At 69.4% G+C, this 56,289-nt stretch carries 57 protein-coding genes (1 of these 57 cut by a window edge); 17 read left to right on the top strand and 40 right to left on the bottom strand.

Going from position 1 to position 56,289, the window contains the following annotated elements; genetic code table 11:
• Positions 1–359 carry the 3' portion of a class I SAM-dependent methyltransferase gene (locus tag ACFYVR_RS17520; RefSeq protein WP_387475332.1) on the top strand. The gene continues 265 nt to the left of window position 1, outside the view, so 359 of the gene's 624 nt are visible here — the last part of the coding sequence; the start codon falls outside the window, past its left edge; its stop codon occupies positions 357–359.
• A gap of 137 nt (positions 360–496) precedes the next feature.
• Positions 497–655, top strand: coding sequence for a hypothetical protein (locus ACFYVR_RS17515; protein ID WP_387475330.1), 159 nt, complete (start codon positions 497–499; stop codon positions 653–655).
• Positions 656–715: 60 nt separating this feature from the next.
• On the opposite strand, the gene ACFYVR_RS17510 is transcribed toward ACFYVR_RS17515, so the two are convergent.
• Positions 716–1,405 carry a hypothetical protein gene (locus ACFYVR_RS17510; protein ID WP_387475328.1) on the bottom strand — a complete coding sequence of 230 codons (690 nt, stop codon included), beginning with the start codon at positions 1,403–1,405 and terminating at the stop codon, positions 716–718.
• A gap of 77 nt (positions 1,406–1,482) precedes the next feature.
• Between ACFYVR_RS17510 and ACFYVR_RS17505 the strand changes: the two genes are divergently transcribed.
• Positions 1,483–1,701 carry a S4 domain-containing protein gene (locus ACFYVR_RS17505; protein WP_387475326.1) on the top strand — a complete coding sequence of 73 codons (219 nt, stop codon included), beginning with the start codon at positions 1,483–1,485 and terminating at the stop codon, positions 1,699–1,701.
• Between the two features lie 36 nt (positions 1,702–1,737).
• On the opposite strand, the gene ACFYVR_RS17500 is transcribed toward ACFYVR_RS17505, so the two are convergent.
• From ACFYVR_RS17500 to ACFYVR_RS17490, 3 genes are read right to left on the bottom strand one after another with little or no spacing between them, the layout of a single operon-like run.
• Complete coding sequence (locus tag ACFYVR_RS17500; RefSeq protein WP_387475324.1) at positions 1,738–3,561, bottom strand: CotH kinase family protein; 1,824 nt, start codon at positions 3,559–3,561, stop codon at positions 1,738–1,740.
• Positions 3,561–4,238 (bottom strand): DUF4956 domain-containing protein, encoded by a 678-nt coding sequence (locus ACFYVR_RS17495; RefSeq protein ID WP_387475322.1) that lies wholly within the window; start codon positions 4,236–4,238, stop codon positions 3,561–3,563. The genes ACFYVR_RS17500 and ACFYVR_RS17495 overlap by 1 nt, the downstream gene beginning before the upstream one ends.
• A 52-nt stretch (positions 4,239–4,290) precedes the next feature.
• On the bottom strand, positions 4,291–5,208 hold the full coding sequence (locus ACFYVR_RS17490; RefSeq protein WP_387475320.1) for a polyphosphate polymerase domain-containing protein: 918 nt from the start codon (positions 5,206–5,208) through the stop codon (positions 4,291–4,293).
• Between the two features lie 243 nt (positions 5,209–5,451).
• Between ACFYVR_RS17490 and ACFYVR_RS17485 the strand changes: the two genes are divergently transcribed.
• Positions 5,452–5,847: a PaaI family thioesterase gene (locus tag ACFYVR_RS17485; RefSeq protein ID WP_387475318.1), complete on the top strand. Its 396-nt coding sequence runs from the start codon at positions 5,452–5,454 to the stop codon at positions 5,845–5,847.
• 115 nt (positions 5,848–5,962) lie between these two features.
• Here ACFYVR_RS17485 and ACFYVR_RS17480 read toward each other — a convergent pair whose 3' ends face one another.
• Positions 5,963–6,712, bottom strand: a complete 750-nt coding sequence (locus ACFYVR_RS17480) for a GntR family transcriptional regulator (RefSeq protein ID WP_387475316.1) — start codon at positions 6,710–6,712, stop codon at positions 5,963–5,965.
• A gap of 28 nt (positions 6,713–6,740) precedes the next feature.
• Positions 6,741–7,895, bottom strand: coding sequence for an acyl-CoA dehydrogenase family protein (locus ACFYVR_RS17475; RefSeq protein ID WP_387475314.1), 1,155 nt, complete (start codon positions 7,893–7,895; stop codon positions 6,741–6,743).
• Between the two features lie 276 nt (positions 7,896–8,171).
• Between ACFYVR_RS17475 and ACFYVR_RS17470 the strand changes: the two genes are divergently transcribed.
• Together ACFYVR_RS17470 and ACFYVR_RS17465 are read left to right on the top strand one after the other, a co-directional pair.
• Complete coding sequence (locus ACFYVR_RS17470; RefSeq protein ID WP_387475312.1) at positions 8,172–9,020, top strand: HpcH/HpaI aldolase/citrate lyase family protein; 849 nt, start codon at positions 8,172–8,174, stop codon at positions 9,018–9,020.
• Positions 9,021–9,023: 3 nt separating this feature from the next.
• The gene (locus tag ACFYVR_RS17465) at positions 9,024–10,037 is read left to right on the top strand and encodes a MaoC family dehydratase (protein WP_387475310.1); all 1,014 of its coding nucleotides are present in this window, start codon (positions 9,024–9,026) and stop codon (positions 10,035–10,037) included.
• A 263-nt stretch (positions 10,038–10,300) separates the two neighbouring features.
• On the opposite strand, the gene ACFYVR_RS17460 is transcribed toward ACFYVR_RS17465, so the two are convergent.
• Both ACFYVR_RS17460 and ACFYVR_RS17455 read right to left on the bottom strand, forming a co-directional pair.
• On the bottom strand, positions 10,301–11,698 hold the full coding sequence (locus ACFYVR_RS17460; RefSeq protein WP_387475308.1) for an amidohydrolase family protein: 1,398 nt from the start codon (positions 11,696–11,698) through the stop codon (positions 10,301–10,303).
• Complete coding sequence (locus tag ACFYVR_RS17455) at positions 11,695–12,972, bottom strand: CoA transferase (RefSeq protein WP_387475305.1); 1,278 nt, start codon at positions 12,970–12,972, stop codon at positions 11,695–11,697. Before ACFYVR_RS17455 ends, ACFYVR_RS17460 begins: the two co-directional genes overlap by 4 nt.
• A gap of 56 nt (positions 12,973–13,028) precedes the next feature.
• Between ACFYVR_RS17455 and ACFYVR_RS17450 the strand changes: the two genes are divergently transcribed.
• The gene (locus ACFYVR_RS17450; protein ID WP_387475303.1) at positions 13,029–14,090 is read left to right on the top strand and encodes an enoyl-CoA hydratase/isomerase family protein; all 1,062 of its coding nucleotides are present in this window, start codon (positions 13,029–13,031) and stop codon (positions 14,088–14,090) included.
• Positions 14,091–14,144: 54 nt separating this feature from the next.
• Here the strand turns inward: ACFYVR_RS17450 and ACFYVR_RS17445 are convergent, their stop codons facing one another.
• The 12 genes from ACFYVR_RS17445 to ACFYVR_RS17390 form a co-directional block, all read right to left on the bottom strand.
• Positions 14,145–15,050 (bottom strand): TIGR03619 family F420-dependent LLM class oxidoreductase, encoded by a 906-nt coding sequence (locus tag ACFYVR_RS17445; RefSeq protein ID WP_387475301.1) that lies wholly within the window; start codon positions 15,048–15,050, stop codon positions 14,145–14,147.
• Positions 15,051–15,105: 55 nt separating this feature from the next.
• A complete protein-coding gene (locus tag ACFYVR_RS17440; RefSeq protein WP_387475299.1) occupies positions 15,106–16,836 on the bottom strand; it encodes an ABC transporter permease in 1,731 nt (576 codons plus the stop codon).
• 5 nt (positions 16,837–16,841) lie between these two features.
• Positions 16,842–18,008 carry an ABC transporter ATP-binding protein gene (locus tag ACFYVR_RS17435; protein ID WP_387475297.1) on the bottom strand — a complete coding sequence of 389 codons (1,167 nt, stop codon included), beginning with the start codon at positions 18,006–18,008 and terminating at the stop codon, positions 16,842–16,844.
• A 35-nt stretch (positions 18,009–18,043) separates the two neighbouring features.
• Positions 18,044–19,198: an acyl-CoA dehydrogenase family protein gene (locus ACFYVR_RS17430; RefSeq protein ID WP_387475295.1), complete on the bottom strand. Its 1,155-nt coding sequence runs from the start codon at positions 19,196–19,198 to the stop codon at positions 18,044–18,046.
• Positions 19,199–19,235: 37 nt separating this feature from the next.
• On the bottom strand, positions 19,236–19,532 hold the full coding sequence (locus ACFYVR_RS17425; RefSeq protein WP_387475293.1) for a hypothetical protein: 297 nt from the start codon (positions 19,530–19,532) through the stop codon (positions 19,236–19,238).
• A gap of 53 nt (positions 19,533–19,585) precedes the next feature.
• A complete protein-coding gene (locus tag ACFYVR_RS17420) occupies positions 19,586–20,647 on the bottom strand; it encodes an ABC transporter substrate-binding protein (RefSeq protein ID WP_387475291.1) in 1,062 nt (353 codons plus the stop codon).
• A 36-nt stretch (positions 20,648–20,683) separates the two neighbouring features.
• The gene (locus ACFYVR_RS17415) at positions 20,684–21,928 is read right to left on the bottom strand and encodes an acyl-CoA dehydrogenase family protein (protein ID WP_387475289.1); all 1,245 of its coding nucleotides are present in this window, start codon (positions 21,926–21,928) and stop codon (positions 20,684–20,686) included.
• Between the two features lie 40 nt (positions 21,929–21,968).
• On the bottom strand, positions 21,969–23,144 hold the full coding sequence (locus tag ACFYVR_RS17410; protein ID WP_387475287.1) for an amidohydrolase family protein: 1,176 nt from the start codon (positions 23,142–23,144) through the stop codon (positions 21,969–21,971).
• 196 nt (positions 23,145–23,340) lie between these two features.
• A complete protein-coding gene (locus ACFYVR_RS17405) occupies positions 23,341–24,558 on the bottom strand; it encodes a CaiB/BaiF CoA transferase family protein (protein ID WP_387475285.1) in 1,218 nt (405 codons plus the stop codon).
• Positions 24,559–24,590: 32 nt separating this feature from the next.
• Complete coding sequence (locus ACFYVR_RS17400; RefSeq protein WP_387475283.1) at positions 24,591–25,358, bottom strand: SDR family NAD(P)-dependent oxidoreductase; 768 nt, start codon at positions 25,356–25,358, stop codon at positions 24,591–24,593.
• A 132-nt stretch (positions 25,359–25,490) separates the two neighbouring features.
• Positions 25,491–26,282, bottom strand: a complete 792-nt coding sequence (locus tag ACFYVR_RS17395) for a FadR/GntR family transcriptional regulator (protein ID WP_387475281.1) — start codon at positions 26,280–26,282, stop codon at positions 25,491–25,493.
• A 135-nt stretch (positions 26,283–26,417) separates the two neighbouring features.
• Entirely contained in the window at positions 26,418–27,194 is a 777-nt protein-coding gene (locus tag ACFYVR_RS17390) for an SDR family NAD(P)-dependent oxidoreductase (RefSeq protein WP_387475279.1), read from the bottom strand.
• A gap of 215 nt (positions 27,195–27,409) precedes the next feature.
• On the opposite strand from ACFYVR_RS17390, the gene ACFYVR_RS17385 reads away from it, so the two are divergent.
• Entirely contained in the window at positions 27,410–28,123 is a 714-nt protein-coding gene (locus ACFYVR_RS17385; RefSeq protein ID WP_387475277.1) for an SDR family NAD(P)-dependent oxidoreductase, read from the top strand.
• A gap of 61 nt (positions 28,124–28,184) precedes the next feature.
• Here ACFYVR_RS17385 and ACFYVR_RS17380 read toward each other — a convergent pair whose 3' ends face one another.
• From ACFYVR_RS17380 to ACFYVR_RS17330, 11 genes are all read right to left on the bottom strand, one after another.
• Complete coding sequence (locus ACFYVR_RS17380) at positions 28,185–29,291, bottom strand: phosphotransferase family protein (RefSeq protein WP_387475275.1); 1,107 nt, start codon at positions 29,289–29,291, stop codon at positions 28,185–28,187.
• The gene (locus ACFYVR_RS17375) at positions 29,291–30,580 is read right to left on the bottom strand and encodes an acyl-CoA dehydrogenase family protein (protein ID WP_387475273.1); all 1,290 of its coding nucleotides are present in this window, start codon (positions 30,578–30,580) and stop codon (positions 29,291–29,293) included. The genes ACFYVR_RS17380 and ACFYVR_RS17375 overlap by 1 nt, the downstream gene beginning before the upstream one ends.
• A gap of 41 nt (positions 30,581–30,621) precedes the next feature.
• Entirely contained in the window at positions 30,622–31,764 is a 1,143-nt protein-coding gene (locus ACFYVR_RS17370; RefSeq protein ID WP_387475271.1) for a thiolase family protein, read from the bottom strand.
• Complete coding sequence (locus ACFYVR_RS17365) at positions 31,761–32,198, bottom strand: Zn-ribbon domain-containing OB-fold protein (RefSeq protein ID WP_387475269.1); 438 nt, start codon at positions 32,196–32,198, stop codon at positions 31,761–31,763. Before ACFYVR_RS17365 ends, ACFYVR_RS17370 begins: the two co-directional genes overlap by 4 nt.
• A complete protein-coding gene (locus ACFYVR_RS17360) occupies positions 32,195–32,644 on the bottom strand; it encodes a Zn-ribbon domain-containing OB-fold protein (protein ID WP_387475267.1) in 450 nt (149 codons plus the stop codon). The genes ACFYVR_RS17365 and ACFYVR_RS17360 overlap by 4 nt, the downstream gene beginning before the upstream one ends.
• Complete coding sequence (locus ACFYVR_RS17355) at positions 32,641–33,828, bottom strand: lipid-transfer protein (RefSeq protein WP_387475265.1); 1,188 nt, start codon at positions 33,826–33,828, stop codon at positions 32,641–32,643. The genes ACFYVR_RS17360 and ACFYVR_RS17355 overlap by 4 nt, the downstream gene beginning before the upstream one ends.
• A 28-nt stretch (positions 33,829–33,856) precedes the next feature.
• Complete coding sequence (locus tag ACFYVR_RS17350; RefSeq protein WP_387475263.1) at positions 33,857–34,630, bottom strand: SDR family NAD(P)-dependent oxidoreductase; 774 nt, start codon at positions 34,628–34,630, stop codon at positions 33,857–33,859.
• A gap of 14 nt (positions 34,631–34,644) precedes the next feature.
• Complete coding sequence (locus ACFYVR_RS17345; RefSeq protein ID WP_387475261.1) at positions 34,645–35,475, bottom strand: mycofactocin-coupled SDR family oxidoreductase; 831 nt, start codon at positions 35,473–35,475, stop codon at positions 34,645–34,647.
• A 19-nt stretch (positions 35,476–35,494) separates the two neighbouring features.
• Positions 35,495–36,586, bottom strand: a complete 1,092-nt coding sequence (locus ACFYVR_RS17340; RefSeq protein WP_387475259.1) for an ABC transporter substrate-binding protein — start codon at positions 36,584–36,586, stop codon at positions 35,495–35,497.
• A 77-nt stretch (positions 36,587–36,663) separates the two neighbouring features.
• Complete coding sequence (locus ACFYVR_RS17335; RefSeq protein ID WP_387475257.1) at positions 36,664–37,722, bottom strand: NADP-dependent oxidoreductase; 1,059 nt, start codon at positions 37,720–37,722, stop codon at positions 36,664–36,666.
• Between the two features lie 62 nt (positions 37,723–37,784).
• Positions 37,785–39,278, bottom strand: coding sequence for a class I adenylate-forming enzyme family protein (locus ACFYVR_RS17330; protein ID WP_387475255.1), 1,494 nt, complete (start codon positions 39,276–39,278; stop codon positions 37,785–37,787).
• A gap of 365 nt (positions 39,279–39,643) precedes the next feature.
• On the opposite strand from ACFYVR_RS17330, the gene ACFYVR_RS17325 reads away from it, so the two are divergent.
• From ACFYVR_RS17325 to ACFYVR_RS17290, 8 genes are all read left to right on the top strand, one after another.
• Positions 39,644–40,387, top strand: a complete 744-nt coding sequence (locus tag ACFYVR_RS17325; RefSeq protein ID WP_387475253.1) for a FadR/GntR family transcriptional regulator — start codon at positions 39,644–39,646, stop codon at positions 40,385–40,387.
• Between the two features lie 329 nt (positions 40,388–40,716).
• Complete coding sequence (locus ACFYVR_RS17320; RefSeq protein ID WP_387475251.1) at positions 40,717–41,550, top strand: mycofactocin-coupled SDR family oxidoreductase; 834 nt, start codon at positions 40,717–40,719, stop codon at positions 41,548–41,550.
• 12 nt (positions 41,551–41,562) lie between these two features.
• Positions 41,563–41,751, top strand: coding sequence for a ferredoxin (locus ACFYVR_RS17315; protein WP_387475249.1), 189 nt, complete (start codon positions 41,563–41,565; stop codon positions 41,749–41,751).
• A gap of 15 nt (positions 41,752–41,766) precedes the next feature.
• Positions 41,767–42,996, top strand: a complete 1,230-nt coding sequence (locus ACFYVR_RS17310) for a cytochrome P450 (protein ID WP_387475247.1) — start codon at positions 41,767–41,769, stop codon at positions 42,994–42,996.
• A gap of 24 nt (positions 42,997–43,020) precedes the next feature.
• Positions 43,021–43,407: a nuclear transport factor 2 family protein gene (locus tag ACFYVR_RS17305; RefSeq protein WP_387475245.1), complete on the top strand. Its 387-nt coding sequence runs from the start codon at positions 43,021–43,023 to the stop codon at positions 43,405–43,407.
• 47 nt (positions 43,408–43,454) lie between these two features.
• Entirely contained in the window at positions 43,455–44,396 is a 942-nt protein-coding gene (locus ACFYVR_RS17300; protein WP_387475243.1) for a PDR/VanB family oxidoreductase, read from the top strand.
• Positions 44,397–44,453: 57 nt separating this feature from the next.
• Complete coding sequence (locus ACFYVR_RS17295; RefSeq protein WP_387475241.1) at positions 44,454–45,242, top strand: SDR family NAD(P)-dependent oxidoreductase; 789 nt, start codon at positions 44,454–44,456, stop codon at positions 45,240–45,242.
• Between the two features lie 34 nt (positions 45,243–45,276).
• The gene (locus tag ACFYVR_RS17290; RefSeq protein ID WP_387475239.1) at positions 45,277–46,347 is read left to right on the top strand and encodes an ABC transporter substrate-binding protein; all 1,071 of its coding nucleotides are present in this window, start codon (positions 45,277–45,279) and stop codon (positions 46,345–46,347) included.
• Positions 46,348–46,462: 115 nt separating this feature from the next.
• Here the strand turns inward: ACFYVR_RS17290 and ACFYVR_RS17285 are convergent, their stop codons facing one another.
• From ACFYVR_RS17285 to ACFYVR_RS17270, 4 genes are all read right to left on the bottom strand, one after another.
• Positions 46,463–47,446 (bottom strand): acyl-CoA dehydrogenase family protein, encoded by a 984-nt coding sequence (locus ACFYVR_RS17285; RefSeq protein ID WP_387475371.1) that lies wholly within the window; start codon positions 47,444–47,446, stop codon positions 46,463–46,465.
• Between the two features lie 26 nt (positions 47,447–47,472).
• Positions 47,473–48,615 (bottom strand): acyl-CoA dehydrogenase family protein, encoded by a 1,143-nt coding sequence (locus ACFYVR_RS17280; protein ID WP_387475369.1) that lies wholly within the window; start codon positions 48,613–48,615, stop codon positions 47,473–47,475.
• 115 nt (positions 48,616–48,730) lie between these two features.
• Positions 48,731–49,921 carry an acyl-CoA dehydrogenase family protein gene (locus tag ACFYVR_RS17275; protein WP_387475237.1) on the bottom strand — a complete coding sequence of 397 codons (1,191 nt, stop codon included), beginning with the start codon at positions 49,919–49,921 and terminating at the stop codon, positions 48,731–48,733.
• Positions 49,918–51,189: a CoA transferase gene (locus tag ACFYVR_RS17270; protein ID WP_387475235.1), complete on the bottom strand. Its 1,272-nt coding sequence runs from the start codon at positions 51,187–51,189 to the stop codon at positions 49,918–49,920. The genes ACFYVR_RS17275 and ACFYVR_RS17270 overlap by 4 nt, the downstream gene beginning before the upstream one ends.
• A 302-nt stretch (positions 51,190–51,491) precedes the next feature.
• Between ACFYVR_RS17270 and ACFYVR_RS17265 the strand changes: the two genes are divergently transcribed.
• Positions 51,492–52,256, top strand: a complete 765-nt coding sequence (locus tag ACFYVR_RS17265) for an SDR family NAD(P)-dependent oxidoreductase (RefSeq protein WP_387475233.1) — start codon at positions 51,492–51,494, stop codon at positions 52,254–52,256.
• Here the strand turns inward: ACFYVR_RS17265 and ACFYVR_RS17260 are convergent.
• Genes ACFYVR_RS17260 through ACFYVR_RS17240 form a run of 5 tightly spaced genes read right to left on the bottom strand, consistent with a single transcriptional unit; the run spans position 52,253 to position 56,240 of the window.
• Entirely contained in the window at positions 52,253–53,140 is an 888-nt protein-coding gene (locus ACFYVR_RS17260; protein WP_387475231.1) for a LysR family transcriptional regulator, read from the bottom strand. The genes ACFYVR_RS17265 and ACFYVR_RS17260 overlap by 4 nt on opposite strands.
• Positions 53,140–54,021: a LysR family transcriptional regulator gene (locus ACFYVR_RS17255; protein WP_387475229.1), complete on the bottom strand. Its 882-nt coding sequence runs from the start codon at positions 54,019–54,021 to the stop codon at positions 53,140–53,142. The genes ACFYVR_RS17260 and ACFYVR_RS17255 overlap by 1 nt, the downstream gene beginning before the upstream one ends.
• 35 nt (positions 54,022–54,056) lie before the next feature.
• Positions 54,057–54,578 (bottom strand): acyl-CoA thioesterase, encoded by a 522-nt coding sequence (locus ACFYVR_RS17250; RefSeq protein ID WP_387475227.1) that lies wholly within the window; start codon positions 54,576–54,578, stop codon positions 54,057–54,059.
• Positions 54,575–55,027, bottom strand: a complete 453-nt coding sequence (locus tag ACFYVR_RS17245; protein WP_387475225.1) for a MaoC family dehydratase — start codon at positions 55,025–55,027, stop codon at positions 54,575–54,577. The genes ACFYVR_RS17250 and ACFYVR_RS17245 overlap by 4 nt, the downstream gene beginning before the upstream one ends.
• Position 55,028: 1 nt before the next feature.
• The gene (locus ACFYVR_RS17240) at positions 55,029–56,240 is read right to left on the bottom strand and encodes an acetyl-CoA C-acetyltransferase (protein ID WP_387475223.1); all 1,212 of its coding nucleotides are present in this window, start codon (positions 56,238–56,240) and stop codon (positions 55,029–55,031) included.
• Positions 56,241–56,289 lie beyond the last annotated feature (49 nt).

The raw sequence follows: 56,289 nt of genomic DNA, 5'->3' as shown, positions 1-56,289 counted from the left end.
TCACCTGGCTGCACGCCGGACTGCTGGACGCCGACCTGCCCGCGGGCGGTTTCGACCTGGTGTCGGCCCAGTACCCGGCGCTGCGCGTGACCCCCGACCGGGCCGCGGAGCGCGCGCTGCTCGCGGCGGTCGCCCCCGGCGGCACCCTGCTCGTCGTCCACCACGACATGCGTGACGCCGACGCGATGCGCGATCGTGGCTTCGACCCCGACGACTGGGTCGCACCCCGCGACGTCGCGGCGCTGCTCGACGCCGGATGGCGCATCGACGTCAACGAGGTCAGGGAGCGGTCGATCAACGGCGGCGCCGGCGCTCACCACACCCACGACGTGATCCTGCGCGCGCACCGTCTGGCCTGAGCCCCGCGTCACGGTGCCCCGCCCCGCCCCGCCCCGCCCCGCCCGCACCGCCCGGCTGAAGGGCGCTTTCGTTCGGTTCAACCGCACGAAGGTGCCCTTCACCCACGTGTGGGGCGACGGCGGATCAGGTAGGCCAGGTGCCCGCCGACCGCGCGATCACCCGTTGCCCGGACCAGATCGACGGCTCCGGCGATCCGGTACACCGGCGGGAGCTTCTCCCCGTTCGCCTCGGAGGCGAGGAGGAGATCGCCGCTGTCGGTGAAGGCGACGGCCTCGCCCTGCGGCTGGTCGGGTGACGCGACGACGACCGTCGGATCCCCGGTCAGCGCCGCGGCGACGTCGTGGTCCTCGACGTGCTAGAGGAAGACGTCCTTCTTGGTGCGCAGGGCGGCGGTCGACCCGTCCGCGGAGAGTGCCGCGCCGGTGATCGGCCGCACCTCGTCGTCGTTTCCCAAGGTCGCCACCGTTCCGGCGGCAACCAGTGCGGTCGGGGTCTCGGGGGACAAGGTGTGGACGGTCGCGCCGTCGGCCGTGGTGTAGACGGTCGCCTGCGCGGCGTCGACCTTGGTCACCAGGACCGGTGCCCCGGTCGCGGTGAGGACAAACGCTTCGACGTCGTGGGCGCCGTCGGCGAAAGTCACCGGCAGCAGCCTCTGCTCACCGGTCGACGGGTTCACTCCGATGAGTGCGATCGACTCGCGGTCGCCGTCGTTGTCGCCGGTGTCCGCCAGCCAGACAGTACCGTCGCTGCCCAGCACCAGATCTTCGACATCGCTTGTGGGGAAGCCGATCTCGATCCGCCGGATGATCTGGCAGCGGGAGTCGAGTACGGCGAGCCGGTCGTCGCTGCCGCGGTCGGCGATCGCGAAGCCGCCGTCACCGGACCAGACGAGGCCGGACAATTCCTCCAGCGCAGGGTCGGTTGGCGTGCAGTGGACGGAAGGGGCCGTGGCGTCGGCGCGGTGCGCCTCGGCCGCGGCCACGGCGGGTCCCGCCATGCTGACCAGGACGGCGGCCGCGGCTACCACGTATCTGCTGCTGTGCACGATGTGTTCACCCGGCCGTCTGTTGCGTGTCGGCTCCGGCAGCGGCGGAGTTCACGGCCGCCGCCCAGGCTGCGAACATGAACGACGCACTTGCCTGCCGCCCGGTCCGCGACGTGCTGCTCGAGCAGAACCCACACGTAGCTCCCGCGCAGGCGTCGGCGTTGGTGATGGAGGGCCTCGTCCTGGTCAACGGCCGACCGGCCCGGCACCCCGGCCAGCTCGTCCGGCCGACCGACCGCGTCACCGTCGCCGGTGCCCCGACACCCGTGCGGCCTCGCCTCGTGGCCGTAGCCTGACGAACCGACCACGGTGGCGTGGCCGGTTCGTCGACCTCAGTCGGTGCGCTGCGCCGCCAGTGCCGCGGTGCGCTGATCGATCCAGGTACGCATCGTGTCGACACTCGACTGCAGGTCCTCCGCGCTGAGACTGTCACTGAGCGGGACGGATTCGGCCAGCTGGTCCAGGGTGTCGGACGCGAGTCCGCTGGTGTACATCCGGTCGAACAGATCCCAGTAGGCCGCCTGGTACACGTCGGTGAACGCATCGGACGCCAGGAACCGGGTCTTCAGGGCGTTCGACGACTGCCGTCCACCGCCCGCACCCATACCGGCACCTTGAGCTCGACCCTGCTGCGCGCCCTCGGCGCCCGCCGTGCCGGCCGCACCGGCCGCACCGGCCGCACCGGTGTTGCCGCGGCGAGTCATCCCCTGCTGCGGTGCCGTTCCCTGCTGTGCTGCAGTGCCCTGCTGTGCTGCCGTTCCACGCTGCGGTGCCGTTCCCTGCGGTGGCGTCGTGCCGTCGGTCGGCGCGCCTGCGCCCGCCGCGGCACCGCCATCGGTCGCCGTGACCGCGCCACCGTCGGCCGGGGCGGCGGCGCCACCGCGACCACCCATCCCCATCGAGACCGTGTCGTTCGGGCCGGTGGTGGTGCCGCCCGTCATCGCCATGTTGAGGTCCCAGGAGACGACGGTGATCTTCCCCGTGTCGAGGTCGTACCAGAGATAGTAGTTCTGGCCCGGTCCGCTCATGTCGTCGCCGTTGACGAGCAGGTTCTGTGTGGCCACGTAGTCGGCGAACGAGTCGACGTCGACCCAGTCCGCCAGGTGCGCGTCGAACTCCTCGTCACTCGCCGAGTCCAACCACTTCAGGAAGTTGATGATCGGCTGCAGGTTGCCGCTGCCGACGGCGTTGATCTGCTTGAACTGGTCGGCGTAGGCGGACTGGTCGTCGCCGGCGTACTCGAACCGCGAGTTCGCATCGGCCTTGTAGAGGTAGCCGTCGGAGTCGAACAGTGAGTTGGCGTACCCGTCGTCGGGGTGCTCGAGCAGCAGCCGGGTCGTGGTGGCGCTGTCGTTGATGGAGTACACGGCGTAGGTGTAGCGCTGGGACGCCTGGTCGGTGTCCGCGGTCAGCGACAGTGCCATCGCCTCGTTGAGCACGGGGGAGCCGGGCCGGATCGACAGTTCCGTCAAACCCTGGTAGGCGCGGCCGGATTCGTTCTCGTCGAAGCTGACGAGCAGCGGCAGCGACGTCGGATCGTCCGCCGACGCCTGCTGTGTCATGCCACCCATGCCACCACCCATCGCGCTGCCCCCTGCGGGTGCCTGCCCGCCCTCGGGAAGTTGCGCACCCTCCGGAGCGGTGACACCGTCGGGAAGCTGGAACCCTTCGGGCAGTTCCATTCCTTCGGGCAGTTCCATTCCCTCCGGTGGGGCGAAACCGCCGCCGCGCATGGCGTTGTCGCCGCGCACGCCCATGAGGGTGGAGTTGCCCTTGATCCGGACCGAGACGTCGCTCACGAGGGTGCCGTCGATGGTGATGTCGGCGAGCACCCACTTCTTCTCGCCGGTGCTCTGGAACGTGTCGATCATGTCCTTGTACTCGGCATCGCTGATCTCGAGGGACACCTCGTGGTCGACGGTGGTGTCGAACAGGTCGACGGTGCCGGTGATGTTGTCGGTGATCTCGGACGCGATGACGGTGGCGTCACCGGAGATCTGGGGTCGGATGCGGGTCGCACCGAAGACGGTCGCCATGACCGTCACGAACGCGACGAACACCACCAGCAGCTTCCAGTGCTGACGCAGTGACGTCGGGATCCGGTGCCGGAGACTGAGTTTCGGGACCGGCGGTCCGGCGGTGTTCGTCGGTTGCATCAGATGTCCGTCTGGTCGTATCCGGTCAGGACCGTGACGCGTTGGCCGGTGTTGACGCCGCTGAGCGCGGAGATCAGTTCCGTCGGCTTGCGTTCCTTCTTCAGCTGCGCGGTGTAGTACAGCTCGTTGAGGGCGCCGGCGCGGACCGCTTCGGTGGAGACGAGCTCGAATTCGGTGCAGTACTGGATCAGGACGTCCTCGACGAGGGCGGCGTACTCCTGCTCCGGCGGCACCTGCACCTTGACGACCTGACGCTGGACGTCGAGCTTGAACCAGTTGAACTTGTTCATGATCAGGAGCACGAGGCAGATCGCGACGGTCGCGGCGATGGCCAGCAGGTAGAACCGGGTACCGGTGGTCATGCCGACCGCCATCACCAGGAAGATGAACCCGACATCACGGGTTTCCTTGATGGCGTTGCGGAATCGGACGACGGACAGGGCACCGACGAGGGCGAACGCGCGGGCGATGTTGGAGCCGACGACGAGCATGATCAGCGAGATGATCATGCCGACCATGACGAGGGTCTGCACGTAGGACTGGCTGTAGGAGACGTTCTTGTGGGTGTAGCGGTAGACCCAGCCGATGATCGCGGACAGCACGAACGCCAGCGACAACGACACGATGATGTCGAATGTGCTGAACGTCCCGCTCAGGTCTTGCAGGTCGAAGTTCATGGATTTCCTGTCGTAGGTGTGGAATACGGCGAAGAGCGGTGCCCGGCGACGGTCAGCTCGCGGCGGGGGTGGCGGCGTCGAGCACGTCGGCGGGGGCGAGGCGGTCGTAGCCTGCGGGCAGGACGAGTTCCGGTGCGCCGCTACGCGAGTGCGGTGCGAGCCCGAACGCCTCGATCGACTGGCAGTACTTCGAGACCCGGATCACCGACATGTTCAGGCGGGCAGTCAGATCCGTCGCCCAGTACGGGACGCGTTCGTTGGCCTTGAGTTCGACGATCGCGAGCTTCGGCGGGATGATGAACCGGTTCTCGGCACCGGAAGCGAAGTGGAAGTCGCGGTCGCGGCCGTGGATCTTGTGGTCGATCGTCACCCGCAGTCCGAGGTCGGCCTCCCGGCCGACGAACGCCTCCCGCAGGTAGCCGGTGGTGACCATCGGCCGCAGGTCGAGGTTGCCGATCAGCGTGGTCACCTCGTTCACGAACGGTCGCTGGGCGGGATCGCACTCGATGTCCTCGCGGCCGTTGAGCCAGCGCTGCGCCACCGCGTAGGGCAGGGCGATGCGACGTTTCTGGGTGACCCGGTTGACGCGTTGCTTGATCTCGATCTGCACCGGGGTGTCGTCGGTGCAGTCGGACGGCTGGCCGTACAAGCGCAGGCGCAGTTTGCGGCGGAATTTGAGGCCCTCGATCTTCTCCCAGTAGAAGCGCAGATCGGGGGTGTCGTAGTACAGGGAGGTCACCGGGTATCCGCCGTGCGGTGAGTACGGGTCGGTGTCCATCCGGGCGGCCAGTTCATGCCGCAGTTCCGGGACCTTCATCTCGTCGACGAAGTACTTGATCTCGTACCGGTTGAACGCGTGCAGTGCACTCGCGGTCTGCTGGAAGCCGATCGGGGCTACGGGGGCCCGTTCCGCCGACTCGGGTACGGAATCCGGGTCGGATCGTTTCCGGAATCGGTCGAACACACTCATGGCTGCGGCATCTCCCGGATCAGTCGTTTACAAGGTGAACGACTCGAGTACAGTCCATGAACGTCAAAAGAAAGTTCAAAGAAGCTGGCAATCGGCTGGGAGTCGACTCGGCGGGCCACGATGCCGGTCGGCGAATCCCGGTGTGGGGGGACCGCGTCCGGCCTGTCGAGATCGGTGGGGATACGCTCGCTGCGGAAGTGAATGCATGGGGTGGATCACCGTATTCGCCGGCGAGGAGTGACGATGACCGACCTGGTTTCGACCGGATTCAACGAGAAGCTCGGGCTCACGCTGACGGCGCGTGGACCCGAACGCGTCGCCGCGACGGTGGACTTGACTCCCGAGCATCACCAGCCGTTCGGAATCGTCCACGGCGGTGTGTACTGCGCGGTCATCGAGACCCTCGCCAGCATCGGTGGTGCCGAGTACTGGACCGGCCCGGGCCGCACCGTCGTCGGGGTCAACAACAACACCGACTTCCTGCGTGCCGTCAGCGAGGGCACCCTCGAGGCGGAGGCCCTGCCGATTCACCGCGGCCGCACCCAGCAGCTGTGGGCGGTGACGCTGACCGGCGCCGACGGGAAGCTCGTGGCCCGTGGACAGGTTCGGCTGGCGAACCTCGAACGCCCGACCGCGTAGCCGCGCCGCGGGCCGTCACCGGGTCACAGCCGCGACGGCGGTGCCGTCACATTCGCGACGGCGGTGCCGTCACATTCGCGACGGCGGTGCCGTCACATTCGCGACGGCGGTGCCGTCACATTCCCCGGCGCAGCGTCACCCGGTAGGTGTAGTGCTCGGGCAGGAAGTAGCTGACGGACACCTCGTCGACGCGGCCCTGCGCGTCGGAGTAGACCCGGTCGATCCGCAGCATGGGGTGCCCGACGTCGCAGCCGAGCGCCGCGGCGACCGCCTCGGTCGCCGGCGCCACGGTGATGGACTGCGCGGCCTCGCTGATCGGGCTGCTCAGGTGCGGCTCGAGCAGTCCGATGATCGTCGACGTGCCGACCGCGCGGTCCATGAGTTCCGGCGCGTCGGTGATGTGCCGGGCGATGTGTTCGGGAAGGTGCACGGTGGTGTGGACGAACGGGGTGCCGTCGTGGATGCGTCGGAACACCACCGTGTGCACGATGTCGGTGTCGATGCGCAGCCGGGCCGCGGCCTCGATGTCGACCCGGCGGCGCAGCGGCTCGAGTACCTCCATCGCGGTGTCGTCGGAGAGGTTCATCAGGTCTTCGATGGAGCCGTGGTGGCGCAGGTAGCGACCGGTGGTCCGCGAGTCGGTCGCGAACGTGCCGCGCCCGGGTACCCGGTAGACGACGCCTTCGGCCACGAGATCGCTGAAGGCGCGACGGACGGTCTGCCTGCTCACGGAGAACTGTTCCGCGAGTTCGAATTCGGTGGGCAGACGGACACCGTCCCGGTAACGCCCGTCCGCGATGTCGGCGCGCAGCGCGCCCGCGACGAGCTGGTACGCCGGAACGGTGTCCTTCTCCCTGGTTCTCATGACCGTCCGATGATAGTGGGCCAGTCGGTCAGATCCCGCCGCGCGCGACGAGTTGGCCGGCGATGACGTTGCGCTGGATCTCGTTGGTGCCCTCGCCGACGATCATCAGCGGCGCGTCGCGGAAGTAGCGTTCGACGTCGTATTCGGTGGAATACCCGTACCCGCCGTGGATGCGGACCGCGTTGAGGGTGATCTCCATCGCCACCTCGGACGCGTACAGCTTCGCCATGCCGGCCTCCATGTCGCAGCGGTCGCCGGCGTCGTACTTCTCGGCGGCGAACCGCGTCAGCTGCCGGGCAGCGGTCAGCTTCGTCGCCATGTCCGCGAGATAGTTGCCGATCGACTGGTGCTTCCAGATCGGCTGCCCGAAGCTCTCCCGCTGCTGGGCGTACGCGAGGGCGTCCTCGAGCGCGGCGGCCGCGACACCGAGCGCGCGGGACGCCACCTGGATGCGTCCGGTCTCGAGGCCCTTCATCATCTGCCCGAAGCCCTTGCCCTCGGTGCCGCCGAGGACGGCGGTCGCCGGGACCCGGTAGTTGTCGAATGCGAGCTCGCAGCTCTCGACACCCTTGTAGCCGAGCTTGGGCAGGTCACGCGAGACGGTCAGGCCGGGGCCGTGTTCGACCAGCACGATGGAGATGCCCTTGTGGCGCGGTGTCGCGGCCGGATCCGTCTTGCACAGCAGTGCAATGACATCCGAGCGGCGGGCGTTGGTGATCCACGTCTTCGCGCCGTTGATGACGAGGTCGTCGCCGTCACGCTTGGCGTTCGTCGTCATCGCCTGCAGGTCGGAGCCGCCGCCGGGCTCGGTCAGCGCCATCGTCGCGCGGATCTCGCCGGTCGCCATCCGCGGCAGGTACTGCTGCTTCTGCTCCTCGGTGCCGAACAGGCCGAGCAGCTTCGCGACCACGGTGTGTCCGCCCATCGCGCCGGCGAGCGACATCCACCCGCGGGACAGCTCCTCGGTCACCTGCACGTAGCACGGCATCGACACCGGGGCGCCGCCGTACTCCTCCGGGATCGCCAGACCGTAGATGCCGATCTTCTTCATCTGCTCGATCCACTGTTCGGGGTATTCGTTCGCGTGCTCGACCTCCTGCACGGTCGGCTTGACCTCACGGTCGACGAACTCTCGAACGGTCCGGACCAGGAATGCCTCTTCGTCGTTCAGGTAGTAGCTCACGCGGGACGTCCTCGCCGTGTCGCGGGCCCTGTGAGCCCGGGGAAGAATTTGTACGGCCATTGTTGCCGAGTGGTCGTACAGATGTCAACGCGTGCTCCTCTCGTCCACGTGCGAGCCCAGGGCCATTGCGCGAATCGCGGGCGCATCCCGGTGGAGGCGCTGGTCGGTTCCGGTTGGTGCGGCACGGCCCGGCCGCGCATAATGGCCGTACATTATTGGCAGCGGTGGGCGAGGATCCGTCTGCTCACCCGAGAACACATCCCGAAGGGATCGACAGTGATCGCAGCACGGCGACGAGCAGCACTGGTAGCGCCCGGGTCCGACGAACGCAAGGCCCGCAAGGCACTCGAGTCCGCGGCGGACGAGGTCGTGCTCGATCTCGAGGACGCCGTCACGCCCGCCCGCAAGGACGAGGCGCGCGACCTCGTCGCCCGCCTCGTCCGCGAGTACGGCGCCACGCGGGCCGTCTCCGTCCGGGTCAACGGCCCCGGCACCGAGTGGTTCCGGGCGGACCTCGCCGCGGCCGCGGAGGTCTCCGGTGAGCTGGCGTCGATCGTGATCCCCAAGGTCGAGTCCGTCGCCGACCTCGATGCCGCCGACCGGCTGCTGCGCGGCGCCGAAGGGGTGCCGCTGCGGGTGCAGGCGCTCGTCGAGACCCCCACGGGTGTGCAGAACGTCGTTGCGATCGCGGCCGGTCCGCGGGTCGTCGCCGTCATCATCGGCTACGCGGATCTCGGTGCGGCGCTGGGTCGTTCGACATCGGTCCGGCCCGCCCAGTGGCTGTACGTGCAGGATCGGGTACTGCACGCCGCCCGCGCGGCCGGGGTGGACGCGATCGACGGACCGTTCCTCGGCATCAAGGACGACGAGGCGTTCCGGGACGCCACCCGATGGGTCGCCGACCTCGGCTTCGACGGCAAGTGGGTGATCCACCCCGCGCAGATCGACACGGCGCAGGAAACCTTCACGCCGACGGCCGAGCAGGCCGACCAGGCCGAGAAGGTCCTCGCCGCGCTCGAGGAGGCCGAGACCCTCGGCGCCGGAGCCGCTCAACTCGACGGCCAGATGCTCGACGAAGCCGTCGCCGTCGCCGCCCGTCGCACCCTGGCCAAGATCGGAGCCTGACCGATGACCGCACCCACCCACACCCGCACCGTCGCCGTCGGCGGACCGTACTTCGACGAGCTCACCGTCGGCCAGGTCTTCGACACCGCGCCCGCCGTCACCCTCACAGACGGGCTCGCCGCGGCGCACCACGCGATCCTCGGTGACCGACTGCGGTTGCCGCTCGACGCGCACCTGTCGACCGCGGTCGCCGGCGGCCCGCTCGCGCACCCGGGACTGGTCACCGACGTCGCGATCGGCCAGTCAACCCTTGCCACCCACCACGTCAAGGCCAACCTCTTCTACCGGGGGCTGCGGCTGCACCGGCTGCCGCTGATCGGTGACACCCTGACGACCACCACCGAGGTCGTCGGGCTCAAGAGCAACTCGGTCAAGCCCGGGCGGGCCGCGACGGGGCTGGCCGCGCTGCGCATGAACACCGTCGATCAGGACGGCCGCACCGTCCTCGACTTCCACCGCTGCGCAATGCTTCCCGTGCGTCCGGGCACCGACCCGGCGACCGCGGTACGGACCGACGACCTGTCGGCGATCGGCGCCGACGGCCAGCCGAACTGGGTCGTGCCGGAGGGACTGGACCTGGACGCCTACCGACACCGCGTGCCCGGTGCGCACTTCGACGCCTCGCTCGTCGGCACCCGGTTCACGTCGAGCGGTGACGTCGTCACCAGTGCACCGGAACTCGCCCGCCTGACGCTCAACATCGCGGCCACCCACCACGACGAGCGGGTCGGCGCCGCCGGGCGTCTCGTCTACGGCGGACACACCATCGGGATCGCGCTCGGGCAGGCCGCGCGGGCGCTGCCGAACCTGGTGACGGTGCTTGGGTGGCAGTCCTGCGATCACACCGGTCCCGTCGCCGAGGGCGACACCCTGACCAGCGACCTGTATGTCGAGAGTGCGTCCGCGCTGCCCACCGGCGGCGGCACCCTCGACCTGCGCTCGATCGTCTTCGCCCACCGCGGCGGTGCCGACCCGGCGCCGGTGCTGGACTGGCGGTTCACCGCGCTGTTCGCCTGAGGGATGCGGCTCCGCCGCAGTGGTGGGGGGGGGGGGGGGGGGGGGGGGCCCCCGCGCCCGCGCGCCCCCCCCCCGCCGGCCCGGTCCCCCGCCCCCGGCCGCGGGCCCCGGCCGCGGGGGGGGGGGGGGGCGCCGGGGGCGGGGGGGGCGCCCGCCCCGGCCGCGGCACCCCCCACCCCCACCCCCCCCCCCCCGCCCCCCCCCCCGCCCCCCCCGCCCGCCCGCCCCCCCCCCCCCCCGCCCACCACTGCGCGAAGCGCGGATCAGCGGTACGCGAGCACCGTGCGGCGTACCGCGTCGGCGGTCGGGGCCGCCAGGACCTCGGCCAGCGGGGAATGCAGGAGCACCACGTCGCCGTCCGCACCGACGACGACGCGTCGCGCCGGTCCGCCCGGGTCCGTGACCGGGGCCAGGTACCCGTTCAGGGCCTCGGTCGCCGCCAGACGCTCGTCCGCGCCGACGACGTCGCCGGTGGGTGCGCGACGGTCCACCGCCGCCGCGATCACCCGCCACGGGTCGAGCGGGCCGTACGGTGCGTCGCTGGACAGGGCCACCGGGATCCCGGCGTCGAGCAGGGACCGGCAGCGGTACAGGTCCGGCTGGTCCGCCGGGTCGACGTCGCGCAGGTAGTCGTCGCCGCGGTCGGCGAGGAACCCGGGCTGGGTGACGACCCGCAGCCCGAGTCGCCGTATCCACGTGAGGGTTTCACGGGGAACCACCGCGCCGTGCTCGATCCGGTCTCCCGGGACGGTGCCGACCTCGTCGAGGACGACCAGCAGGATCAGCAGTGCCTCCCGGGTCACGCAGTGCACCGCGACCGGTCGCCGGGCGGCGTGCGCGGCGCGGATGGTGCCGGCGAGGGTGTCCAGGTCGGGAAGCCCGGAGTCGGCGAGGACGATCTTGTACGGCCCCACCGTCGGACCCGCGGACGAGTCGCCGCGCCCCGGCTCGGCCAGCGGCGCTCCCAGGAGGTGGACCCGCTGCGGCAGGTCGCCCGAGGTCATCGCCGCCTCGATCGCCCGCTGGGAATCGGGCCGCAGGTCCGGCGTGGCATCGGTGACGGAGGTGATCCCGAAGCCGGTCAGGGCGGCACCGACCGCGGCGAGCGACGGGGGGCCGGACGTGGGCAGTCGGGTGCGCAGCCAGTCGTCGGCGCGCCACACCCGCCCGGTCGGCGCGCCCGTCGCGTCCCGTTCGACACCGGGGTGCTCGGCCGACACCAGCCCGGTCGCGGCGACCGCCGCCGAGTTCAGCACCCACATCGCGCCGCTGCGGTGCTGGATCCGTGTCGGCCGGTCGCGGTGCAGACGGTCGAGGGCGGCGGCGTCGAGATCGCCGGCCACCGATTCGATGTAGCCGACGCCGCGGACCCAGCCGTGGGCGTCCACCGGTGCGGCGGCCAGCGCGGCCGCCAGTTGCCCGGCGCCGCGGACCGCGGGCGGCCCGCACCGCACGGACGCCGCGTCCGCGGCCGTGGCGTGCAGGTGCAGGTGATGGTCGGTCAGGCCGGGGATCAGCGCGCCGCCCCCGGCGTCGACCAGTTCGGCGCCCGCGCGTGACAGGTCGGGGCCGACGGCGACGATCCGGCCCGCCTCGATCCGGACGTCGACCCCCGTCACGCCGTCGACCTCGGCATCGACGACGAGCAGGGGTGCCGTCATCGCGCCACCACCGTCGAGATGCCCGCCGTGGGAATGCCGAGGGACCGCAGGACCGACACGGTGTCGGCGCCGAGGTCCGGCGCCGTTCCGGGGACCTGACGTCGGCGCGGCTGCACGACCTCGACCTCGCCCTCCGCCGTGTCGACGACCCACCGGTCACCCTGCCTGCGGGTCGGGGGAGCGGGGCCGTCCGCCGCGGCGGTGAGCGTGCCGGCCACGACGTCGGTCATCGACACGTCGATCAGCCGTCCGGGTGCGTCCGCGGAGCAGGCGAGCGCCGCGGCCGTCAACCCGGACAGGGGGTCCGCGATGGCGTCGCCGACGAACATCGGACCCCGCTCGTCCACCGCCACCAGTCCCGCAGACGCCGCGATGTCGTCGCCGAAACCCACACGCCCGCTTGCCCGACCACCCACGGTGATCGACACCCACGTGGCGCCGCGGGCGGCCGTCTCCTGCGCATCCAGCCCGAACCCGGCCAGCGCCCGCGGGCGGGACGCCTCGATCACGATGTCCGCGGCGGCGACGAGTTCGGCCAGCGCCGCGCGGTCCGCGGGCACGGCGGGATCGAGGCACACCGACTCGTGACCGGCGTGCATCAGCGTGTAGAAGTCGCGGTTGCCCCGGCGCGCGCCGTCGGGGCGGGACGGCGTCTCCACCTTCACCACCCGCGCGCCGGCGAGGCCGAGCAGATGCGCGCACAGCGGCGCCGCCCACAGCGACCCGAAGTCCACGACGAGCAGACCCTCGACACTGCGCGTCCCGCGCAGTGGTGCACTTTCGGAGGCCCGGGCCTCCGAAAGTGCACCAGTGCGCGAAGCGCACACCCCGAGCATCTCGGCGCGTTCGGTCAGCTCGTCCCCGGTGTGGGTGGACAGCCAGGCGGCGACCGCGGGCCACGGGTCGGCGGGATCGAGGTCCGCGCAGACCAGCGCGCCGAGCAGTAGCGGATCGTCGGGTCGGGCGCAGGACACCGCGGCCCAGCCGTCGGCGGTGCGCAGCAGCCGCCCACTACCGCCGAGTGTGACGTCGCCGCGACGCGTGAAGCCGGTCAGCGCGGCCCGTTCGGACAGCAGTCGCGCGCCGTCGACCTCCGGTGCGCGTCCGGCGAGCGCAGCCGACGCGGTGATCTGCGCTGCGAGGGTGCGGGCGACGGTGGCGGCCGCACCCGGGGGGACGACGGGCGGCCCGTCGGGGCGGCCGGTGAGGGCGAGGGCGCCGGATTCGGCCCAGTCCCGCACTCGGCTCGACGGTGACGCGGCGGCAGTGGACACGTCGCGATGGTACCCCGGTGTCCGAGTCGAAAATCCTTTGCTGGCAGGCTGGAACGATGGGATCACCGCACGACGTCATCACCCCGGCCGCACTCGCCGCCGGCGCCGCGGACTGGCCGCTGCTCACCGAGGGAGCGGCCGTCGACCGGCCGTTCCTCGTTGTCGATCTGGACGCAGACCTCGACGCCGCCACCGCCGCGCGGGCGGCCGACCGCGCACTGGGCGCCCCCCGCCTGCTCATCGGCCGGCGGACTCGCACGGAGCCGCTGACGGCGCCGCAACTGCAACTGACCGCAGCGCTCGACACCACCCTCGCGCCGCCCGCGGCCGCGACCGACCGGACCCTCGTCGCCGCACCCGACCCGGCCACCGCCGTCGAGGAGCTGACGGCGGTGGTCTCCGACCAGGAACACGCGGCGATGGTCCTCGGCCACGTGCTGCGGGCAGCCGAGTCGTTGCCGGTCCCGGCGGCCGTCGACATCGAATCGCTCGGGTACTCGACACTGCTCGGCACGCCCGGCTTCCGCCGCTGGCTCGCGGCGCGCGGTCCGCGGCCGCTGCCGCCGCCGGCGCCGCAGGTGCCGGTGCTCGTCGACCGCGAGGGCGATCGGCTGCACGTGACGTTGAACCGGCCCGAACGACGCAACGCCTACGGTGCCCAGGTGCGCGACGGCCTGGTCGAGGCGTTGCGGCTCGCGCAGGCCGACGACACCATCACCTCTGTCCTCCTCGACGGTGCCGGGCCCGTGTTCTCCGCGGGCGGCGACCTCGACGAGTTCGGCACCACCCCGGATCTCGCGACCGCGCACCTGATCCGGACGAGGGCGGGCGCCGCGCGACTGGTCGCCGCGCTCGCCGACCGCATCGAGGCACGCGTGCACGGCAGCTGCGTCGGCGCCGGCATCGAGGTGCCCGCGTTCGCGTCCCGAGTCGTCGCGGCCCCCGGCACCGTCTTCCGGCTGCCGGAGGTGTCGATGGGCCTGATCCCCGGCGCCGGAGGCTGCGTCAGCGTGCCGCGCCGGATCGGCCGCTGGCGCGCCTACTGGCTGTGTGCCGTCGGCATCGCGCTCGACACCGAGACGGCGCTCGCCTGGGGCCTGATCGACGAGATCGCCTGAGGATAGAGAAACGCCCCGGATCCGAGGAGGAATCGGATCCGGGGCGCGGGAACGTCAGTTGCGTTGTCCCGCAGCCGACAACGCCGCGTCAGAGGTGCCGGGCACACCCAGACGCTCCGCCGCGGCGGTGAGATTGCGGCGCCGCTCGTCCACCGTGTCGCCGGTCCAGAGCGTGTCGGCCCACAGCACCAGATCCTCGACACCGCTGTCCCGGTAGGCGGAGAGGATCCCCGGGTCGGTGGTCGACACCCGCACGTAGCAGGGGAACGGCTCGGCGTTGCCCGACTCGCGGCGCAGCCGGCGCAGTTCGGTGACCAGTGCCACCGCTTCGTCCGGGGTCGGGGTTCCCGACGCGAACCACGCGTCACCCAGCCGCGCGGCCCGGGCCAGCGCCGGTGGCGTGTTGCCGCCGAGGACCACGGGAATGGGCGCGGGACGCGGGTGTACCTGCACCCGGTCGAAGGTGAAATGCTTTCCCGTGTGCTCGAATTCGACTCCCGACCACGACTTGCGGAGGATGTCGAGACATTCCTCGGTGCGGGAGAACCGGGTACGGAACGGCACCGAGAGGGCGGCGAATTCCTCCTCCAGCCACCCCGATCCCACGCCGAACAGCACGCGGCCGCCGCTGAGTTCCTGCACCGAGATGGTGGTCCGAGCGGTGTGCAGCGGGTGCCGCAGCGCGGTCACGTACACCGCGGTCCCGAGTTTGATACGTGACGTGACCGCCGCGATCGCCGCGTGGGCCACCCACGGGTCGATCAGTTCGGTGTCGGTGTCGACGATCGTCGCGTGATGCTGCACGGTTCCCGTCGTGGGATGTTCGCTGCCGTATCCGGCGGGCCGCAGGACGTGCTCGCCCAACCACAGTGCGTCGAAGCCCAGCTCGTCGGCACACACCGCGAGCTCGACGAGTTCGGTCACCGTCATTCCGTATGCACTCAGTCCGATCGACCCCACGGGCCACTTCCTTTCCGTTCGAGATGGTTTCGGGCGCTCGCGCGGATCGCCGCGCTCACATCTTGCTCAGCGAGTCGGCACCGCCGACGAGCATCGCCGCGGCGACGCCGACGGCGGTCACACCCGTCATGATCAGCGCGATCGCCGCCACCTGCGGGTAGCTGCCGTTGGACCAGGCGTCGAACAGGATGGTGCCCATGACCTGTGTCTTCGACGCCCGCACCAGCAGCGAGGCCGTGAATTCGTGGGTCAACAGCACGAAGATCAGGGCCGCGGTGCCACCGAGGCTTCCCCGCATGAGCGGCAACAGGATCCGGGTGTTGGTACGCAGGAACCCGGCACCACTGACCCGGGACGCCTCCACATAGCTGTCGCCCAGGGCGAGCATCGTCGACAGTTGCATCCGCGTCGCGAACGGGAGCATCAGCGTCACGTACACGAGAATCACCACCCACGGCGTGCCGTACAGCACCAGCGGACCCTCGGTGTAGGTGAGCAGGAAGGCCGCGCCGAAGATCACCGCGGGGACACCGAGCGGCAGGGACACCAGGACATCGGCCAGCAGCCGCAGGGCGGGGTACCGCACGCCGCGGACGATCAGGCTGGCCGCGACGAAGCCGAGCGGTAGGACGATCGCCATCGCGGTCAGCGAGAAGACGAGGCTGTTGGTGATCGCGGACGGCACCGCAGCGGTGCTGAACACGGCCTCGAAGTTCGTCAGGGTCAGCGTCGAGAAGTCGATCGTGCCGCGCCAGTAGCGGGACAGGGCGACGAACGCGAGCGCGAAGACGGGCAGGACGGTCGACAGGAAGGAGAACAGCACGATCAACGCGACGCCGAGTCGGGAGGGCCTGCCTTGGGAGCGGAACGCCTTGCCGCCGTGGGTGACGAAACGCTTCTGGTTGCCCAGCAGCGCCTTCTGCGCGAACACGACCGCGATGCCCGCCAGCAACAGGGGTGAGCCGAGTGCCGCGGCGGTGGCGAACTGCGCCGGGCTGTCGCTGATCTGGAAGTACATCTCGGTGGTCAGGACGCTGACGCCGGTGTTCGTTCCGAGCAGCAGGGGAGCGGTGAACTGGCCGAGCCCGAGCAGGAGCGCGACGCCGCCCCCATAGATCAGCGTCGGCCGCAGCAGCGGCAGCGTGATCCTGAAGAACACCTTCCACTCGGGCATCCCGGAGACCTGCGCCGCCTCGAGCATCTCCGAATTGATGTTCGAGAATCCGGAACTGACGAACATGTACACGAACGAGCTCAGTGAGAATCCGGTGATGATGACGATCCACTGGATGGAGTAGATGTCGACGGGGCCCTCCTCCAGGTGGGACCACCAGGGCAGGTTCCGCAGCGCCGCGTTGAGGTAGCCCGGCCGCGGGGACAGCAGGAACGCCCAGCCCGCGATCGCCGCGACCGACGGGATGACGATCGGCAGGATCGGCAGGATCCGGAGGAATTCGAGCCGGCGGGGCAGCCGGCTCGCCGCCCACGCCAGCGCCGTCCCGAGCACCATCGCCACCACGAGTGAGCCGAGGGCGAGGCCGACGGTGTACTTCAGGATCTGTCCGATCCGGTCGAGCCCGAACGCCCTCGAGTATCCCGCGGCGCCGTCCTCGAACGCGGTTGCCTGCAACCGGACGATCGGGACGACCACCAGGTAGCCGAGGAAGGCGACGAAGGCGAGCACACCGAGACGACGCGCGGCCGAGCGCACCCTCGCGTTCGCGAGGGCCGAATGCCCGCCCGCCGCGGGTGCCGCCGGCGAGGTCGGGAGAGTCAGTGTTGCCATCGAATTCACCCCACCAGCGCAGTCAGTTCACGGGACTTGTCGGTCGACAGTGCCTTGCCCTCGCCGTCGAACATCCGGCCGTCGACCGGGTCGAACGCGAGCACCATCCGCGCGCCGCGATCGATCGCGCGGGGAGCACGGGACGAGTCGAACGTGGACACGCGCGCGTGCAACTCCCGGCGTCTCGCGTCGGGTGCGGCCGCCGACAGCATGACGTCGAGGTGCAGGCCGCCGAACTCGACGTCGTCGACATGCACCGCGATGCCCGCCTCGCCGGCCCGCAGATCGTGGGCGTCGGAGACCAGACGCACCTTCTCCGGCCGGACCCTCAGGACGAAGTCGCGGGTGCCGGCGGCCGCCCGAGGTTCGGCCCCGATGAGTTCGGTGCCGTTCGCGTACCAGCGGCCGTCGACGTACTCGCACGGCAACCGGTTGGACATCCCGGTGAAGCCGGCGACGTACTCGTCACCGGGCTCCTCGAACACCTCACGGGGAGTGCCGATCTGCACGATGCGGCCCGATCTCATGATCGCCATGCGGGTGCCGAGGGCGAGCGCCTCGCTCTGGTCGTGGGTGACGAAGACGGCGGTGAACGGGGTGCGCTGGTGCAGATCGTGCAGCTCGGCGCGAACCTGGTCGCGCAGCCGGGCGTCGAGGTTGCTCAGCGGTTCGTCGAACAGCACCAGGTCCGGCCGGGCGACCAGCCCGCGGGCGAGGGCGACGCGCTGCTGCTGTCCGCCGGAGAGCTCGGCCGGAAGCCGGTCGAGCAGGCGCTCGCAGTCGACCAGCGCAGCGGTCTCCTCGACGCGACCACCGCGCAGTTCGTCCTGCATCCTGCGGGACTTCAACGGATAGGCGATGTTCTTGCGCACCGACATGTGAGGCCACAGTGCGTAGGACTGGAACACCATGCCGATGAACCGCTTGTCCGGAGTCAGGTTCACGCCGCGATCGGCGTCGAACACCACCTGGTCGCCCAGGGTGATGGTGCCGCCGACGGGCTGTTCGAGGCCGGCGAGGCACCGCAGGGTGGTGGTCTTGCCGCAGCCGCTCGGGCCGAGCAGGACGAGGAACTCGCCGTCCTCGATCTCGAGGTCGAGATGGTCCACGGCGACGGTGGGCGGCTTGCCGTCGAAGTTCTTGAGGAGCTGACGAACGGATACGTGGGACACGGGAACTCGCTTTCTGACCGGGCTGGGTCGGGGTGTTACGACGAGAGGGCGACCGCGGGGCGCGGGACGGTGTCCGGGTCCACCCGCGCCTGGCCGTCGGCGGTCAGTTCGTAGAGGCGCTGAGCATGGTCGTCGCCACTGCCCCAGAGCACCGCGTTGGTCAGGGCCCGGCGATAGTAGCGGTGAGCGGTGTGCTCCCAGGTGAACCCGATCCCACCGTGCACCTGGACGTTGTCGGCGGTGGTCCGCGACGCGGCCTCGCCGCACACTATCGCGGCGATGGCTGCGGCCTCGGCCAGATCGTGGTCGCTTCCCGCCTCGACAGCCCAGACAGCATGGGCTACAGCAGTTTCCGCGAGCTCGAGTGCGACGGCGGCTTCCGCCAACCGGTGCTTGACGGCCTGGAATCCACCGACCGCACGGCCGAACTGGACGCGGCTGCCGGCGTAGCCGACCGCATCGTCGAGGGTGCGTCGGGCGACGCCGAGGCTGTCGCAGGCCAGCGCGACGAGCGCACGGTCCCGGAGCCGACTGATCGACGCGTTCGGGTCCACCAGGACCGCCGGTGCGCGGTCCGCGGTGACCGTCGACAACCCTCTGGTGGCGTCGGTCGTCGGCATCGGTGCACGCGACAGTGCCTCGGCGGCAACCGCGTACAGGCCGGTCACCCCGTTCGGGGACGACGCGAACACGAGCACGACGTCGGCGCCGAGCGCGTCGACGACGAACGACGCGGTGCCGGTGAGCACGACGGTGTCTCCCGTCCCGTCGGCGCGGAAGTCGACGTCGGTGTCCGCGGTCGGCACCACGGTCGTGACGATCGTCCGGCCCGCGGCGATCCGCCCGAGGTGGTCGTCGGCCACCGCGGACGCGGGGGCGTCCGTGAGGGCGGCCGTGGCGACCACCGCGGAGAGGTACGGCACCCGCGACAGTTCGGCTCCCAGGACGGCGAGCACGGCCGCGACGTCGGCAAAGGAGGCTCCGAGTCCGCCTCGGTCCTCGGGAACGGCGAGGGCGCCGATGCCGACCTCCCCGGACAGTAGTGCCCACAGGTCCCGATCGAACGGTCCGTCACGGTCGACTCGCTCGGATCGTCCGTCGGCGGGATCGATCCGGTCGACGGCCGCCTCGACCGTCGAGACGAGCATCGCGCGGTCGGCGCGGTCGGCGGGTGTCGTGCCGAGAATCATGGTGCAGCCCTTTCTGCGATGGTCGCGCTGCCGGAGGTCAGTCCGAGGAGGGGAGCGGTCGCGGCGCGGTCAACTCGAGGTTCACGCCGTCGACGGTGAGCGGACCGAGCCCGGGTGTCACGCAGAGCACCTCGACGCCCGCTCCGGAGTACCGCTTGCCGATGACCAGCGGTGTCCCGCCTGCCGGATTCCGCGGTGGTGCGGTGTCGGTCACCGCGCCGGCCACGGACATCGGTGCGCCTCCGCAGAGGAGCGGGCCGTCGCTGTCTCCGATCTTGACGACGATCACTTCGGCGTCGGACACCGAACTCTTCAGACGTTCGCCGACCTTCATGGGGTATTCCTTTCCGATGCCGGTCCTGTCGGGGCCGGCCTGGTGCGTGTTGGCTACTGGCTCGAACCGAACATCTGCTCGAACTGGCTGCGGAAGGCGACGGTGTCGTCCGCGGTGACGGTGCGGCTGCTGGTCCAGATGTTGTCCGCGGACGTGGTCGCCGTCTCGATGTCCGGAAGCACCGCCCCGGCGCGATTGGCGATCGCGGTCTGGCCGGCCTTCGTGACGAGGAAGTTGGAGAACAGCTGGGCGGCGTTGGGGTGCGGGGCCTTTGCCGTGACCCCGGTGAGGAACGGGGCACCGAACACCGGCGACGCCAGCCCGAAGTCGACGGGCGCACCCTTCTCCTTCTCGGTGGTCAGGGGGAGTGTGTATGCGGCAGCGGCGATCTCGCCGGACGTGAGCGCCTGCGCGATCGCCTGCGCCCCCGTGTAGGTGCGTGGCTTCTGCGCGGCGAGCTTCGCAACGTAGTCCGGGGCAACCGTCTCGTTCAGGTAGTCGTAGAAGTCGACGATAGCGGCCGAGATGGGCAGGATCACACCGATCTTGCCGCCCGCGAGTTCGGGGGCGAGCAGGTCCTCGTACCCGGACAGACCGTCCGGAACGCGGTCGGTGTTCCACCCGTAGGTGAGCACGGCCGCGGACGAGGTGAAGATGGTGCCGTCCCGGAGGAACTTGTCGGCGTCGAATTCGGGAGCCGAGAACGCCGGGCCGGTGACGGGTACGTAGTAGTTCTGGGCCAGACGCTCGGCGACCCACGGCTTCGCGGCCGACGCCACGACGTCCGCCACCTGGTTCCCGGTCGCCTCCTCGGCGGCCAGCTTGGTCTGCAGGTTCGCGTCGTTGTCGCGCACGATGTCGACCTTGATGCCGTACGCGGATTCGAAGGCGGACGCAGCGGTCTGGAGGTTGTCGGTCGCCTGACCGGAGTAGTAGGTGACCGAGCCTTCCTCCTTGGCCTTGTCGATCACCGCCTGCCACGAGGAGTCGCCGCTGGGGCCGAGGTCGTCGGCCGAGACGTCGACCGTGTCGCCGGAGCCGCACGCGGCGGCGGCGAACGTGACTGCGGCAACGCCGAGGCCGGCCAGAACGCGCCGGAAGTTCGTGATTCTCATCGAGGGGGCCTTTCCGGAATCTGCTGGGGGATGTGGTCACCGCTGTGGTGCGGGGTGGGCGGCGCGTGCCTCGCGCCAGGTGAGGCCGCGATCCGAGCGGGGCTCGGGCGGCAGGCCGAGGACCCGCTCGGCGATGATGTTGCGCTGGATCTGGTCGGTACCCCCGGCGATGCTGTAACCGGGCGCACCCAGGACGTGGGCGTTCCACGTGAATGTCCCCGGGACACCCGTGTCGGCGACCAGGTCGCGGCCCAGGATCGCCCGCGCCGCCGCCGACACCGCCGTGAGCTTGTCCACCCACTGAACCTTGCGGATCGACCCGACCGCACTCGGCGCCGCGCCACCCTCGCGGGACTGCCGATCGAGCAGCGTGTCGACCCGGGCAAGTTTCTGCCGCAGGTACACCCGGGCCATCAGGTCCCGCACCCGTGGATCGGTGTCGCGGCCGAGTTCGATTGCGGTGCTGATCAGTTGGGAGAACTGACCACCGATGCTGCTGCTGTCCGATCCCCCTTCGCGCTCGAAGGCGAGCGTCGTCAGAGCGACACCCCATCCCTTGCCGACCTCGCCGAGGCGGAGGCGGTCGGGGATGCGGACCTCGTCGAGGAACACCTCGTTGAAACTGGTGCCGCCGGACATCTGACGGATCGGACGGATCGTGACCCCGGGAGCGTCGAGCGGAACCAGGAACGCCGTGAGGCCCGCGTGTTTCGGCTGGTCCGGATCGGTGCGAGCGATCAGCTCACCCCACCCGGCGAACTGGGCTCCCGATGTCCACACCTTCTGCCCCGTGACCACCCAGTCGTCGCCGTCACGGACGGCGCGGGTCGACACGTTGGCGAGGTCGGAACCGGCGTCCGGTTCGGAGAACAGCTGGCAGGCGAGAAGGTCTCCGCGCAGCATCGGGGGCAGGAAGCGCTCCCTCTGGTCCGCGGTGCCCAGCAGGTGGATCGTCGGGGCCACGAGATGCCTGGTCACGGAGAAGAGTTCGTGGGGCCGAAGCGGGCAGTGCTCGTTCTCGATCCGGGTGAACGTCTCCGCGAACGTCGAGTCCACTCCGCGCCCGCCGACCTCGACCGGCCAGTCCAGCGCCGCATAGCCGGCGTCGAACTTTGCGCGTTGCCATGTCCGGTGCTGGTCGAGGAGGCTCCTCTCCTCGTCGAAGTCCATGTCGTGGAAGACCGCGACATCGTAGGGGTCGTCGACCCTGTCGAACCCGAGCCGGGCCGCGGTGGCGAGAACCCACTCGCGTGCCTCGGATTCGAACGCGGAAAGTGGCATCGTTCCTCCGTAGGGCTGGTGGAGCGGCGGGCGCGGCCGCTCAGACGTCCAGGTTGTAGAGCTTGGCGGCATTGTCGTGCAGGATCTTCCGGGCATCCCCCTCACGAAGATGCCCGAAATTCCTGCGGAGGTAGTCGTCGGGTCGTTGCGCATCCGACGCGGGTCCCGGGGACATCGACGTCGGGTGCGGGTAGTCGGTCTCGTACAGGACGTTGTCCGCGCCGATCTGGTCGATTGCGCTGAGGGCGGAGGCCTGCTCGAACCAGAAGCAGCCGTAGATCTGCCGCTTGAAGTACTCGCTCGGCAGCAGTTCGTAGTTCGGGTGCTCCCTGTGCACCCCGCTGTTGCGCCACTGCCAGTCCATGCCCTCGAGCGCGAACGGCATCCACCCGATCCCGGACTCGACCGACACGAACTTCAGGTCGGGGAACCGGTCGCAGATTCCGCCGAAGATGAGCTGCGACAGGGTCCGTGCGTTGTCCATGAAGAAGGAGATGCCCATCATCGCGTAGTTCGCGGCGACGCCGTTGCTCTCGTGGCCGAAGCCGCTGAGATCGACCTCGCCGGAAGCGATGTGGAAGTTGATCGGCAGCTTCTTCTCCTGCGCGGACGCCCACAGGCGGTCCCAGTACGGGTCCGTGAGCATCGGGAGACCGAACGCCGCGGGGTTCTGGGTGAAGACCAGCCCCTTGTGTCCGGCGGCGGCGACGCGCTCGACCTCGGCGAGGGTGGCCTCCATGTCCCAGAAGGGCAGGATGCCGACGGGGATGTAGCGCCCGGGTGCGAAGTCGGCCCACTCGGTGAGGTAGTCGTTGTACGCCCTGACGCAGGCGATCTGAAGTTCGTTGTCGCCGTTGGACTGCAGCGTCTTCGAACTGAAGACGGCGACGTTCGGGTACAGGACCTGGGCGTGGATGCCGTACTCGTCCATGAGGGTCAGGCGCTTGGCCGGATCCCAGGACCGGGGGTCGGTGTCGGTGAATCGGGGCGGGCAGTTCGGCGGGTACTCGTGCCAGCCGGCCATCGCGGGGGAACCGACGGCGCTCATGCGAGTGCCCGACACGAACCAGGCCTCGTCACCGCGCTCGTCGTCCCAGCGGACGTGGGGGACGAGGTCGCCCCACTTCTTGGTCGACACCCGGGAGGTCCACAGGTCCGGCGGTTCCACGACGTGGGTGTCGGTGTCGATGATCTTGATGTCTCGAAGGTCGTACACGTTTCCTCCTGAAGCGAGGGGCGGTGGTGGACGGGTCACGCCTGGGGCGGGAGGGCCTCGCGGGCGGAAGCTCTAATATTCGAATATTAGAGGGATTTAGGTCACAGTGGAAGGGTTGTTGAGATTTCAGTCACTACCGCGTGCGGACATGTCGGACTCCGGCCGGCGCGCCGCGGCGGAAGACGAGGTCAGTGCCTCACTTGACGGCGCCGGAGACCTTCAGCGCGATGATCTCCTCCCAGCTCAGGCCGTGTTCGAGGAGAACCTCCTCCGTGTGCTCCCCGTGCGCCGGAGCGGGGGTGAGGGCCGGAGCCTCGCGGTCGAACTGGACCGGCGCGGTGACCAGGTTCAGCGACCGGCCATTCGGGTAGTCGACGGGATGCACGTAACCGTTCTCGACGGCCTGTGGATCGGTGACCACGTCACCGGGCCGGCGGAAGACGTCCCACTGACCCTCCTGCTTGCCGAGGATGTCGACCCATTCGGCGAGGGGTCGCTTCTCGAACGTCGCGGTCAGTTCGGCAGCGCACTCGCGTGAGTTCTCCGCCCGGGCGTCGAACGTCGCGAACCGCGAATCGTCCACCAGGTCCGTGCGTTCGATCGCCTCGCACAGGCCGGGCCAGTACTTGTCGCTCTGCAGCAACGCGAGATGGATGTACCGATCGTCGCTGGTGCGGTAGATGTTCGACACCGGGTTGACCGGCGCGTCGCGGTTCGGATAAGGCAGTTCGAGCTCGCCGATCAGCTGAGCGCCGACGATGGTCGGCTGCATCGCCCATGCGCCGACCGAGAGGAGGGACGCGTCCACGACGGTGCCCTCCCCGGTGCGTTCGCGGTGCAACAGGCCCGCCGCGATGCCGCCGGCCAGGGCCATGCCGCTCTGGACGTCGCCGAACCCCGGTCCGGGCATGTTCGCGGGCCAGTCGAGGTCGTCGGGTGCGATCGAGCCGGCGGCACCCGAACGTGCCCAGTAGGTGATGCCGTCGAATCCGCCCTTGTCGCTCTCGGGGCCCTCGGGACCCTGAGCGGTGCCGCGTGCGTAGACGATGCGGGGGTTCCGGGCGGTGATGTGCTCGACGTCGATGCCGAGCTTCTGCCGGGCGTCGGGCAGGAAGTTCGTCATGAACACGTCGGCGTCGTCGATCATCTTCATGAGCAGTTCGTGTCCGTCGGGGTGCGCGAGATCAATGGCGACACCCCGCTTTCCGCGGTTCGAGACCTCCCACAGACCGGACATGCCGTCGACCTGGCCTGGCACGCCCCATGCCGCGGTCGTGCGCATCGGGTCGCCGAACGACGCGTGCTCGACCTTGATCACCCGGGCGCCCCAGTCGGACAGGATGGCCGCGGCGGAGGGGACGAACGCGTACAGCGCGACCTCCACCACCTTGATTCCGTTCATTGCCTTGGTCATTGGAGTCTCCTTGACTCGGTGTGGAGAAGGGATCAGTAGAGGGATTCGCCGCCGTCGACGACCATGTTGGTTCCTGTGACGAAGGCGGATCCGGGTGAGAGGAGGAAGAGTGCGGCCTCGGCCATGTCGGCGGGTGTTCCGGCCCGGCCCATCGGGACGGTGGCGGCGCGCTCGTCGAATAGTGAATTGCGTTCCTGGGAAAGGGGAGTGGCGGTGATACCGGGGGACAGTGCGTTCACGCGGACGCCGGTTCCCGCGAGTTCGTACGCCGCGACGCGGACGAGCTGGTTGACGCCCGCCTTGGACGCTGCGTACGGGGCAACTCCGGTGCGTGCCCCGAGCGCGCGGATGGACGAGGTGACGACGATCGAACGGTTGGCGTCGGGGGTGCCCGCCATCCGGCGCGCGGCGGCCTGGACGCAGAGGAACGTCCCGGTCAGGTTGAGGTCGATCGTGCGCCGCCAGTCCTCGAGGGTCAGATCGAGGAACGCGGCAACGGAGCCGCTGCCCGCGTTGGCCACGAGTCCGTTGAGGACGGGGAACTCCTCGTCGACCTGGTCGAACAGCTCGTCGACCGATTCGGGGTCACCGACGTCGGCGGTGATCGAGACGATGCGTTGTCCGGCATCGGCTTTGGTGCGAAGCTCCGCGGCTGTGCGAGCGAGGACCTCGGCGCGGCGGGCGGCGAGCGCGACGGTGGCGCCGGCCTCGACCAGTCGAGTGGCGATGCCGTGTCCGATGCCTTCGCTGGCGCCGGTGACGAGAATGTTCTGACCGAGGAGGGGCTGGGTGGTGGCCATCAAGAACTCCAAACTGTATGAAATATCCGCATGTTTTGGAGGGTGTGGGGATGCGCGAGATCGACACGGGTGACGCGTGCTACGGGGCGTCGCGGCGGGAAGTGGTGTCCGGCGGATTCGGCCGGGTCGACCTCACTTCCAGTCGACGCGGTCCCGGGCGATCGTGGGATTCTCGCCGAGAACGATGGTGACCGATTCCCGCATGTGTGCGATCGCGAGGTCGCGCGCGGCGACGGCGTCGCCCGCCAGGACGGCGCGGGCGATCTCGGCGTGCTGCTCGTCGAAGGCGTCGCGTTCCATGTCGCTCCACTCCGTGGCGTGGTATCCGAGGGCGCGGTCCGAGTACAGGTGGGCCAGCGCCGATGCCATCAGTGCGACGGGATAGTTGCCTGCGAGTTGACGAAGGGAGTCGTGGAAACCGAGGCTCTCCTCGATGAATTCCCGGTTGGAGGCGGCGTCGTGGTCCTCGGGTTCGAGTCCGCGGAGCACGTCGGGGTCGACGTCACCGCGGGCGACCTTGTCGGCCGCCATCGCGGCCGTGAGGCCTTCCATCTGGACGACAGCCTCGATGACCTCGGCGAAGCGGATGTCGTTCGCCTGCAGGTACATCGACATGGTGTCGCCGAAGGCGGCACCGGTCGGCTCGGCGACACTGGGGCCGCCGCCCAGTCCCTGGCGAACGGTGACCAGGCCCTGCACCTCGAGCAGTCGGAGTCCCTCGCGGACGGAGGCCCGGCCGACCCCGAAGTTCTTCGCCATCTCCTGCTCCGACGGCAGGGAGGCGCCTGGGCTCAGCCCGTCGTCGGCGATGGTGCGTGCAACCAGGCGCGCGACGGTGCGCGACACCTTCTCCCCCCGGGTCGCGGCGATGGCGCGTCGGGTGGCGAGGTTCCTGATCGGGTCTTCCCCCGCCGGCTTCGCCATCTCGTCCCTCGTTCTCACTCGTTGCACAGGTCACCACGCATCCGGGTCCGGGGACACGTTATGCGAATCCCCAAGCTTAGTGGGCGAGGCCGGACGTTTCCGTCGACGTCGCCCCGGTCTGGTCGGTGTCGTTCGTCAGCGGCCCATTGCGGTTCGCCCTCCGTCCACGGGGAGCAGCACCCCGGTGGTGTAGCTGGCCGAGGGTCCGGCCAGGTAGAGGGCGGCCCCGACGATCTCGTCGGGACGCCCGACGCGCCGTGCCGGCAGATGGACCATCTCGCTCGCCACCACCTCCGGGTCCCAGGCCGCCGCGATGTCGGTGTCGAACGCACCGGGCAGGATCGCGTTGACCCGGACGTTCGGCCCGTACTCCTGCGCAAAGCCCTGCGTCATGATCTCGAGCGCCGACTTGGCGGCGGCGTAGGGCAGCTCGCTCGGCATGGGCCGCTTGGTGGCGATCGAGCTGATGTTGATGATCGAGCCCCCGCCGGCGGCGGCCATCCGCGGCGCGATGACGGACATCAGGCGGAACGCGCCCTTGACGTTGACGTCGAAGACCTTGTCGTACAGGGCCTCGGTGACGTCGGGGAGGCTGTCGTAGACGGGCGCGATACCGGCATTGTTGACGAGGATGTCGATGCGGCCGAACTCTGCCTGGACGAGATCGGCCAGCTGTTCCTGGGCATCCCACTCGCCCATGTGGCACGCGAACCCCACCGCGCGCCGACCCGTGTCGGCCTCGATCTCCTTGGCGGTGGCCTCGCAGGCGTCGAGCTTGCGACTGACGATCGCGACGTCGGCACCGGCAAGTGCGAACGCCCGTGCCATCTGGCGGCCGAGCCCCCGGCTGCCGCCGGTGACCAGGGCGACCTGCCCGGCGAGGGGTGTCGCATCGTCGATGTGTTCCGGCATGTTGTCTCCGATTCTCTCCGCGGTGCCGGGCCTCGTGCGGGCGACACTCGCGCTGGTCTCGTGGGGCCGTAGCCGTGCCGGTCCTGTGACGCTCGACCGGTTCTCCTCGGCTCGTGACATGCGCCACATCGGCCTGTACGTTGAACTTACCAACTACACGAAATATTGCAATGTTTTCTTGTCGCCTATTTCGGCGGCCGTCCCGGGAGGAACCCATGAGCGCCTCACTGCCGTACACCGCCATCGTGACCGGAGGGACCGGTGGACTCGGCTCCGCCGTCACCGAGCATCTGTTGGAGCGTGGCTGGCGCCTCGTCGTACCCTGGTGCCTGGAGGGCGAACTGGACCGTGTCCCAACGCATCCCGACCTGGAGCTGATCCGTGCCGACCTGTCCGACGAGAAGGATGTCGAGGCCGTCGTCGCTCTCGCCACCAAGGACGAGGAGCGGCCCCTGTTCGGTCTCGTCAACCTCGTCGGGGGATTCGTCTCCGGACACCGAGTCCACGAGACCCCGATCGAGGTTCTCGACGCCCAGCTGTCGATCAATCTCCGGATCGCCTACGGCGTGGTGCAAACCGCACTTCCGCACCTGATCCGCGGCGGCGGTGGCTCCGTGGTGTGCATCGGTTCGGCCGCCGCGGTGCGGCCCTTCCCGGGTGCCGCGACCTACATCGCCTCGAAGGCCGCGGTGGCCGCGCTGGTCGAGGCACTGGCCGTCGAGTACGCCGGGGACAACATCCGGGTCAACGGGTTGCTCCCGACGATGATCGACACCCCGGCCAACCGGGAGGCGATGCCGGAAGCAGACCGGACGAGTTGGGCCCGGCCGTCCGACATCGCCGAGGTGATCGCGTTCCTCCTCTCCGACGCCTCCCGGGCGGTGACGGGCGCGTCGATTCCCGTGGCCAACACCGCAGGCTCTCGCTGACGCCGAGTACGAACACGGGGTGTGGGCCGGAATCTCCTTCCGGCCCACACTCCGTTCGTCGTCATCGGTCAGCGAGGAGCTCCAGAGCACGCCGGGCGAGCGGTTCCACGAGTTCCCCGCGCTGTCCCATGCGTTTGTCCGAGGTCTCGCCCCGCACGAAACGGGCGTACAGCTGCTGCAGGATGACGACGGTCTTCCAGCAGCCGAATGCCTCGTACCAGGCGATCTGTGACAGATCCAGGTCGCTTCCGGCCGCGTAGCGCTCGACGACCTCGGCCCGGGCGGGCAGGTCGAGCCCGTGCATGCCGGGAACCGCGACGAACGCGGCATCCGAATCCGGCGGGACCGTTCGGTCGGGCCAGTAGTTCAGCAGGGTTCCGAGGTCGACGAGGACGTCGCCCGTGGTGGCCATGTCCCAGTCGAAGACCGACTTCACCCGGTCGGGGTCGCCGGGTGCGAACTGGCAGTTGTCCACCTTGTAGTCGTTGTGCACGATCCCGGCCCGCTGGGAGGCGGGAGTCGCGGCACGGATCCGCCGGCCCACCTCCTCGACGATCTTCGCGGTCTCCGCGGACGGAGCGTGTTCGGCGACGCCCTCCCACCGCGACGACCAGCCCCGCACCTGGCGTTCCAGATAGCCCTCGGGGCGGCCGAGATCGGCCAGGCCGCACGACGCGGGGTCGACTGCGTGCAGGTCGGCGAGGCCGTCGACGACGGCCAGGCCGATGCGGCGCCCGGCCTCGGGCAGATCCGCCATCGACTCGGGTACCGCGTCCCACACGACGATGCCCTCGCGGTACTCGGAGACCAGGAATTCCGCACCGATCACCGAGTTGTCGCCGCAGTACAGCACGGCGTGGGGTGCCCGGTCGTACCGTTCGTGCAGGCGGGAGAGCACCCGGTACTCGCGGCCCATGTCGTGGGCCCCCGGCGCGATCCTGCCGAACGGGGGACGGCGCACCACCAGCCGGCGGTCACCGACACTGACGCAGTACGTGAGATTCGCCGAGCCGCGCGGGAACTGGAGTACCGAGAACTCTCCGTCGAGGCCCTCGACGTTCGCCCGCAGGTGTGCTGCGAGGGCGGGCCAGTCGAGTTGCTCTCCGTCGCGCACCGGGGCGATCTCGTCGCACGGCTCGCCGGCGACCGCCGAGTCCGCGCCGGACATCACCACGTTCCCTTCGGCGCCAGCCCGAACTTCTCCCCGGCGTTCGCATCGAGTACGGGGAGATGGACGGACGGGAACAGTCCCGGTGCCGGCTGTGCCGCCGCGAGCAGCTGCTTCGCGATCTGCTGCTTGTGCAGCTCCGTCGCGCCGTCCGCCAGGCCCATGTGGTAGCTCTCGAGCAGCCACTTGCCGAAGGGCATCTCGGTGGAGATGCCGAGGGAACCGTGCAGCTGAATCGCCCGCGACACAACACTGTTCAGGACCTTCGGCATCACCATCTTGACCGCGGAGATGTCGGCGATCACCTTTTTGTAGTCCCGCAGATTGTCGATCTTCCACGCGGTACGCAGCACCAGCAGCCGGAACTGTTCGAGCTCGACCCACGACTCGGCGATCATCTCCTGCACCATCTGCATGTCGGACAGGCTCTTGCCACGGGTTCGGCGCGAGACCGCACGCTCGAGCATCATGTCCAGCGACGCCCGGACCAGGCCGACGGTGCGCATCGCGTGGTGGATCCGTCCGCCGCCGAGCCGCGTCTGCGCGACCGCGAAGCCGTTGCCCTCCCCGCCGAGCAGATGGTCCGCCGGGACGCGGACATCGGTGTAGCGGATGTACGCGTGCGTGCCCTCGGACTCCGAGTGCCCCCAGACGCCGACATTGCGGACGATCTCGATGCCCGGCGTGTCCGACGGCACCACGAACATCGACGCGCGGCGAGTCCGCGGGGCCTCGGGATCCGTCACGGCCATCACGATGAGGAACGACGAGAACCGGGCGTGGGAGGAGAACCACTTCTCGCCGTTGATGACGTAGTGATCGCCGTCGCGGACGGCGCGGGTGACGAAGCTCGTCGGATCGGATCCGCCCTGGGGTTCGGTCATCGAGTAGCACGACACGATGTCGCCGTCGATGAGCGGACCCAGATAGCGGGCCTTGAGTTCCGGTGTTCCGTAATGGGCGAGGATCTCCGCGTTACCGGAATCGGGTGCCTGGCACCCGAACACGACCGGTCCGCTGTGGGTGCGCCCGAGGATCTCGTTGAGCAGCGCGAGCTCGAGCTGCCCGTAGCCCGGTCCGCCGAGGTCGGGGCCGAGGTGGCACGCCCACAGCTCCCGTTCGCGCACCTTCTCCTGCAGCGGTTTGATCAACTTGTTCCGGGTGGGATCGGAGACGTCCCACGCGTGCTCGACGATCCGGTCGACGGGTTCGACCTCCTCGGTGACGAACCGGTCGACCCAGTCCAGCTTCTCCTGGAACTGGGGGTCGGTTTCGAAATCCCATGCCATTGCGGTCTCCTAGAGTTCGGGTCTCGGTGCGCGCTGCGGGGTCAGCGCGTCAGGACGGTGCAGGCACTGATACCGGGAGCGCCGTACACGTGCGTGAATCCGACACGCGGGTTGCCGGGCACCTGCCGGGCCCCGGCGTGGCCCCGCAGCTGTACGACGTTCTCGTACACCTGTCGCAGACCGGTGGCGCCGATCGGCTCGCCGTTGGCGATGCAGCCGCCGTCGGTGTTCACCGGGACGGACCCGCCGATCTCCGTGGCGCCGGACCGGATCAGGGACTCCTGCTCGCCGTGCTTGCACAGCCCGGTCTCGGCCAGGTGCATGATCTCGGCGCCGGCCTCGGTGTCCTGGATCTGCGCGACGTCGACGTCGCCGGGGGCGATGCCCGCCGTCTCGAACGCCGCCCGGGACGCGGTGACGGTCGGGCCGTCCGCGCGTTCCGGCGACACCCACGGGCTGAACACCTCGAACGACCCGAACAGGCGCGAGCGCAGTTCGGCCGCCTCGACGAACACGGGCGTGTCGGTGTAGCGGTGAGCATGGTCTGCGCGGGCCAGCACGAGCGCGACGCCGCCCTCGGCCGGTGAGCAGAACATGAACTGGGTCAGCGGGTCGCTGACCATCGTGGCCGCGGTGATCTCCGTTTCGGACAACGGGGTTCGCCGCCACGCGTGCGGTGCGAGGGCACCGTTGCGGAACGCCTTCGCGGCGACGGTGGCGAGCAGGCTCTTCGGCAGATCGTGCTCGACCAGGTACCGCTGGATCTTCATCGCGAAGAACTGAGTGGTGACCATCATGCCGGTCTCGCCGTACCAGTGGCCCAGCCCGTTGTCCTCGGGCCGTGCGTTGAACGCGCCTCGCGGGTGCTTGTCGAACCCGACGACCAGGCCGAGATCGCTCTCGCCCGAGCGGATCCGGCTGAGGGCGGACGTGAGGGCGCTGCCGCCGGTGGCGCACCCGTTGGAGACGTTGACGAACGGCAGTCCGGTCAGGCCGAGATCAGACACGAGTGTGTCCGCGTTGCCCGCGGAATCGCTGCCACCGTAGGCGAACTGGATGTCCTTGAACTCCACCCCGGCGTCGGCGAGCGCCTGCCGGGCCGCGTACGCGCCCTGGTCGCGTCCGCTGACGCCCTCGGTGCGCCCGAACTTGTGGATGCCGATGCCGACGATCGCGACCTTCACGACGATGCTCCTTCGGTGGTGGGCTCGAACGCGAATGTGCGCACCTCGGTGCCGTCCTCGTCGAGGTGGTTGACGATCGTGGTGAGCCGCACGCCCATGCCGATCGTGAGCGCGTCGGCATCGGCGACCGTCAGTCTCGACTCCACGATCACCTCGCCGAGGTCGACGTAGCCCACTCCGAACGGAGTGAACGGATCGACGGTGCGAAACGGCGTCTTCGGGGCGAAGGACTGCACCGTGTACGACCACAGCGTTCCTTCCCTGGGCAGGGTGATGGTGCCCATCGAGGAGCCACCGCACCGCGGACACGAGTCCTGCACGGGGAACGTGACCGTGCCGCATCCGGTGCACGTCGCACCGACCAGTGCCGAATCCGGTCCCGCGGAGTCGAAGAGCGTGCTGTCGATGTACCGCCACGCGGGTGCTGTCGTCATGCCGCACCTCCCTCGGTCGCGATGCGCCACACCGGGATCACGACCGCGTTGCCCTCGGAATCCGCACCGAGATCCTCGAAATCGCACGTCACCGGCGTCCCTGCGGTGACCTCGGCTCGGCCGGGCAGGTTGCCGATCATCCGGACGCCGTCCTCCTCGCCGTCGACGTCGACGACGATCACCGTGTACGGCACCGGGAACAGGGGATGAACCTGATGCTCGACCACGGTGTGCGCGTACACCGTTCCGGTGCGCGCCACCGGCTGCCACACCGGATCGGTGGCGCCGCAGTACACGCAGCGCGGCCGCGGGAGGTGGATCCGCTTCCCGCAGGACGTGCAGGTGAGGACCGACAACCGGCCCTGTGCAGCCTCGGCGAAGAATCCGCTGCTGCCGCGGTCGACGACGGTCGGACGAAGCCTGTCCGCGGAGACCGGGGCGCTCATGCCGCCACCAGGATCAGAGCGCTGGCGGCCGGCGGGGGAGCCGAGGTCACGAGCGAGACCTGTGCTCCCGGCACCTGGCTGGTGGAGGTTCCGCGGATCTGCCGCACGCCCTCCACGACGTGGTTCATCCCGTGGATGTACCCCTCGGACATGTGTCCTCCACTGGTGTTGATCGGGATCGATCCGCCGAGATCGATCTGGCCGTCGGCGAGGAAGTCGCCGGTGTCGCCGCGCTTGCAGAATCCGTAGTCCTCGATCTGGATGAGCGCGGTGATGGAGTAGCAGTCGTAGATCTGCGCGACGTCGACGTCGGCCGGCCCCAGGCCGGCCCGCGAGTACAGGGTGTCCTGGCACACCTGCGACGGCAGGACGGTGATGTCCTCCCGCATGAGGGTGGGATACATGATCCCGGGCTGCGGGCGCGGGCACGTCGCCATCGCAGCCGAGCGGATCAGTGCCGGAGGCTGTGCGAGATCGCGCGCGCGCTCGGCCGTGGTGACGACGACCGCTGCGGCGCCGTCGGTTTCGAGGCAGTAGTCGAACAGGCGCAGCGGCGACGACAGCATTCTCGAGGTCAGGTAGTCGTCGAGTGTCATGGTGCGGTTGTGCATCTGCGCGGCCGGATTGGCGTTGGCGCGTCTGCGGGCGACGAGAGCGATCTCGGCGAGCTGCTCGGACGTCAGGCCGGTCTGCGTCATGTACCGCTCGGAGACGAGCGCGAAGTACTGGCCGGACGACAGCAGCCCGTAGGGGCCGAAGAACTCCTCCATCGACTCCTGGCCGCCGACCTCCGGGGTGGTGACGGGTGAGAGCCCGAATCGGCGTCCCGAACGGCCGTTGAGTGAGCGGAACACCACGACCGTGGTGGCCTGGCCGCTCATGATGGCGGCGACGGCCTGCGCGACCATCGCGCAGGGGCCCGAGCCGCCGGGCCCTGCCTCACCCCAGTAGGTGAGGTTGGGGACGCCGAGACCGTCGGCCAGCGCGGCACACGACACGAGATCCATGTCGTTGCGGACGATTCCGTCGACGTCGGCGACGGTGAGTCCGGCGTCGGCGAGGGCGTTGGCGGCGGCTTCGACGGCGAGAGCCGTGACCGACACGCCGGAGTCCCTCGAGAAGGCGGTCGTGCCGATTCCCGCGATGGCGCACGCGTCGTGGCGCCAGCTGGTGGCTGTGGACATGGGAGGTCCCTTCGGAAGTGGTGGGCTGTCAGTGCGCGGTGAGGCCGCCGTCGGCGGCGATCGCGGCGCCGGTCATGAACGAGGCCTCGTCGGAGAGAAGGAACGCGGCGACGGTGGCCATCTCGCCGGGAACGGCCTTGCGTCCCATGGGGGTCGCCTCGATCGCATCGCTCCGGGTGGGGACCCGGATGGTCCCGTGGAGCGCCGCGGTGTTCGCGGCCAGTCCGGTGCTGACGACGCCCGGGCACAGGCAGTTGGCGCGGATGCCCTGCTCGGCGTAGCCGAGGGCGATCGAGCGCGTCAGTTGCAGCACGCCACCCTTCGATGCCTCGTATGCCGGGGTGTTGAAGTTCGGCGCGACGAGAGACGCCACCGACCCCACCGTCACGATCGAGCCGCCACCGGCGTCGAGCAGGTGGGGGATCGTCGCCCGCAGCGGCAGGAACGTGCCCGTCAGGTTCACGCGGAGGGCGATGTCCCAGTCCTCGAGGCTCAGTTCGTGCGCGAGGCCGGCCCGGGTGATGCCCGCGCACGTCACGACCCCGTCGAGCCCGGACAGTTCCAGTGCAGCGGTCTCCACGGCGGAGGCCACGGACCGCTCGTCGGCGACGTCGCAGTGGACGGCGACGGCGGTGCCGCCCGCCGCCCGCACCGATTCGGCGACGGTCTCGGCCGCGTCCTTGCGGGCGTCGGTGACCGCGACCGCCGCGCCCTCGGAGGCGACCCGGTGGGCGACGGCGGCGCCGATGCCGCTGCCACCTCCGGTGACGAACACGCGGCGCCCTTCGAGGCGTGCAGGCATCTCGGTTCCCTTCGTCACTGCAGGAGGAGCCCGGCATCGACCGGCAGCGACGCCCCGGTGATGTAACGGGCCTCGTCGGAGGCCAGGAAGAGGACGGCGTTGCTCATGTCGATCGGCTCGACCCAGCCGACATCCATGACGTTGCGGGCCTTCGACCGCTCCCACAGGTCGTCCGGTCCCGGGTTCACCAGGTCGGGGCCGAACACCGCAAACGTCGCATCGTTGTGGAGCATCGGCGTTGCCACCGCGCTCGGGTTGACGGTGTTGACGCGAATCCTGTTGCGCCCCAGTTCACCGGCCAGGGTCCGCATCAGGCCCATCACACCCGCCTTGGATGCGTTGTAGTGCCCGATGTTCGCGGAACCGCGGAACGCCTGAATCGAGCTCGTGATCACGATCGAGCCGCCGCGTCCCGCCTCGATCATGGCGGGCACCACCGCCTTGACGGTGTGGAACACCCCGGTGAGGTTGACGTCGATGACGTCCTGCCATTCGTCCTCGGTGAGCTCCCAGGTGGGTGCGAATCCGACGATGCCGGCGTTGGCGCAGACGACGTCGATGTGGCCGAACTCGGAGATCGCCTCCGCGACTGCGTCGTTCATCTGCTGTTGACTGCGTACGTCGGCGATGCGGGACGCCACGCGACGTCCGGTCGCGGCGACCATCTCGACGGTGTCCTTCAGGTCCGCCTCTGTCGGCAGCGGATAGCGGACCGATGCGATGTCCGTGCACGCGTCGACGAGGAAGACGTCGGCACCCTCCTCGGCCAGGCGGACCGCGTGCGAGCGTCCCTGTCCGCGAGCGGCGCCGGTGACGAGAGCGACCTTGCCGGATACCCGTCCCATGGATCGAGTCCTTTCGTGATCAGTTGAACAGCTGGTTGAATCGGGTCTTCAGGGCCTCGAGTGCCTCGGGCGTCATCGCCGCGGTGTCCTGCGGCGCGACCTTGTCGATCGTGATGACGGCGCTGGCGATGTCGGGCAGGACCGAGGCGGCGCGGTACGAGATGGCCTCCTGTCCGGCGGGCGTGACGAGGTAGTTGGCGAGCAGCTGCGCTGCGGCCGGGTGCGGGGCGTCGGTGAGGATGCCCGCGTACATCGGTCCGCCCCAGACCATGTCGTCGAACCCGGAGTCGACGGGTGCGCCCGCCTCGGCTTCCTTCGTCTGGTCCTGGACGAAGGTCGCGGCGGCGATCTCACCGGACGCCAGGGCCTGAGCGAGGGGCAACGCGCCCGGATAGATCCGCGGCTTCTGTGCGGCGAGCCGCTCCATGTAGTCGGCGCCGCCCACCCGGTCCAGGTAGTTCTCGTAGAGGTCGATGTGCGCCGCAGACGTCGGCAGCACCGTGCCGATCCTGCCGCCGGCCAGGGCCGGGTCGAGCAGGTCCTCGTAGCCGGTCAGACCCTCCGGAAGGCGATCGGTGTTCCAGGCGAACGTACCGACGGACGCGTTGGTCACGAAGTCGTGGCTGGGTCGCAGCAGCGCGGCGGCGTCGTACTCGGACTCGTTCACCGCGGGACCGAGGGGCGCGGTCAGTTCGCCGGTGGTGCCGAGCTGCTCGCTCCACGCCGGGGTGGCCTGCACGACGATGTCCGCGACGGCGTTGCCGGTGGTCAGCTCGGCGCCGATCTTCTGGTGCAGGTTGGCGTCGACGTCCCGGACGACGTCGACCCGAATCCCGTACTCGTTCCGGAACCGGGAGGCGAGTTCGGTGAGCTGCTCGGTGGTGTTCGACGAGTAGATGGTCACCTCGCCCTCGGCCTTCGCCTCCTCGATCAGCTGCTGCCAGGCGGCATCTCCGGCCGGGCCGGTCGACTCGAGCGAGTCGGTCGCGACGCCGGACGTCGCGCCGGCGCCACCGCAGGCGGTCACCAGCAGGGATGCGGCGGCGAGGGACCCGACGAGGGAGCCGAGACGCCTGCGCCAACGGTGTCCCGTCGGATGATCGGTGTTCACATGGGCTCCTGGTGGGTACGCGAGAACCGCCCAGCGGTCGCGGAGACAGTGGGAAACACTCTGAAAGGGAAGTGGGGTCAGGCGCCGGCGACTCCGGCGAGCGGGGCACCGTCGTCGGTGACGAGCGGTACCACCGCCTTGCCCATCGAGCTGCCGCCGAGCAGGCCGTTGAACGCCGCCCACGCACCGGCGACCCCGCCGGCGTACTCGGTGTGGACCGGCCGGACGGCGCCGTCCCGGATCCAGGTGGCCATCCGCTCGGTGAACTCGGCGCGGGTGTCCAGGTGGTCTTCGAGGAGGAAGCCCTCCATGCGGGCCCTGCGCCAGATCAGCTTGAGCAGATTGTTCGGCCCGGGTTGCGGGGCGGCCGAGTTGTAGATGCTGCTCATGCCGCACAGCGCGATCCGCGCATGGTCGTTCACGACGCGGACGGCGGCCTCGAGGTGCTCGCCGCCCACGTTGTCGTAGTACACGTCGAGGCCGCGCGCACCCACGTCGGCGAGCGCCTTCCGCAGCAGGTCCCTGACCGATCCGTCGTGGTAGTCGAAGGCGGTGTCCGCGCCGAGATCCCTCACCAGGGAGACCTTTTCGGGGGATCCCGCGCTGCCGATCACGGTGGCGCCCATCCGCTTGGCGATCTGCACGACGGTGGTTCCCACGGCGCCCGCCGCCGACGACACGAACAGCACGTCGCCGGCCTGCAGCCGCGCGATGCGCGTCAGCCCGACCCATGCGGTCATGCCCGGGATGCCGAGCAGACCCAGATGTGTTGCGGGGGAGAGGTCGTCGTGGTCCAGGATACGAACCTCACCGGCGGGCACCAGGGAGCGCTCACGCCACCCGTGGTCGTGGAGGACCAGCGTGCCGACCGGAATCGTCGGGTCGGCCGAGTCGGTGACGTGCCCGACGGTCGGGGCGAGCATCGGCGCATCCAACGGGTACGGCTCGGCGTAGGTGGCCTCGCCGCCCATCCGTCCCCGCATGTAGGGCTCGACCGACATGACCCGGTTCACGACGCGGACCTGACCCGGCCGGGGCGCGGGAACCTCCGTCTCGACGAGTTCGACGTCGGAGTCGACGGGGCGGCCCTTGGGCCGGGCGCGGAGCAGCCACTCGCGGCTGTTCACAGGGGGCACGATTCCTCCGTGTGGTTCGGTGGCGGTGGCGGTGGCGGCCGACGGTCGGTTGCCGGGCCGGGTCATGCCGGTTGCATGGCCTCAATCCGGGAGACCAGGTCGCGGCGCACCAGCTTGCCGGTGGCGGTGCGCGGCAGGTCTTCGACGAAGACGATCTCGTCGGGAGTGCGGGAGCCGCGGAGACGTTCACGGCACCATGCGCGAACCTGCTGGGACTCGAGCCGTACGCCCGGGTCGGTGACGAGGACCGCGCAGATACGCTCGCCCCACTCGTCGTCGGCGAGGCCGATCACGGCGACCTCCCGGACGCCGTCGTGGTGCACCAGCACATCCTCGATCTCGGCGGGAGCGATGTTCTCGCCGCCGCGGATGATGGTGTCGTCGGCCCGGCCGCCGATGTACAGGTAGCCGTCCTCGATGCGGGCCCGGTCCTTGGTGGGGAACCATCCCTGCGCATCCAGGACTGTGCCGCGGCCCATGTACTCGCCGCTCACCTGGGGACCGCGGACCCAGAGCAGCCCGGTTTCCCCCTCGGGGAGGGCGGTGACGTCGTCGTCGGCGCGAATCTCCGCCTCCATGCCCGGCACGATGCGGCCGACCGACGAGAGACGATGGCGCAGAGCGGGATCCGCGAGCGCGTCGCGATGGTCGTCGGGGCCGAGGACTGAGATCGTCGAGCTGGTCTCGGTCAGGCCGTAGGCGTTGACGAACCCGGTCGTGGGGAACGCCCGGAGCGCGCGTTCGAGGACGGGTTGCGGCATCCTCGCTCCTCCGTAGGCCAGGGACGCGAGCGTCGGCGTCTCGCCAGGGGCTCCGGCGAGGTGCTCGACGACCCGAGAGAGCATGGTGGGCACCACCATTGCGCTGGTCACCCCCTGCTCTCGGACGAGGTCGAGCCAGCCCTGTGGGGAGAAGTCGGGCAGGTACACCATTCTGCGGCCGGCGTAGATGTTGCTCAGTACCGCTCCCAGGCCGGCGATGTGGTACGGCGGCGTGCTCACCAGTGCGGCCTGTTCCTCACCTGCCGAGGCGAATTCAACGGTGTTGAACAGATACGACAGGAGATTGCGGTGGCGGAGGAGGACGCCCTTGGGCGCCGACGTCGTGCCCGAGGTGAACAGCACGATCGCGGTCGAGTCCTCGGGTGCCGACGGGAACTCGGCCGGTTCGGACCGGTGTGCGAGATCGAGGAACTCGTCGGTGGTCAGGACGTGGTCCGCGGCACCGGCGAGCATGTCCGCGTATGCCACGTCCGCGACGACGATCGGGCTGTCCAACTGGGCCACCAGATCGCGCAGTTGTTCCTCGGGAAGCCGGTAGTTCAGCGGTGCGAGCGGAATTCCCGCACGTGCCGACGCGAAGGTCAGTACCGGAAGGGCGGGCCCGTTCACGCCGACGAACACGACATGACGCGCGCCCCGGTCGCGGAGGACCGTGGCCCCGCCTCCGGCGAGGTCGCCGAGTTGACGACAGGTCACTCCGCCGTCTCGCGGTCCGACGATGATCCGGTCGGGGTGAACCGAAGATGCCATGTCCAGAACAGTTTCGATACTCATTGCACCACCTGGCTGAGTGAGCGCGGTGCAGCAGTAGTGCACCGACCGTTCGGTCTCGTGCGGCACGCCACCCGCTGAGGGGGTGTGGTTCAGGCCACATCGAGGAGGTGATGTGAACTGTAGCAAATATGCGGGTGTTTTGGCGACAATTGTTCCGAGGAATTCGGAAATGCGCTCCGATCTGCGGAAAGGGGTCGATCGTCGCGTCGTTTCGGGTGCGCCCGCGTGGTGGCCTGTTGTGTGGGTCACACGCGCTCGGTAGTATCCTCATGACAAATCGAGATCCGTGAACGGATCTTCTCGTCACGGGGGTTGATCGGGTGCGGCGCAATGTTTTTCACGACGGAACGGCCGAACGTCGGCCGGTGTCTCGTGGAGACGTGTCGCTGCTGCGGCCGCTGAAGGCGGCCGAGACGGTGGCACGCACGATCGTCGCCGAGATCCAGGCCAAGGGACTGGCGCCGGGTGACGGGTTGCCCTCCGAGGCTGTGATGCTCGAGCAGTACGGGGTCAGTCGGGAGTCGCTGCGCGAGGGTCTGCGTCTGCTCGAGGTGCAGGGGATGATCACCATCCGGCGCGGGCCGGGAGGGGGTCCGATCGTCGGGGCGGTGGATGCCGCCCATCTCGGCAGGGTGTCCACGCTGTTCTACAACATGGCCGGCGCCACGTACGGAGAGTTGTTCGAGGCCTGGGTCTGGGCCGAGGCCGAGCTCGCGGATCGCGCTGCGAGCAATCCGGACGCGGAGTTGCGTGTTCGGCGCATGGAGCCGTTCCTCTCGGCGCCCGATCACGACGTCGACGGTCTCGGTCCGTACGTGGAGGAGCATGCCGGCTTCCATCACGCGCTCGCCGAGCTCGCGGGTAACCGGGTCCTGGCCCTGAGTCTCGAGACGTACGGCCAGATCGTGACGCATCACGTTGCCGTCGTGGACGATCCACGGAACCTGCGGGACGTGCTCACCCACGACCATCGGAACATCGCCGCAGCGGTCGCCGAAGGGCGGCGCCGTCGGGCGCGCTCGTTGATGGAGGCGCACCTCGGTGGGGTGGTGGACTACTGCCGCTCCAGGCTGTCCGCGTCGCTCGACTCGCCGATCGAGTGGCTCTGACGCCCTTCGGGTCGGCCCGGCGCCGTTCGCCCGTCGTTCCGGCCTGACGGTCGCCCGGCCGTGGCTCGCCGCCGTGTCCCTGGCGGAGTGTCTGTTGACATTCGATGTGGGACTTGGCTTTCGGCGCTCACACCCGCTTTGTATTCATCATAAGAAATATGCTCGAACCCCTTGACTTTCAAGTTCATCATGAGCAATATCGTCTCAACGCGAGTGACGCCGATCACAGATGATTCGGTTCGGGTTGCGTATCGACTTCTTCGCCCCGGGCCGCGACATGCCGGCCCGCACGGGGCCCCACGACTCGAGTACGACAGCCAGGAGGCACGATGACGCGGTTGGACGGCAAGGTTGCATTCATCACCGGAGCCGCGCGAGGTCAGGGGCGCGCCCACGCGGTCCGGCTCGCTCAGGGCGGCGCCGACATCGTGGCGGTCGACCTGTGCCGCCAGCAGTCGGCGCTGAACTACTCGCAGGGAACGCCCGAGGACCTCGAGGAAACCGTCAGGTTGGTCGAGAAGGAGGGGCGGCGCATCATCGCCCGCGCGGCCGACGTCCGAGACCTGTCCTCGTTGGAGGCGGTGGTCGACGAGGCGCTCACCGACTTCGGACGCATCGACATCCTCGTCTCGAATGCCGGCATCTCGAACCAGGGGCAGGTCGTCGGCCTGACCGACCGGCAGTGGTCCGACATCCTGGACACGAACCTCGTCGGGGCATGGCACGCGTGCCGAGCGGTGCTGCCGTCGATGATCGAACGCGGGCAGGGCGGATCGGTGGTGTTCGTCAGCTCCACCGTGGGGTTGCGCGGCGCGCCCGGGCAGTCGCACTACGCCGCGTCGAAGCACGGACTCCAGGGTCTGATGCTCTCGCTTGCGAACGAAGTGGGGCAGCACAACATCCGGGTGAACTCGGTCAATCCCGGCGCGGTGAACACCGAAATGGCGGTCAACGAAAGCCTTCTGAAGATGTTCCTGCCGGACGTCGAGAACCCGACACCCGAGGACGCCGCGGACCTGTTCAGCGCGCTGACGCTACTGCCGATCCCGTGGGTGGAGCCCGAGGACGTCAGCAACGCGGTCGCCTGGCTGGTCTCCGACGAGGCGCGGTTCGTACACGGCGTCGCGATCCCGGTCGACGGCGGCCAGTTGGCCCGAAGCTAGGAGGTGACGACAGTGAAGACGATCTCGGTCGACAGCGAGTTCTGCCAGGCGCACGGACGGTGCTACGCACGATTCCCCGAACTGTTCGACGCCGACGACGACGGTCGCGGTGTCGTCGAGGGTGACGGCACCCTCCCCGTGACGGTCGACGGTGACGAGGTCGCCGGAGTCTGTCCCGAAGCCGCCATCGATATTGCGTGAGAAGGGATCCGGAAAATGACCGAGCAAGTCGAAGCGCCCGCGGTGACCCCGACCGGTTGTCCGGTCGACCTCTGGTCGGGTGAGTTCAACGAGAACTTCTGGCCGGAGATCAACCGTATGCAGGCCTCGGACACGTTGTCCGTGCACACCCAGGGCGACACACCGTGCCACGTCGCCACCCGATACGAAGACGTGTTCAAGATTCTTCGTGACTGGAAACGCTTCTCCTCCGAGTTCGGCGTGGCGATCCTCGGCCACGACAACCGTGCCGAGCCACCGAAGAACGAGGGTCGGTTCCTTCCGGAGGATCTGGATCCGCCGGCGCAGACCGACTGGCGCAAGCTCCTGAACCCGGAGCTCACCGAAGAGAAGATGCGCCGCTTCGTGCCCGCGATCACCGAGGAGATCGATGCCTTCCTCGACATCGGAATCGCGGCCGGCGGCTTCCGTGTCATGGAGGACTTCCTACGTCCACTTCAGCTGCGCGCGGTCTTCTCGAATCTGCTGAATCTCGAGGGCGATAGCATCGACGACTGGATGCAGTGGGCGCACGACATCTTCGTCGGGGAGACAGCGGAGGCGTCGGAGAACGCCTTCGTCAGCCTCTACACCGCGATCGATGCACTCGTACGTGAGCGGATGGAGCACCCGATCGACGACGATCTGGTGAGCCTGGTGTGCCGGATCGAGGAGATCGACGGTCAGGCACCCACGCTCGCCGAACGTATCGCCGTGGTCCTCCCTCTCTCGATCGCAGGTCTGGAGTCCACCGGCACCGTGCTCGGTGGGACCATCCACCACCTGGCCACGCATCCGGACGATCTCGCCGAACTCGTGGCGGACCCCGCCCTCGTTCCGGATGCAGTGGAGGAGGGGCTGCGGATGTTCGCCAACGTCACCGTGCTGCAGCGAACCACCACGTGCCCGGTGACCATCGGAAGCACGTCACTCGACGCCGGTGAGAAGGTGTGGACGTCCTACAACGGTGCGAACCGGGACCCGGCCCGGTTCCCGGATCCGCACACCTGGAATGTGCATCGGAAGGACAAGAACCACATCGCCTTCAGCATCGGGCCGCATCGCTGTCTCGGATCGAACTTCGCGCGGGTGATGATGACCTGCGTCCTCGAGCGGATTGTCGAGAAGATGCCGCGCTTCACTCTCGCCGACGGCCAGGTGGTCGGTCACCACTCGATGCCGACCCGTGGCATTCACGAGTTCGTCGTCACCGTCCCGTCGAACTGACCCCACTCCAGTCGAAGGATCGTCATGACCAACGCACAACCCGAAGAACTTCTGTCCCTGGCCCACGACGTCGTCGACGCGTGGAATCGCCTCGACATCGACACCCTCCGGGATCTGGTGGACGAGAACATCGTCATCGTGCACCAGAACCGGGGAATCGCCTCCACCGGACGGGACCTGATGCTCGACACGGTGAAACGGATGAGTGAGGTGTTCCCGGACCGCAGGATCGGGGAGACGACGCGGTGGGCAGCCACCGGCAATTCCGTCATGCGGGAGACGACGTGGCAGGGGACCGCAACGGCCGACGTTCCGGGGTTCGGCAACGCGGGTGAGTTCTGCACACTCAACGTCCTGTCGATCATGACCTTCGAGAACGGTCGCCTGACCGAGTGGTGTGACTACGGATGAGCGGGCCGGACCGACCATGTCGTCCGACGGCGCTCGGGGAGTGAACCATGGACCTCGAACTCTCAGTGGTGCGTCGCCGCGCCGTGGCAGACCAGATCGTCGAACTCACCCTCGCACCAGCCGGCGGGGGCGCGCTCCCTGAATGGGAGCCCGGTGCGCACATCGACCTCGAACTCGGTGACCTGGTCCGCCAGTACTCGCTGACCGGGCTCGATCACGTGGCCGACCGATGGACGGTCTCGATTCTCCGTGAGCAGGACGGCCGCGGCGGATCATGCTATGTCCACGACCGGATTGTCCAGGGCTCTGCCGTACGGGTTTCCGCCCCACGCAACCACTTCGCGCTGACGGCCGGGTCGAACAGCGTCCTGTTCGTTGCCGGGGGAATCGGCATCACTCCGATCCTGCCGATGATCACGCAGCTCGAGAGCGACGGTCGCGAGTGGAATCTCTTCTACTGCGGACGTTCTCGCCAGAGCATGGCCTATCGCGACGAACTGGCGCGGTTCGGTGAACGCGTGACGTTCTGGGCCGACGACGAGCGGGGTGTGCCGGACCTCGCCACCCTGGTGGCCAAGACCGACACCGAGACCGTCGTGTATGCATGCGGCCCCGGTGGCCTCCTGACGGCACTCGAAACGGTGTGTGCGAGCAAGGAGAACGAACGCATCCTCCGCCTCGAGCATTTCGTGCCGAAGGAGTCGGCTGCAGAGGGCCCGAGCCACGAGTTCGAGGTGGAGTTCGCGCAGAGCGGCGTCACCGCCACGGTGCCCGCGGACCGTTCGATCCTCGCGGTCGCCGAGGAGTTGGGCGTCGACATCCTCTCGTCGTGCGCCGAGGGTACGTGCGGAACCTGCGAGACGCCGGTACTGGCGGGAACGCCGGACCACCGCGACTCGGTGTTGACGGACGAGGAGCGGGCCGGCTGCGCGACCATCATGCCGTGCGTGTCGCGGGCGCTGTCGGCCCGCCTGACTCTCGACGCCTGACCATCCCGTCCGGGATGCACGACCCGAGCCCACACGACATCTTCGATCAGGAGAATCATGACAACCGACATCGACCCTGCACGGCCACTGGCCGGTCAGCGAGTGCTCGTCACCGGAGCGAGCGAGGGAATCGGTCTCGGCATCGCACAGTCGATGGTCCGAGCCGGCGCCCACGTGTTGATCGCGGCGCGGCGACGTCCCCAACTCGAACTGGCCCGCAAGGAACTGGATGAGCTGACCCGGCGGGGGCAGCAGGTCGCGATTGCCGAACTGGACATCAGGGAGTCCGAATCGGTCTCGGCGATGTTCGACGAGGCGGATCGCACCTTCGGCCCGCTGAACGTGCTGGTCGCCAATGCCGGCAGTGGGTCGATGGTGCCCTTCCTCGAGATGACGGAAGAGATCTGGCAGTCGACGATGGACCTCAACCTGGGTGGCACGTTCCGGTGCTGTCATCAGGCTGCGACGCGGATGGCGGCGAGAACGGATCCGGACGAGAACAAGGCGATCCTCGTGGTGTCGTCGATCCGGGCCCTCGGAACCCGCCCCGGCACGATCCACTACGCGACAACGAAAGCCGGCCTCAACCAGTTCGTGCGCGTCGCCGCGTACGAACTCGCTGCCTCCGGCATCCGGGTCAACGCCCTGTCGCCGGGTATCACCGCCACACCGATGGCGCTCGAGCGCAATCCCGAGGTGTTCACCCGAATGGCGGCGACCGTCCCGCTGGGACGCGCGGGAAGTGTCGAGGACATGGGCGCGGCGGCCGTCCATCTCTGCGGTCCCGCCGCTCGGTTCGTCACCGGCGTCAACCATATCGTCGACGGCGGCGAATCACTCTACTGACCCGCCACCATTCCAGCAGAAAGGCATTCGTACCATGCGGCTTCGCGCTCACTTGCGCCGTGTCCTGACCGCGTCGATCGCGGCGCTCGCCCTGAGCGCCTCCGTGGTCGCGTGCGGCGGCGCCGACGATCCGGCGCCGACCTCCGGTGCGGCCGCCGACTTCGGCCCGACGGGCGACGCGGCGTGGCAGGACATCGTCGACAAGGCCGAGCAGGAGGGCTCGGTCACCTTCTACTCCGCTCAGAACACAGCCCAGAACGAGGAGGTGGCGCGGCGGTTCGAGGAGGCGTACGGCATCACCGTGAACGTGGTGCGTGACGTCGAGGCGAATCTGCAGTCCAAGCTGGGTGCGGAGTGGACGACGGGAAACGTTGTCGCCGACGTGGTCTCGCAGACCGGGGTCGGATGGGTCCGGTCGGGGGGAGAAGCCGGGCGGTTCGCTGTCCCCGTCGGGCCCGCGTTCGACACAGCGGAGTATCACCGTGACGTCAACTTCATCGACGACCACTCGTTCGCGACGGCCGCGGCCATCGTGGCCTTCGGGTGGAACACCGACCGCCTGCCGGACGGTCTGACCACCATCGACGATCTGCTCGACCCGGAACTCGCCGGCGGGAAGGTGGGCATCCAGGAGCCGGTGTCGGCGTCACAGGTCGACTTCTACCAGTACTTGGAGTCGAACTACGGCCCGAACTTCCTGGAGCGGCTCGCGGCGCAACAGCCACGAGTCTATCCGGGCATCCTGCCGATCGCGCAGGCACTGACGTCCGGCGAAGTCGCCGCCGGGTTCTCCGGGGCACTGACCGACGAGGTCGCGGACGGCGCTCCCGTCGACTTCGGTGTCCCCGAGAAGCTCTGGGGTGCACGCTTCTACACGTCCGTACTCACTGCGGCGCCGCATCCGAATGCGGCGCAGCTGCTGGCGAACTTCCTCGTGACACCCGCGGGGCAGACCGCGTACACCCGGAAGACGGCGTCGGTGCTGCCCGACGTCGAGGGAGCGGTCGCGACCGTCGATCGGGTGGCGCAACAGGACCTGAGCAAGCTGACTCCGGAGTCGGTCGACGCCTACCGCGCGCGGTGGAAGAGTCTGTTCGTCAGCTGAACGACGAGAGGCCCGAGAAGGAACCGTGACGTCACGGTGTGTGAGAAGGCGGCACGCACCATGATGTCCGGCCTGACCGAGTGTGCTCCGGGCGGCGTGCGCGGCGCGCCGAGCGTCAGGGCCTGTGCCCGCCGGTGATCAGCGGCCACAGTCCGTCCCCGCCTGCGGCGGCCGCGGCCGCGGTCAGGGCGTCGTCCCAGGACCGCACCGACCCGAAGTCACCGCGCCAGGACAGGAGTCGGTTGGTGAACCGGTGCAGGGAGTGTTCGGCGGTGAAGCCGATCGCGCCCATGGCCTGGTGGGCGTTGCGGACGGTGGTCGAGGCCGCGTGGCCGACGCAGGACCGGGCCGCGGCGATCGCGAACTCGGTTGCAGTGGAGTCGAATCCGTGTTCCATCACGGCGGACACCGCGGCTTCGGCCGCGGCGCGGCCGAGGGCGTCGCCGGTGGCGATGTCCGCGACCAGGTGCTGTACCGCCTGGAACGCGGCCACCGGCCGGCCGAACTGGGCGCGGGTGGTGGTGTGCTCGACGACGATGTCGAGCACCCGGCCCGACGCCCCGGTCATCGCCAGCGCGCGCGACAGGGCGCCGCGCAGGTGCAGTTCCCGGGCGACCGTGCCCGGGACCGCGACGCCGTCCAGTGCGGCGAGGTCCACGACGACCCGGTCCCGCGGCTCGCCGGCGAGGTTCGCTGCCTCGGTGAGGCCGACGTCGGTGCGCGCGACCTCCGCGACCCGCCAGCCGTCGCCGGCCGGCCACAGCACGACCATCGTGTCGGCGTCCCGCGCCCACGGCACCCGGTCCGCGACTCCGTCGGTGCCGAGGACCGCGACGGTGCGCACCGCGGCGGGGTCGGCGGAAAGTTCGGCGGTGTCGGCGAGCCACCCCGCGAGCAGGTCGTTCTCGGCGAGGGGGACCGGAGCCGCGCTCGCCCCGGACGCTGCGAGCAGTACCGCGGCCTCGGGCCAGCCGGCGCCGCTGCCCCCGGACTCCTCGCCGGCGGTCAGCCGGGTGAGGCCGAGTTCGCTGAGCGTCGTCCACAGACCGCGATCGAATTCCGCGGTCGGACCGGTGGTCTCGAAGACCTGGTCGAGCATCCGGGTCAGGTCGTCCAGTTCGTCGCTCACCGCATCCCCAGTCCTCGCGCGATGACTCCGCGCAGAATCTCGCTCGTTCCGCCGCGCAGCGTGAAACCCGGCCGCTGCATCGCGCCCGCCGCGACGAGCGCCGCGTACTCGGGCGACGCGCTCTCGCCGCCGAGTTCGTCGGCGAGGTCCGCGATGTCGCCTTCGGTGGCGGTGCCGAGAACCTTCACCACCGACGCCGCGACGTCCGCGTTCTCCCGGCGTTCGAGTGCCTCGGACACGGCGGTCGACATGTGGTGCAGTCCGACGAGGCGACCCACCAGGGCACCGACGCGTGCGTCCGCGGGAATCCGGCCGGTCGCGATCTCGTCGATCGTCGCGGCGAGCAGGGTGAAGGTGGACAGGAACCGTTCCGGGCCACTGCGTTCGAATCCGAGCTCGGAGGTAACCTGCGCCCAGCCCTCGCCGATGGTGCCGAGCACCAGGTCGTCCGGCACGAACACCCCGTCGAGCTGCACCTCGTTGAAGTGGTGATCGCCGGACATCGACAGGATCGGCCGGATCGTCACGCCGGGGGAGTCGAGCAGCACGATGAACTGGCTCAGCCCGGCGTGGCGGTGCGCGGTGTCGAGCGGTGCCGACCTCGCGAGCGCGAAGAACGCGTCCGCGTGATGCGCGCCGGACGTCCACAGCTTGGTCCCGGTGATCGACCAGCCGCCGTCCACCCGCACGGCCTTCGTCCGCACACTCGCCAGGTCGGAGCCGGACTCCGGTTCGGACATGCCGATGGCCCAGCAGATCTCACCGCGCGCGATGCGGGGAAGGAAGCGCTGCTTCTGCTCCTCGGTGCCGAACTTCAGCAGTGACGGCGCCGCCTGCCGGTCCGCGACCCACTGGGCGGCGACCGGCGCGCCGACCGCGAGCAGTTCCTCGGTGACCACGAACCGCTCCATGAAGGTGCGGCCGTGCCCGCCGTACTCGACGGGGATGGTCATCCCGACCCACCCGCGCTCGGCGAGAGCGCGGGTGAAGGCCGGATCCCACCGGGTGAGCCAGGTGTCGACGCCGGGTGTGAAGGACCCGGCGTCGATCCGGTCATGCAGGAATGCGCGGACCTCTGCACGGAGGGCTTCCGTGGCGGGCTCGGGCGCGGTGGCACTCGGAACCAGCGGTGTGTGCATGACGTCCTTCCGGCGTGTCCACAGGTCCAGGTCCTCGGAGATGATCGTCGTCACCTCGCTGGTGTCACCGTAGATCCTGCTGACCCGGGTGTCCTCGTGGAGGCGTGCGCGATGCCTAGATCTTGTAGCTGCGCAGCACGCCCTTGCTGATGATCGTCTTCTGGATCTCGCTGGTGCCCTCGCCGATGAGCAGGAACGGAGCCTCGCGCATCAGGCGTTCGATCTCGTACTCCTTGGAGTATCCGTAACCGCCGTGGATGCGGAAGCTCTCCTGCGTCACCTCGGAGCAGTATTCGCTGGCGAGGTACTTCGCCATCCCCGCCGCGACGTCGTTGCGTTCGCCGGAGTCCTTGAGCCGGGCCGCGTTCACCATCATCAGGTGAGCGGCTTCGACCTTCGTCGCCATCTCGGCCAGCTTGAACGAGATCGCCTGGTGGTCGACGATCGCCTTGCCGAAGGTCTTGCGCTGCTGGGCGTATCGCGCGGCGAGCTCGAACGCGCGAATCGCGACGCCGCACGCACGGGCGGAGACGTTGACCCGGCCCACCTCGACACCGTCCATCATGTGACCGAACCCGAGACCCGGTGTGCCGCCGAGGATGTCGTCGGCGGAGGCGCGGTAGCCGTCGAAGACCAGCTCGGTGGTGTCGATGCCCTTGTAGCCCATCTTGTCGATCTTCCCGGGGATGGTGATCCCGGGGACGACCTCACCGAAGCCGGCGGGCTTCTCGATCAGGAAGGTGGTCAGGTTCTTGTGCGCCTTGTCGGCACCCTCTTCGGTCTTGACCAGAGCCGCAACGAGAGTGGAGCTGGCACCGTTGGTCAGCCACATCTTCTGGCCGTTGATGACGTAGCCGTCGCCGTCCCGGGTGGCGCGGGTGCGGATCGCGGCGACGTCGGAGCCGAGTTCGGGCTCGGACATCGAGAACGCGCCGCGGAGCTCGCCGGTCGCCAGGCGCGGCAGGTAGTGCTGCTTCTGCGCCTCGGTGCCGTGCTGGCGGATCATGTACGAGACGATGAAGTGGGTGTTGATGACACCGGAGATGCTCATCCAGCCGCGGGCGAGTTCCTCGACGCACAGGGCGTAGGTGAGCAGCGACTCGCCGAGTCCGCCGTACTCCTCGGGGATCATCAGGCCGAACAGGCCCATCTCCCGCATCTGGTCGACGATCTCCTGCGGGTAGACGTCGCCGTGCTCGAGTTCCTGCGCGTTCGGGATGATCTCCTTGTCCACGAATGTCCGCACGTTGGCGAGGATGTCGGACTGGAATTCGGTGAGTCCGGGAGTCTGGGCGAGCCGGGTCATGCGTTGGGGTCCTTCTGATCGGTGGAAGCCACGGGGCGGTTGTGCGGGTCCGAGGTTGCGGTCCGGATGACGCCGCGGGCGGTGAGATCGGCGAGTCGGTCGGTGTCGATGCCGAGGCGTTCTGCGAGGACGTCGGCGGTGTCGTCGCCGTTCGCCGGGGCGGGCTGGGGGGCGGTGTGACGTCCGTCGATCGACATCGGCAGCCCGGGCGCGAGATGCGCACCGATCCGGGGCTGATCGACCACGCTGAACATCGGGTTGTCGGTCACCAGCGGGTCGACGGCCAGTTCGCGGAACGTCCGGTACCGCTCGAACAGCACCGAACTCGCCGCCAGCGCGGCGTGCGCCTCCTCCGCGGTGTGCTCGACGAACCAGGAACGGAACAGTCCACCCAGGGTCTCGCGGTGCCGGAACCGGGTGCCCTCGTCACCGAAGTCCACGCCCAGCGCGCATTCGAGCGACTTGATCGCCTCCGTCGTTCCGGTCAGTGCCGCAAGGTCGTTGAAGTGCCGCGTCGTCATGGCGGCGAGCATGAAACGTACCCCGTCGGAGGTGACGACGTCGGTGCCGTACGTGCCGTAGACCGAGGTGCCGAGCCGTTCGCGGTCGGGGCCGCCGAACTGCGCTTCCCCGAGGTACCCGAGGTTGCCGACGGTGGCGAGTGCCACGTCTTCGAGGGGCAGCACGACGCGCGCTCCCGCGCCGGTGGCCTCCCTCCGGCGCACCGCGGACGCGACCGCCAACGCCGTGTACAAACCGGCGGCGACGTCCCATGCGGGCAGCAGGTGGTTGACCGGACCGGAGATTCCCACCGGCCCGGTGGCGAGTGGGAAGCCCGTCGCGGCGTTGACGGTGTAGTCGACGGCCCCGCCGCCGTCCGCGCGCCCGAGCAGCTGTACGTGGATCAGGTCCGGGCGCCGCGCAGCGAGCACGTCGAAGTCCAGCCAGTCGCGCCCGGCCGCGTTGGTCACCAGCACACCGGCGTCGACGATCAGGTCGGCGATCAGGGCCTGCGCCTCGGGATCGCGGAAGTTGGCCGCCAGAGACCGCTTGCCCTTGTTCAAGCTCGCCCAGTAGATGGACTCACCGTCCTCCGTCAACGGCCACCGGCGGTAGTCGGCGGCGCCACCGATCGGGTCGACGCGGGTCACCTCGGCACCGAGCTGGCCGAGGGTCATCCCGGCGAGCGGCACAGCGACGAAGCTCGACACTTCGACGATGCGGGTGCCGGCCAGCGGCAGTCCGGCCGGGGTGGGCGGGTGGGTCACCTGGACACTCTCCTTGGCTGAGGCGGTCGGCACGTCCGACGTGAAACGTGCCCCGTCCATCGTGCACCGATATCTCCCGCTTGCCCCCACACACTTGCCTATGAGCGGATTAGCGCGAGCCAATGGCGCGAGCCGACAGACGGTACGACTGCATAGTCTTCGCCTATATCGCCCATTCGTGGAAAGTTCTTGCCGGTCCCGGTCCGCGCGTGTTTGTGTCGATGTCACAGCGCGGTGTCACCCCGCCGCCGAGGCCGCGGCATCACGTCACCGCTGAGACTTTCGAAAGGCATGGCACAGCAATGGAACTCAAGGGAACCTCGGTCGCCGTCACCGGCGGCGCCTCCGGACTGGGCCTGGCCACCGCGCGGCGGCTCGTCGACGCCGGTGCGCTGGTCACCCTCATCGACCTGCCGACCTCCGACGGTGCCGCGGCCGCCAAGGAGCTCGGTGGACCGACCGAGTTCGCTGCCGCCGACATCACCGACGCCGAGCAGTTCGCCGCCGCCCTCGACGTCGCGGACGCGAAGGACGGTCTGCGGGGTGTCGTGCACTGCGCCGGTGCCGGCCGCAAGATGCGCATCCTCGACAAGGAGGGCAAGGCGGGCTCGCTCGAGGACTTCGAGTTCGTCGTCAAGCTCAACCTGATCGGCTCGTTCAACGCACTGCGTCTCGGTGCCGAGCGCATCGCCCGCCACGACGAGCGGGACGGCGAGCGCGGCGCGATCGTCATGACGGCGTCGGTCGCCGCGTTCGAGGGCCAGATCGGGCAGATCAACTACAGCGCATCCAAGGGCGGCGTCGTCGGCATGACGATCGTCGCGGCCCGCGACCTGGCCACCAAGCGCATCCGCGTCAACACCATCGCCCCCGGCATCATGGACACCCCACTGCTGGCGCGTCTGCGCGAGGACGTCCGCGCCGGCCTCGAGGCGTCGGTTCCCAACCCGTCGCGGTTGGGCAGCGCGAGCGAGTTCGGGCACCTGGCGTGCTCGATCCTCGAGAACGGCTACCTCAACGGCGAGACGATCCGTCTGGACGGCGCGATCCGGATGGCGCCCCGCTAGTTCTCCGGTTCACCGCCCACGATCCGGCCACGCACCAGTTCGGCGAACGCCTGCCCGACCGGTGACAGCGTGGCCGGATCGAAGGCCAGGCCGAACGACCGTGTGATCGGCGGCTGCACCGAGCGGACCACCGCCCGGTCGGCCACCGCTTCGGCCTGGGACCGTTCGATGATCGTGCCACCGAGACCGGCGAGCACCATCGGGATCCGCGCCTCGCGATGATCGACGAGGACGGAGTTGTGCAGCCGCACCCCCGCCCCCCGGATCGCCTCCTGGATCTCGTCCACGACCGAAGGCCCCTGGGGCGCGAACACCATCGGGATGTCGGGCAGGTCGGAGAGCGGGATCGAGCCCTCCGGCAGGATCGTGTCCGGCGGGTACACGAGCCAGTACTCCTGCCTGCCGAGCTCCACCACCTCGAGCCGCGGGTCGTCGATCGGCAGGTGCGCCACCACGAACTCACTGTGGCCGTCGCGGATCAGCGCGGTCGCGGTCGACTCGTCGACCATTTCGCCGAACCCGACGACGACGTCCGGGTAGGCGCGCCGGAACTCCGAGACCAACGGCACCACCTCCGGTGCGAGCGCCGGAAACGCGCTGATGTCGAGGTGGCCCGTCAACCCGCCGCCGAGTGCGCCGAGCATGTCCTGGACGGCCGTGATGTCGCGGAGGATCTTCCGCGCCGGGCCCACCAGGCTGCGGCCCGCCGCACTGAGCACCATCCCCCGACCGACCCGCACGAACAGTTGCACGCCGAGTTCCCGCTCGAGGCCGCGCAGTGCCTGCGAGATCGTCGGTTGGGCGACGCCGAGCGCCGCGGCGGCACCGTTGATGCCCTCGTGCTCGGCAACCGACAGGAAGTAGGCGAGTTCGCGGCGTTCCATCAGCCCGCCACCGTCCCGCTGTGGTGGCCGAGGGCCGCGGCGACGAACGCCTCCGCCGCCGGGGACGCCGGACCCGATCGCAGCACCAGTCCGACCTGACGGGTCAGCGGCGGATCCAGGCTCCGGACCACCGCGTCGGGCATCTGCTGCTCGGCGACCGTGCGGGGCGCCATCGCGACTCCGGCCCCGCGCCGGACCAGTTCCCACGTCGCCGCGGGATGGGAACAGTCCACCACCACGGGGACGTCGTCGCCGAGGACGGTCAGCAGCGGGTTCGAACCACTGCGGCCGCTGACCTCGAGGATCAGCGGCAGTGTGCGGACCAGATCGTGCGAAAGCGGATCGGGGAGATCCGCGGCCAGGGCGGGCGGCACGGCGAGGACGAGTTCCTGCGTCAGGAGAGGGACCACACGCATGTTCGCGGTGTCGGTCGCCAGGTCGACGATCCCGACCTCGGCGTCGCCGCGGCGCAGGCCCGCAACCACCCCCAGGCCGTCGGGAGCGTCGTGGATCCGGACGGTCACGTGCGGGAACCGGTCGCGGAATCGTCGCGCGAGCCCCACCATCGGGTCGATCGAGAAGGTCGACGAGGTGATCACGTCGACACGGCCGGCGTCCAGTTCCCGGACCGCGGCGACCCGTTCCTTGGCGCGTTCGACGTCGGCGAGGATGCGGCGTGCGGCGACGTCGAGCTTGCGGCCGTCCTCGGTCAGGACGAGCTGCCGGCCGCTGCGGTCGAACAGGGTGGTGCCGAGGCGGCGTTCGAGGGTGCGGATGGCCTGCGACAACGACGGCTGGGACACGTACAGGGCGTTCGCTGCCTTGGTGATGCCCCCATGGTCGACCACCGCGACGAAGTAGGCGGCAAGGTGCAGATCCACCGGCCCATCGTAGAACCGGCGGATCCCCACCGCTGTCACGGCCTCGGTGCTGCGGCGACGGCGGGACGCGGCCGCAACGCGACCGGCTCGCCCCGATGGCGGGCGAAGACGGCCCGCGCCTCGTCGGTGATCGACCACGGAGCCCGCGTCGCGCGGTCCATCAGCACGATCGTCGCCTCCGACGACACCGCGGGTCGCGCATCGCCGGTGTCCTGCCCGGCGATCGTCGCGGCCACCGAGAAGCTCGATCGGCCGACGTGCGTGATCCACAGCGTGACCACGACGGGATCGTGGGAGTACCACAGTTCCTTCGTGTACTCGACGGTCTGCTGACCGACGAGCATCCGGGCTTCGTCGCCGAGGATCTCGAGCAGGCCCTCGTGGTAGCCGACCCGTCCGGGTCGCGCGTGCCCGAGGAACACGGTGCGGGCCTCTTCGAGCACCCGCACGATCGACGCGTTGCCGACGTGGCCCGACGGGCTCAGGTCCTCCTGCCGCAACTGGATCCGGACCCGACGGGCGGCGCCGTCGTGCCCGTCGGGTCCGGTGCCGGTCACGCGACGATCAGCGTCACGACTTCGGCGACGCACGCCGGCTTGTCGGAGCCCTCGATCTCGACGACGAACCTCGTGGTCAGGAACGCGCCCGCGTCCTTGCGCTCGAGGGCGACCGGCGTCGCGATCGCCCGGATCCGCGACCCCACCCTGACGGGGGAGGGAAAGCGAACCTTGTTGCTGCCGTAGTTGACTCGCGCGGATCCGGCGTCGATCGAGTACAGCCCACCGCCGAGGACGGGGAGCAGGGACAGCGTCAGGTAGCCGTGCGCGATGGTGGCACCGTACGGGCCGCTCGCGGCACGCTCGGGGTCGACGTGGATCCACTGGTGGTCGCCGGTGGTCTCCGCGAACGCGTCGATGCGGTCCTGCTCGACGGTCATCCACTCGCCGGGGCCGATCGGCTCACCGAGCGCGGCCTCGACGGCGTCGAGGGAATCGAAGTGCGTCATGTCAGGCCACCTTCTCGAAGATCGCGGCCAGGCCCTGGCCGCCGCCGATGCACATGGTCTCGAGGCCGTAGCGGCCGTCGCGGCGGTGCAGTTCGCGGGACAGGGTGCCCAGCATCCGGACGCCGGTCGCGCCGACGGGGTGGCCGAGGGAGATGCCCGACCCGAGGACGTTGGTGCGCTCGTGGTCGGCGTCGGTGAACTTCCACTCGCGCATCACCGCGAGGGCCTGCGCGGCGAACGCCTCGTTGAGTTCGATCAGGTCGATGTCGGCCAGGGTCAGCCCGGCGTTGCGCAGCGCGACCTCGGTGGCGGGGACGGGGCCGATGCCCATGACCTTCGGTGCGACACCGGCGACGCCCCACGAGACCAGCTTGACCAGGGGCCGCAGGCCCAGCTCGGCGGCCTTCTCGGGGGTGGTGACGATGCACATCGCGGCGGCGTCGTTCTGGCCGCTGGCGTTGCCCGCGGTGACGGTGGCGTCGGGGTCGGACTTGACGAGGATCGGCTTCAGCGCACCGAGCGACTCCATGCTGGTGTCGGCGCGGGGGTGCTCGTCGGTGTCGATCACGGTGTCGCCGCGACGTCCCGGGACGGTGACGGGGACGATCTCCTCGGCGAGCACGCCGGCCTGCTGTGCGGCGACGGCCCGCTGGTGCGAGGCCATCGCGAGGCGGTCCTGTTCCTCGCGCGGGATGGAGTACTCGCGGCGCAGGTTCTCGGCGGTCTCGAGCATGCCGCCGGGGACGGGGTAGAAGCGCCCGCCCGCGGTCTCGCGGGCGCGGACCAGTCCGTCGTGGATCTTCACGCCGCCGCGGGCACCGCCCCAGCGCATGTCGGTGGAGTAGAACGCGGCGTTGCTCATGGACTCGGTGCCGCCGGCGACGACGACGTCGTTGGCGCCCGAGGTCACCTGCAGCGCGGCCTGGATGACGGCCTGCAGGCCCGAACCGCAGCGGCGGTCGAGGTGCATGCCGGGCACCGTGATCGGCAGCCCGGCGTCGAGGGCGACGACGCGTCCGATCGCGGGGGCCTCGCTGTTGGCGTTGCAGTGGCCGAGGATGACGTCACCGATCGTGTCCGGAGCGATCCCGGTGCGCTCGAGCAGACCCTTCAGGGCGGTGACGCCGAGGTCGACGGCGGTGAGGGACTTGAACATTCCGCCGTAGCGGCCGATCGGGGTGCGGACGGGTTCGCAGACGACTGCTTCACGCATGGGAGGAGCTCCTTGTGCTCGAGGCTGGAATTCGTGGCCGAGATGTGTT

It is taken from the genome of Rhodococcus sp. NPDC003318 (assembly GCF_042879035.1).
Taxonomy (GTDB): Bacteria; Actinomycetota; Actinomycetes; order Mycobacteriales; family Mycobacteriaceae; genus Rhodococcus_G.
Note: the sequence above shows the minus strand (reverse complement) of the source record. Positions and strands in the feature narration are given on the sequence as shown.

Coding starts and splice junctions, on each gene's coding strand:
- ACFYVR_RS17425 (WP_387475293.1), bottom strand. CDS start 19,532: ATGAAGGTCGGCGAACGTCTGAAGAGTTCGGTGTCCGACGCCGAAGTG.
- ACFYVR_RS17360 (WP_387475267.1), bottom strand. CDS start 32,644: ATGAGCGCCCCGGTCTCCGCGGACAGGCTTCGTCCGACCGTCGTCGAC.
- ACFYVR_RS17305 (WP_387475245.1), top strand. CDS start 43,021: ATGACCAACGCACAACCCGAAGAACTTCTGTCCCTGGCCCACGACGTC.
- ACFYVR_RS17240 (WP_387475223.1), bottom strand. CDS start 56,240: ATGCGTGAAGCAGTCGTCTGCGAACCCGTCCGCACCCCGATCGGCCGC.
- ACFYVR_RS17365 (WP_387475269.1), bottom strand. CDS start 32,198: ATGACGACAGCACCCGCGTGGCGGTACATCGACAGCACGCTCTTCGAC.
- ACFYVR_RS17380 (WP_387475275.1), bottom strand. CDS start 29,291: ATGTCCGGCGCGGACTCGGCGGTCGCCGGCGAGCCGTGCGACGAGATC.
- ACFYVR_RS17330 (WP_387475255.1), bottom strand. CDS start 39,278: ATGAGTATCGAAACTGTTCTGGACATGGCATCTTCGGTTCACCCCGAC.
- ACFYVR_RS17465 (WP_387475310.1), top strand. CDS start 9,024: ATGACCGCACCCACCCACACCCGCACCGTCGCCGTCGGCGGACCGTAC.
- ACFYVR_RS17320 (WP_387475251.1), top strand. CDS start 40,717: ATGACGCGGTTGGACGGCAAGGTTGCATTCATCACCGGAGCCGCGCGA.
- ACFYVR_RS17420 (WP_387475291.1), bottom strand. CDS start 20,647: ATGAGAATCACGAACTTCCGGCGCGTTCTGGCCGGCCTCGGCGTTGCC.
- ACFYVR_RS17295 (WP_387475241.1), top strand. CDS start 44,454: ATGACAACCGACATCGACCCTGCACGGCCACTGGCCGGTCAGCGAGTG.
- ACFYVR_RS17345 (WP_387475261.1), bottom strand. CDS start 35,475: ATGGGACGGGTATCCGGCAAGGTCGCTCTCGTCACCGGCGCCGCTCGC.
- ACFYVR_RS17490 (WP_387475320.1), bottom strand. CDS start 5,208: ATGAGTGTGTTCGACCGATTCCGGAAACGATCCGACCCGGATTCCGTA.
- ACFYVR_RS17460 (WP_387475308.1), bottom strand. CDS start 11,698: ATGACGGCACCCCTGCTCGTCGTCGATGCCGAGGTCGACGGCGTGACG.
- ACFYVR_RS17310 (WP_387475247.1), top strand. CDS start 41,767: ATGACCGAGCAAGTCGAAGCGCCCGCGGTGACCCCGACCGGTTGTCCG.
- ACFYVR_RS17400 (WP_387475283.1), bottom strand. CDS start 25,358: ATGGCCACCACCCAGCCCCTCCTCGGTCAGAACATTCTCGTCACCGGC.
- ACFYVR_RS17485 (WP_387475318.1), top strand. CDS start 5,452: ATGACCGACCTGGTTTCGACCGGATTCAACGAGAAGCTCGGGCTCACG.
- ACFYVR_RS17495 (WP_387475322.1), bottom strand. CDS start 4,238: ATGAACTTCGACCTGCAAGACCTGAGCGGGACGTTCAGCACATTCGAC.
- ACFYVR_RS17440 (WP_387475299.1), bottom strand. CDS start 16,836: ATGGCAACACTGACTCTCCCGACCTCGCCGGCGGCACCCGCGGCGGGC.
- ACFYVR_RS17395 (WP_387475281.1), bottom strand. CDS start 26,282: ATGGCGAAGCCGGCGGGGGAAGACCCGATCAGGAACCTCGCCACCCGA.
- ACFYVR_RS17355 (WP_387475265.1), bottom strand. CDS start 33,828: ATGTCCACAGCCACCAGCTGGCGCCACGACGCGTGCGCCATCGCGGGA.
- ACFYVR_RS17450 (WP_387475303.1), top strand. CDS start 13,029: ATGGGATCACCGCACGACGTCATCACCCCGGCCGCACTCGCCGCCGGC.
- ACFYVR_RS17390 (WP_387475279.1), bottom strand. CDS start 27,194: ATGCCGGAACACATCGACGATGCGACACCCCTCGCCGGGCAGGTCGCC.
- ACFYVR_RS17275 (WP_387475237.1), bottom strand. CDS start 49,921: ATGACCCGGCTCGCCCAGACTCCCGGACTCACCGAATTCCAGTCCGAC.
- ACFYVR_RS17280 (WP_387475369.1), bottom strand. CDS start 48,615: ATGCACACACCGCTGGTTCCGAGTGCCACCGCGCCCGAGCCCGCCACG.
- ACFYVR_RS17245 (WP_387475225.1), bottom strand. CDS start 55,027: ATGACGCACTTCGATTCCCTCGACGCCGTCGAGGCCGCGCTCGGTGAG.
- ACFYVR_RS17265 (WP_387475233.1), top strand. CDS start 51,492: ATGGAACTCAAGGGAACCTCGGTCGCCGTCACCGGCGGCGCCTCCGGA.
- ACFYVR_RS17300 (WP_387475243.1), top strand. CDS start 43,455: ATGGACCTCGAACTCTCAGTGGTGCGTCGCCGCGCCGTGGCAGACCAG.
- ACFYVR_RS17430 (WP_387475295.1), bottom strand. CDS start 19,198: ATGATTCTCGGCACGACACCCGCCGACCGCGCCGACCGCGCGATGCTC.
- ACFYVR_RS17480 (WP_387475316.1), bottom strand. CDS start 6,712: ATGAGAACCAGGGAGAAGGACACCGTTCCGGCGTACCAGCTCGTCGCG.
- ACFYVR_RS17375 (WP_387475273.1), bottom strand. CDS start 30,580: ATGGCATGGGATTTCGAAACCGACCCCCAGTTCCAGGAGAAGCTGGAC.
- ACFYVR_RS17285 (WP_387475371.1), bottom strand. CDS start 47,446: ATGCTCGACCAGGTCTTCGAGACCACCGGTCCGACCGCGGAATTCGAT.
- ACFYVR_RS17385 (WP_387475277.1), top strand. CDS start 27,410: ATGAGCGCCTCACTGCCGTACACCGCCATCGTGACCGGAGGGACCGGT.
- ACFYVR_RS17500 (WP_387475324.1), bottom strand. CDS start 3,561: ATGCAACCGACGAACACCGCCGGACCGCCGGTCCCGAAACTCAGTCTC.
- ACFYVR_RS17290 (WP_387475239.1), top strand. CDS start 45,277: ATGCGGCTTCGCGCTCACTTGCGCCGTGTCCTGACCGCGTCGATCGCG.
- ACFYVR_RS17350 (WP_387475263.1), bottom strand. CDS start 34,630: ATGCCTGCACGCCTCGAAGGGCGCCGCGTGTTCGTCACCGGAGGTGGC.
- ACFYVR_RS17415 (WP_387475289.1), bottom strand. CDS start 21,928: ATGCCACTTTCCGCGTTCGAATCCGAGGCACGCGAGTGGGTTCTCGCC.
- ACFYVR_RS17505 (WP_387475326.1), top strand. CDS start 1,483: ATGAACGACGCACTTGCCTGCCGCCCGGTCCGCGACGTGCTGCTCGAG.
- ACFYVR_RS17405 (WP_387475285.1), bottom strand. CDS start 24,558: ATGACCAAGGCAATGAACGGAATCAAGGTGGTGGAGGTCGCGCTGTAC.
- ACFYVR_RS17260 (WP_387475231.1), bottom strand. CDS start 53,140: ATGGAACGCCGCGAACTCGCCTACTTCCTGTCGGTTGCCGAGCACGAG.